At 68.6% G+C, this 57671-nt stretch carries 47 protein-coding genes and 4 pseudogenes; 19 read left to right on the top strand and 32 right to left on the bottom strand.

What is annotated here, in order from left to right; genetic code table 11:
• The first annotated feature begins 96 nt into the window (after window positions 1–96).
• Entirely contained in the window at window positions 97–1878 is a 1782-nt protein-coding gene (locus EJK91_RS13750; protein ID WP_125079207.1) for an ABC-F family ATP-binding cassette domain-containing protein, read from the top strand.
• 7 nt (window positions 1879–1885) lie between these two features.
• Here EJK91_RS13750 and EJK91_RS13745 read toward each other — a convergent pair whose 3' ends face one another.
• The gene (locus EJK91_RS13745) at window positions 1886–2539 is read right to left on the bottom strand and encodes a M15 family metallopeptidase (protein WP_125079214.1); all 654 of its coding nucleotides are present in this window, start codon (window positions 2537–2539) and stop codon (window positions 1886–1888) included.
• Window positions 2540–2735: 196 nt separating this feature from the next.
• On the opposite strand from EJK91_RS13745, the gene EJK91_RS13740 reads away from it, so the two are divergent.
• Complete coding sequence (locus EJK91_RS13740; RefSeq protein ID WP_125079206.1) at window positions 2736–3404, top strand: biliverdin-producing heme oxygenase; 669 nt, start codon at window positions 2736–2738, stop codon at window positions 3402–3404.
• Here EJK91_RS13740 and argH read toward each other — a convergent pair.
• The 9 genes and pseudogenes from argH to EJK91_RS13695 form a co-directional block, all read right to left on the bottom strand.
• A complete protein-coding gene (argH, locus tag EJK91_RS13735; RefSeq protein WP_024442898.1) occupies window positions 3401–4825 on the bottom strand; it encodes an argininosuccinate lyase in 1425 nt (474 codons plus the stop codon). The two genes, EJK91_RS13740 and argH, sit on opposite strands and share 4 nt — an antisense overlap.
• Before the next feature lie 88 nt (window positions 4826–4913).
• A pseudogene (locus tag EJK91_RS13730) lies at window positions 4914–5747 on the bottom strand (argininosuccinate synthase); the annotation flags it as partial.
• A gap of 84 nt (window positions 5748–5831) precedes the next feature.
• Window positions 5832–6317, bottom strand: coding sequence for an arginine repressor (locus EJK91_RS13725; protein WP_046301695.1), 486 nt, complete (start codon window positions 6315–6317; stop codon window positions 5832–5834).
• On the bottom strand, window positions 6314–7240 hold the full coding sequence (gene argF / locus EJK91_RS13720; protein ID WP_125079205.1) for an ornithine carbamoyltransferase: 927 nt from the start codon (window positions 7238–7240) through the stop codon (window positions 6314–6316). The genes EJK91_RS13725 and argF overlap by 4 nt, the downstream gene beginning before the upstream one ends.
• Window positions 7237–8412 carry an acetylornithine transaminase gene (locus EJK91_RS13715; RefSeq protein WP_125079204.1) on the bottom strand — a complete coding sequence of 392 codons (1176 nt, stop codon included), beginning with the start codon at window positions 8410–8412 and terminating at the stop codon, window positions 7237–7239. The genes argF and EJK91_RS13715 overlap by 4 nt, the downstream gene beginning before the upstream one ends.
• Complete coding sequence (argB, locus tag EJK91_RS13710) at window positions 8409–9284, bottom strand: acetylglutamate kinase (protein ID WP_024442893.1); 876 nt, start codon at window positions 9282–9284, stop codon at window positions 8409–8411. Before argB ends, EJK91_RS13715 begins: the two co-directional genes overlap by 4 nt.
• Window positions 9281–10483 carry a bifunctional glutamate N-acetyltransferase/amino-acid acetyltransferase ArgJ gene (gene argJ / locus EJK91_RS13705; RefSeq protein ID WP_125079203.1) on the bottom strand — a complete coding sequence of 401 codons (1203 nt, stop codon included), beginning with the start codon at window positions 10481–10483 and terminating at the stop codon, window positions 9281–9283. The genes argB and argJ overlap by 4 nt, the downstream gene beginning before the upstream one ends.
• A complete protein-coding gene (gene argC / locus EJK91_RS13700) occupies window positions 10480–11538 on the bottom strand; it encodes an N-acetyl-gamma-glutamyl-phosphate reductase (RefSeq protein ID WP_125079202.1) in 1059 nt (352 codons plus the stop codon). The genes argJ and argC overlap by 4 nt, the downstream gene beginning before the upstream one ends.
• Before the next feature lie 74 nt (window positions 11539–11612).
• A complete protein-coding gene (locus tag EJK91_RS13695) occupies window positions 11613–13049 on the bottom strand; it encodes a dihydrolipoyl dehydrogenase family protein (protein ID WP_125079201.1) in 1437 nt (478 codons plus the stop codon).
• 186 nt (window positions 13050–13235) lie between these two features.
• On the opposite strand from EJK91_RS13695, the gene EJK91_RS13690 reads away from it, so the two are divergent.
• Both EJK91_RS13690 and EJK91_RS13685 read left to right on the top strand, forming a co-directional pair.
• Window positions 13236–13466, top strand: a complete 231-nt coding sequence (locus tag EJK91_RS13690) for a hypothetical protein (protein ID WP_024442889.1) — start codon at window positions 13236–13238, stop codon at window positions 13464–13466.
• On the top strand, window positions 13456–13773 hold the full coding sequence (locus tag EJK91_RS13685) for a type II toxin-antitoxin system PemK/MazF family toxin (RefSeq protein ID WP_024442888.1): 318 nt from the start codon (window positions 13456–13458) through the stop codon (window positions 13771–13773). The genes EJK91_RS13690 and EJK91_RS13685 overlap by 11 nt, the downstream gene beginning before the upstream one ends.
• Window positions 13774–13804: 31 nt before the next feature.
• Here EJK91_RS13685 and pheT read toward each other — a convergent pair whose 3' ends face one another.
• From pheT to EJK91_RS13650, 4 genes are all read right to left on the bottom strand, one after another.
• Window positions 13805–16288 (bottom strand): phenylalanine--tRNA ligase subunit beta, encoded by a 2484-nt coding sequence (pheT, locus tag EJK91_RS13680; protein WP_125079200.1) that lies wholly within the window; start codon window positions 16286–16288, stop codon window positions 13805–13807.
• Window positions 16288–17325, bottom strand: coding sequence for a phenylalanine--tRNA ligase subunit alpha (gene pheS, locus EJK91_RS13675; protein WP_125079213.1), 1038 nt, complete (start codon window positions 17323–17325; stop codon window positions 16288–16290). The genes pheT and pheS overlap by 1 nt, the downstream gene beginning before the upstream one ends.
• Window positions 17326–17459: 134 nt before the next feature.
• A complete protein-coding gene (locus EJK91_RS22955; protein WP_164517963.1) occupies window positions 17460–21581 on the bottom strand; it encodes a PE family protein in 4122 nt (1373 codons plus the stop codon).
• A gap of 142 nt (window positions 21582–21723) precedes the next feature.
• Complete coding sequence (locus EJK91_RS13650; protein WP_046300723.1) at window positions 21724–22629, bottom strand: adenylate/guanylate cyclase domain-containing protein; 906 nt, start codon at window positions 22627–22629, stop codon at window positions 21724–21726.
• Between the two features lie 156 nt (window positions 22630–22785).
• On the opposite strand from EJK91_RS13650, the gene EJK91_RS13645 reads away from it, so the two are divergent.
• On the top strand, window positions 22786–23904 hold the full coding sequence (locus EJK91_RS13645) for an oxygenase MpaB family protein (protein WP_024442883.1): 1119 nt from the start codon (window positions 22786–22788) through the stop codon (window positions 23902–23904).
• On the opposite strand, the gene EJK91_RS13640 is transcribed toward EJK91_RS13645, so the two are convergent.
• From EJK91_RS13640 to infC, 4 genes are read right to left on the bottom strand one after another with little or no spacing between them, the layout of a single operon-like run.
• Entirely contained in the window at window positions 23901–24683 is a 783-nt protein-coding gene (locus EJK91_RS13640) for a TrmH family RNA methyltransferase (RefSeq protein ID WP_024442882.1), read from the bottom strand. The two genes, EJK91_RS13645 and EJK91_RS13640, sit on opposite strands and share 4 nt — an antisense overlap.
• Before the next feature lie 14 nt (window positions 24684–24697).
• A complete protein-coding gene (gene rplT / locus EJK91_RS13635) occupies window positions 24698–25087 on the bottom strand; it encodes a 50S ribosomal protein L20 (RefSeq protein ID WP_024442881.1) in 390 nt (129 codons plus the stop codon).
• A gap of 57 nt (window positions 25088–25144) precedes the next feature.
• Window positions 25145–25339, bottom strand: a complete 195-nt coding sequence (rpmI, locus tag EJK91_RS13630; protein ID WP_024442880.1) for a 50S ribosomal protein L35 — start codon at window positions 25337–25339, stop codon at window positions 25145–25147.
• A gap of 27 nt (window positions 25340–25366) precedes the next feature.
• Window positions 25367–25990 carry a translation initiation factor IF-3 gene (gene infC, locus EJK91_RS13625; RefSeq protein WP_231384304.1) on the bottom strand — a complete coding sequence of 208 codons (624 nt, stop codon included), beginning with the start codon at window positions 25988–25990 and terminating at the stop codon, window positions 25367–25369.
• 448 nt (window positions 25991–26438) lie between these two features.
• On the opposite strand from infC, the gene lysX reads away from it, so the two are divergent.
• The 4 genes and pseudogenes from lysX to EJK91_RS13605 all read left to right on the top strand — a co-directional run bounded on the left by lysX (window position 26439) and on the right by EJK91_RS13605 (window position 32658).
• Window positions 26439–29720 carry a bifunctional lysylphosphatidylglycerol synthetase/lysine--tRNA ligase LysX gene (lysX, locus tag EJK91_RS13620; protein WP_444850820.1) on the top strand — a complete coding sequence of 1094 codons (3282 nt, stop codon included), beginning with the start codon at window positions 26439–26441 and terminating at the stop codon, window positions 29718–29720.
• A gap of 59 nt (window positions 29721–29779) precedes the next feature.
• A pseudogene (locus EJK91_RS13615) lies at window positions 29780–31056 on the top strand (alpha/beta hydrolase).
• A gap of 183 nt (window positions 31057–31239) precedes the next feature.
• On the top strand, window positions 31240–31479 hold the full coding sequence (locus EJK91_RS13610; RefSeq protein WP_125079198.1) for a hypothetical protein: 240 nt from the start codon (window positions 31240–31242) through the stop codon (window positions 31477–31479).
• Window positions 31480–31482: 3 nt separating this feature from the next.
• Window positions 31483–32658, top strand: a complete 1176-nt coding sequence (locus EJK91_RS13605; RefSeq protein WP_125079197.1) for a winged helix DNA-binding domain-containing protein — start codon at window positions 31483–31485, stop codon at window positions 32656–32658.
• Here the strand turns inward: EJK91_RS13605 and EJK91_RS13600 are convergent.
• Window positions 32585–33427 carry a hypothetical protein gene (locus tag EJK91_RS13600; RefSeq protein ID WP_024442874.1) on the bottom strand — a complete coding sequence of 281 codons (843 nt, stop codon included), beginning with the start codon at window positions 33425–33427 and terminating at the stop codon, window positions 32585–32587. The genes EJK91_RS13605 and EJK91_RS13600 overlap by 74 nt on opposite strands.
• A gap of 130 nt (window positions 33428–33557) precedes the next feature.
• Here EJK91_RS13600 and EJK91_RS13595 point away from each other — a divergent pair, with 130 nt between their 5' ends.
• A complete protein-coding gene (locus EJK91_RS13595; protein WP_231384301.1) occupies window positions 33558–34199 on the top strand; it encodes a TetR/AcrR family transcriptional regulator in 642 nt (213 codons plus the stop codon).
• A gap of 13 nt (window positions 34200–34212) precedes the next feature.
• On the opposite strand, the gene uvrA is transcribed toward EJK91_RS13595, so the two are convergent.
• Window positions 34213–37119, bottom strand: coding sequence for an excinuclease ABC subunit UvrA (gene uvrA / locus EJK91_RS13590; RefSeq protein WP_024442872.1), 2907 nt, complete (start codon window positions 37117–37119; stop codon window positions 34213–34215).
• Between the two features lie 57 nt (window positions 37120–37176).
• On the opposite strand from uvrA, the gene EJK91_RS13585 reads away from it, so the two are divergent.
• Window positions 37177–37863, top strand: coding sequence for an MBL fold metallo-hydrolase (locus tag EJK91_RS13585; protein ID WP_024442871.1), 687 nt, complete (start codon window positions 37177–37179; stop codon window positions 37861–37863).
• A 350-nt stretch (window positions 37864–38213) separates the two neighbouring features.
• Here EJK91_RS13585 and EJK91_RS22420 read toward each other — a convergent pair whose 3' ends face one another.
• From EJK91_RS22420 to EJK91_RS13570, 3 genes are all read right to left on the bottom strand, one after another.
• Window positions 38214–38531, bottom strand: a complete 318-nt coding sequence (locus EJK91_RS22420; RefSeq protein WP_241178697.1) for an RES domain-containing protein — start codon at window positions 38529–38531, stop codon at window positions 38214–38216.
• Window positions 38528–38923, bottom strand: coding sequence for an XRE family transcriptional regulator (locus EJK91_RS13575; RefSeq protein ID WP_125079196.1), 396 nt, complete (start codon window positions 38921–38923; stop codon window positions 38528–38530). Before EJK91_RS13575 ends, EJK91_RS22420 begins: the two co-directional genes overlap by 4 nt.
• Window positions 38924–39077: 154 nt before the next feature.
• Window positions 39078–39524: a universal stress protein gene (locus EJK91_RS13570; protein ID WP_024442868.1), complete on the bottom strand. Its 447-nt coding sequence runs from the start codon at window positions 39522–39524 to the stop codon at window positions 39078–39080.
• Window positions 39525–39759: 235 nt separating this feature from the next.
• Between EJK91_RS13570 and EJK91_RS13565 the strand changes: the two genes are divergently transcribed.
• Window positions 39760–41319: a glycosyltransferase family 39 protein gene (locus tag EJK91_RS13565; RefSeq protein WP_125079195.1), complete on the top strand. Its 1560-nt coding sequence runs from the start codon at window positions 39760–39762 to the stop codon at window positions 41317–41319.
• Window positions 41320–41325: 6 nt separating this feature from the next.
• On the opposite strand, the gene EJK91_RS13560 is transcribed toward EJK91_RS13565, so the two are convergent.
• Window positions 41326–41685, bottom strand: a complete 360-nt coding sequence (locus EJK91_RS13560; protein ID WP_024442866.1) for an Rv2640c family ArsR-like transcriptional regulator — start codon at window positions 41683–41685, stop codon at window positions 41326–41328.
• A gap of 101 nt (window positions 41686–41786) precedes the next feature.
• Here EJK91_RS13560 and EJK91_RS13555 point away from each other — a divergent pair, with 101 nt between their 5' ends.
• Together EJK91_RS13555 and arsB are read left to right on the top strand one after the other, a co-directional pair.
• Complete coding sequence (locus tag EJK91_RS13555) at window positions 41787–42182, top strand: ArsI/CadI family heavy metal resistance metalloenzyme (protein WP_125079194.1); 396 nt, start codon at window positions 41787–41789, stop codon at window positions 42180–42182.
• A pseudogene (gene arsB, locus EJK91_RS13550) lies at window positions 42182–43228 on the top strand (ACR3 family arsenite efflux transporter); the annotation flags it as partial. The gene EJK91_RS13555 and the pseudogene arsB, both read left to right, overlap by 1 nt.
• Before the next feature lie 36 nt (window positions 43229–43264).
• Here the strand turns inward: arsB and EJK91_RS13545 are convergent.
• Both EJK91_RS13545 and uvrB read right to left on the bottom strand, forming a co-directional pair.
• Window positions 43265–44695: an MFS transporter gene (locus EJK91_RS13545; protein ID WP_024442863.1), complete on the bottom strand. Its 1431-nt coding sequence runs from the start codon at window positions 44693–44695 to the stop codon at window positions 43265–43267.
• Window positions 44696–44763: 68 nt separating this feature from the next.
• Window positions 44764–46935, bottom strand: coding sequence for an excinuclease ABC subunit UvrB (uvrB, locus tag EJK91_RS13540; RefSeq protein WP_024442862.1), 2172 nt, complete (start codon window positions 46933–46935; stop codon window positions 44764–44766).
• Window positions 46936–47038: 103 nt separating this feature from the next.
• On the opposite strand from uvrB, the gene EJK91_RS13535 reads away from it, so the two are divergent.
• Entirely contained in the window at window positions 47039–47578 is a 540-nt protein-coding gene (locus tag EJK91_RS13535) for a DUF402 domain-containing protein (protein ID WP_206430418.1), read from the top strand.
• On the opposite strand, the gene EJK91_RS13530 is transcribed toward EJK91_RS13535, so the two are convergent.
• The 3 genes from EJK91_RS13530 to EJK91_RS13520 all read right to left on the bottom strand — a co-directional run bounded on the left by EJK91_RS13530 (window position 47538) and on the right by EJK91_RS13520 (window position 51477).
• Entirely contained in the window at window positions 47538–50420 is a 2883-nt protein-coding gene (locus EJK91_RS13530; protein WP_125079190.1) for an MMPL/RND family transporter, read from the bottom strand. The two genes, EJK91_RS13535 and EJK91_RS13530, sit on opposite strands and share 41 nt — an antisense overlap.
• Window positions 50417–50806, bottom strand: coding sequence for an MmpS family transport accessory protein (locus tag EJK91_RS13525; RefSeq protein WP_241178700.1), 390 nt, complete (start codon window positions 50804–50806; stop codon window positions 50417–50419). Before EJK91_RS13525 ends, EJK91_RS13530 begins: the two co-directional genes overlap by 4 nt.
• A 71-nt stretch (window positions 50807–50877) precedes the next feature.
• Window positions 50878–51477, bottom strand: coding sequence for a TetR family transcriptional regulator (locus EJK91_RS13520; RefSeq protein WP_164517962.1), 600 nt, complete (start codon window positions 51475–51477; stop codon window positions 50878–50880).
• Window positions 51478–51608: 131 nt separating this feature from the next.
• On the opposite strand from EJK91_RS13520, the gene EJK91_RS13515 reads away from it, so the two are divergent.
• A complete protein-coding gene (locus tag EJK91_RS13515; protein ID WP_024442857.1) occupies window positions 51609–52049 on the top strand; it encodes a hypothetical protein in 441 nt (146 codons plus the stop codon).
• A 17-nt stretch (window positions 52050–52066) separates the two neighbouring features.
• Here EJK91_RS13515 and coaE read toward each other — a convergent pair whose 3' ends face one another.
• Together coaE and rpsA are read right to left on the bottom strand one after the other, a co-directional pair.
• Window positions 52067–53293, bottom strand: coding sequence for a dephospho-CoA kinase (coaE, locus tag EJK91_RS13510; protein ID WP_024442856.1), 1227 nt, complete (start codon window positions 53291–53293; stop codon window positions 52067–52069).
• A gap of 30 nt (window positions 53294–53323) precedes the next feature.
• Window positions 53324–54763, bottom strand: a complete 1440-nt coding sequence (gene rpsA, locus EJK91_RS13505) for a 30S ribosomal protein S1 (protein WP_024442855.1) — start codon at window positions 54761–54763, stop codon at window positions 53324–53326.
• Between the two features lie 164 nt (window positions 54764–54927).
• Here rpsA and EJK91_RS13500 point away from each other — a divergent pair, with 164 nt between their 5' ends.
• Window positions 54928–56064, top strand: a complete 1137-nt coding sequence (locus EJK91_RS13500; protein WP_024442854.1) for a PrsW family intramembrane metalloprotease — start codon at window positions 54928–54930, stop codon at window positions 56062–56064.
• A gap of 18 nt (window positions 56065–56082) precedes the next feature.
• Complete coding sequence (locus EJK91_RS13495) at window positions 56083–57048, top strand: NAD(P)H-dependent flavin oxidoreductase (protein WP_125079187.1); 966 nt, start codon at window positions 56083–56085, stop codon at window positions 57046–57048.
• Window positions 57049–57058: 10 nt separating this feature from the next.
• Here the strand turns inward: EJK91_RS13495 and EJK91_RS13490 are convergent.
• A pseudogene (locus EJK91_RS13490) lies at window positions 57059–57430 on the bottom strand (hypothetical protein); the annotation flags it as partial.
• Window positions 57431–57465: 35 nt separating this feature from the next.
• Here EJK91_RS13490 and EJK91_RS13485 point away from each other — a divergent pair.
• Window positions 57466–57671: hypothetical protein (locus EJK91_RS13485; RefSeq protein ID WP_164517961.1), on the top strand; the 206-nt coding region annotated here is incomplete at its 3' end.

Below are 57671 nucleotides of genomic sequence, written 5' to 3'. Positions count from 1 at the left end.
GCACGATCCTGGAATGACGTGCACATTCTGGCATATCAGGGCCGTTCTTCCGGCTGGTTCACCATTCGCCGAGGGGCAGGCAGTACCGTTCCAGCAGTGGCACACCTGCTCGGAGCTGAGGCCCTTCACCTGCGGTACCCCACCGGTGTGGTGTTGGACTCAGTCACCCTCGGGGTCAATGACGGCGCCCGGATCGGCATCGTCGGGCGCAATGGCGACGGCAAATCGTCGCTGCTGCGGCTGCTGGCCGGCGCCGCCACCCCGGACTCGGGCCGCGTCACCCGGCGCAGCGGACTGCGGGTCGGGTTGCTGGACCAGGCCGACACCCTCGCCCCGGACAGCACGCTGGGGGCGTCGCTGGTCGGTGACCAGGCCGACCATGAATGGGCCTCCAATCCGCGAATCCGCGACGTGGTGGACGGCTTGGTCTCCGACATCGCATGGGACGCAACCATCTCCGGGCTGTCGGGCGGGCAACGCCGGCGAGTGCAGTTGGCGGCCTTGCTGATCGGCGAATGGGACGTGATCTGCCTCGACGAGCCGACCAACCACCTCGACGTCGAGGGAATCACCTGGCTGGCGCGCCATCTTCAGCAGCGCTGGGCTCGCAGTGCCGGCGCCCTGCTGGTGGTCACGCACGACCGGTGGTTTCTCGACGAGGTGGCCACCACCACCTGGGAAGTGCACGACCGCATCGTGGAACCGTTCCAGGGCGGCTATGCGGCCTATGTTCTGCAGCGGGTGGAGCGCGACCGGATGGCCGCGGCCAGTGAGGCCAGGCGGCAGAACCTGTTACGCAAAGAGTTGGCCTGGCTGCGACGTGGGGCACCGGCGCGCACCTCCAAGCCGAAGTTCCGCATCGAGGCGGCCAACGCGCTGATCGCCGATGTTCCGCCGCTGCGCAACGACGTCGAGCTGATGAAGCTGGCGACCGCACGGCTGGGCAAGGATGTCATCGACCTGCTGGACGTCTCGGTCTCGTTCGACGGCAAACCGGTGCTGCGCGACGTCGAGTGGCGGATCGGCCCCGGTGAGCGCACCGGGATCGTCGGCGCCAACGGTGCCGGGAAATCCACCCTGCTCGGGCTGATCGCCGGGACGGTGGTGCCGGACAGCGGCCGAGTCAAGCGCGGCAAGACGGTGCGACTGGGCATGTTGGACCAGCAGTCGGCGGAATTGGCGACGCTGCGCGACGACCGGGTCGCCGACGTGCTGGGCCGGCTGCGCAACGACTACCAGGTCGACGGCAAGGAGATGACGCCCGCACAGCTGTTGGAGCGGCTCGGGTTCGGCAGCGCTCAGCTGTCGGCGCGGGTGGGCGAGCTCTCCGGCGGGCAGCAGCGGCGGCTGCAGTTGATGCTCACCTTGCTCGCCGAGCCGAACGTGCTGGTGCTCGACGAGCCCACCAACGACGTCGACACCGACATGCTGACCGCGACCGAGGATCTGTTGGACTCCTGGCCGGGCACCTTGATCGTGGTCTCCCATGACCGGTATCTGTTGGAGCGGGTGACCGACAACCAGTACGCGATCCTGGACGGGCGCCTGCGCCACCTACCGGGCGGTGTCGATGAATACCTGCAGCTGGCCGCCGACGCTCGCCGAGCGCCGGTGTCGCGGCCCGCCGCCGCTGCCGACGATGGTCCCGGTCCGCTGTCGGGAGCCGAACTGCGTGCGGCACAGAAGGATCTGGCGGCCGTCGATCGCCGGCTCGCGCGGCTGGCCGAGCAGATCGAGGCCAAGCATCACGAGCTGGCCGACTTTGACCAGTCCGATCATGTGGGCCTGGCCGAGCTCACCCGGGAACTGCGGGCGCTGGAGGCCGAGGTGGCCGAGCAAGAGGGCCGTTGGTTGGAGCTCTCGGAGCTGGTGGAGTAGGCGCGCGTCAGCGCCGCTCGAAATGCTGGTAGTCCACCGGCGAGCGCCAGTTGCCGCCCCAGCTCCACCCAGCATCGGTGAAGGCGCGCACCGCGGCATCACCGGCATGCAGCAGGCCCGGCTCGATCCGGCGGCGATCCAGGTAGACCGCGGCGTTGCGGGGCACGAACCTGCCGTGATCGACCCACGGATTCAGCAGCGGGTTGACGTCGATGGCCCGGCCATAGGCGTGGAGCGCCCAGTTGCCGGAGCCCGGGATGCGCCGGCAGTTGAACGCCGAGGTGTTGTTGTCCTCCATCGACAGCTCGTCGTCACCGCCGCGATAGTGCGCCACCGGTTGCATCCGCTCGATCGGGAACTCCAGCCGGTAGAGGCGGTCGAATATGGCGATGACCTGCGGAACCAGCTCCTGATGCACGATCAACTCGCCGCGATGCGGCCGGTCGTCGAAGCCCAGGTGGGTCACGGTGACCCGCCGCAACTGCGCGGGGGTGACCGGGCAGTCGCGGTGCCAGGTGGGGCCGAGTTCGGTGGCCGTGACGGCTGCGACGGCGGCGGGCTCGGGTGCGTTGCGCGGCGCGGATTCCGCCGGCGCCGAGCCGGGTGGCGGCCCGGCGCCGGCGCACTGCGCCAGCAGCCCGCAGAGCGCGAGCGCCGCCATCAGGCGCCCCGCGGTCGAGATCTTCCGGCTGCCGTTGATCCCAATCACGCTAGCGCAGCGCTCGATCCGCTACCGGCCGCCGCCGCTGTCTGGACTGGCGGACCCGGGCAGACTCACTACGCTGGCGGAAGACGCATTCGGCAACGGGGCCACCACCCCGATGACAGCACCCGCGACGAAGGGAACGGATCACAGCATGCCGCTGAAGGCCCCGGTTGACCCCGATGCCGTCCGCTCGTTGTCCACCGCGATGCGCGAAGGCTCGCAGGCGGCCCACGATGCCGCCGAGGCCTCGCCGTTCGTGTCGGAGCTGATGGACGGCAAGGTCAACGAGCAGGGCTACGTCGACTACCTGCTGCGGTTGCGGATGGTCTACGCCGCACTGGAGGCCGCGGTACGGGCGAACCGCGACGACGCACTCGTCGCGTCGGTGTACGACCCGGCCCTGGAGCGGCTCTCCGCGATCGAGGCCGACCTGGAGTTCTGGGCCGGTGGAGCCGTCGCGGAAGTCGAATCACCCGCCGCTCAGGCCTACTGCGACCGCATCACCGGCGCCTCGGCCGGCGAGTTGCTGGCCCACCACTACACCCGCTACCTCGGAGACCTCTCCGGCGGCCAGGCGATCGGACGGGTGCTGGACCGCACGTTCGCGCTCGGCGGCGCCGGCCTGGCGTTCTACGAGTTCCCGGTGCGGGCGAAACCGTACAAGGACGCCTACCGTGCCCGACTCGACCAGCTCGGTCTGGAGCCCGACGAGATCGACGGGGTGGTCGACGAGGTTCGGCACGCCTTCGGACTCAACCAGGACCTGTTCGACGAACTGGCCGAGAACCTGGCGGCCTATTACCGCGACTCCGCGGGTTAGCCCGCCGAATCTGCGGCGGTTCGCCGGCGCGCTCGGCTCACCGCCTGCCGGACCGACTCCAGCTGCTCGGCCACCCGCACCGGCGCGGTACCGCCGCGGGCGTCCCGCGAGCCCACCGACCCCTCGACCGTCAGCACCTGACGTACCCGCGGGGTGAGCTCCGGGCTGATGGCGGCCAGTTCGTCGTCGGTCAGCTCGTCGAGGCCGACGCCGCGCCGCTCGGCAACCTTCACCGCCGCCCCCGCGGCCTCGTGGGCGATGCGGAACGGGACACCTTGGCGCACCAGCCATTCGGCGATATCGGTGGCCAGGGTGTAGCCGGCCGGTGCCAGCGCGGACATCCGCTCGGTGTCGAAGCGCAGGGTGCCGACCAGTCCGGCCATCGCCGGCAACAGCAGCTCGAGCTGCGCCGCCGAGTCGAACACCGGCTCCTTGTCCTCCTGCAGGTCGCGGTTGTAGGCCAGCGGCTGGGCTTTGAGCGTCGCCAGCAGGCCGGTCAGGTTGCCGATCAACCGGCCGGACTTGCCGCGGGCCAGCTCGGCGATGTCGGGATTCTTCTTCTGCGGCATGATCGAGCTGCCGGTCGACCAGGAGTCATGCAGCACGGCGTAGCCGAATTCCGTTGAACTCCACAAGATGATGTCTTCGGCCAACCGGGACAGATCGACGGCGATCATCGCGAACACGAAGGCGGCCTCGGCGGCGAAGTCGCGGGCGGCGGTGGCGTCGATCGAGTTGTCCGCGGCCGCGGTGAAGCCGAGTTCGGCGGCGATGGCGTCCGGGTTCAGGCCCAGTGACGAACCGGCCAGCGCGCCCGACCCGTACGGCGAGACGGCGGCGCGGGCGTCGAAGTCGATGATCCGGTCCACGTCGCGCAGCAGCGGGTGGGCGTGGGCCAGCAGATGGTGGGCCAGCAGCACCGGCTGCGCGGACTGCAGGTGGGTCTTGCCCGGCATGATGGCGTCCGGGTGGGCGCCGGCCTGGTGGGCCAGCGCCTCGACCACGTCGAGCACCCCGGCGGCGACGCGGCGTACCGCGTCGCGCAGCCACATCCGAAACAGCGTGGCCACCTGGTCGTTTCGTGACCGCCCGGCGCGCAGCCGGCCGCCCAGATCAGGACCGACCCGGTCGATCAGGCCGCGCTCCAGCGCGCCGTGCACGTCCTCGTCGGTGACCAGCGGCCCGAAGCTGCCGTCGGCGACGTCCGCGCCGAGACTGTCCAGGCCGGCCAGCAGCCCGTCACGCTGCTCGGTGGTGAGCAGCCCGGCGTGAAAGAGCACTTTCGCGTGCGCCTTGGAGGCGGCCACGTCGTAGGGCGCCAGCACCCAGTCGAAGTGGGTGGATTTGCTCAGCGCCGCCAGCGCGTCGGACGGTCCTTCGGCGAACCGCCCGCCCCACAGTGATCCTTCGTTGGTGCTCATTTCGGCCCCCTTGTTGCGCCGAGTGGCACTTTCACGACGTCACACCGGCGTGTTGCGTCGTGAAAGTGCCACTCGCGGTGGAGAAAGCTCACCCCAGATCCCGGCGGGCGGAGATCTTGGAGCTCAACCCGTGGATCTGCACGAAGCCACGCGCCGCGGTCTGGTCGAAGGTGTCGCCCTCGTCGTAGGTGGCCAGGTTGAAGTCATAGAGCGACTCCGCGCTGCGCCGGCCGTTGATGATGATGCTGCCGCCGTGCAGGACCAGGCGGATGTCACCGGAGACGTGCTGCTGGGTGTCCTCGACGAACACCTCCAGCGACCGCTTGAGCGGGCTGAACCACAGACCGTCATAGGTGAGCTCGCCCCACTTGCGGTCCACACCACGCTTGTAGCGGCCCAGTTCGCGCTCCAGGGTGACGTGCTCGAGCTCGGTGTGCGCGGTGATCAGCACCATGGCGCCGGGCGCCTCGTAGATCTCGCGGCTCTTGATGCCCACCAGTCGGTCCTCGACCACGTCCAGGCGTCCCACGCCCTGCGCACCGGCGCGGGCGTTGAGCTCCTGGATGATCGCCAGCACGCTGAGCGGACGACCGTCGATGGCCACTGGGCGGCCCTTGTCGAAGCTGATGATCAGCTCGTCGGGGGCGTTGAAGTTGACCGTCGGGTCCTCGGTGTAGTCGTAGACGTCCTTGGTCGGGGCGTTCCAGAGGTCTTCGAGGAATCCGGTCTCCACCGCGCGGCCCCACACGTTCTGGTCGATGGAGAATGGCGAGCGCTTGGTGACGTTGATCGGGATGTCGTTCTGCTCGGCGAAGGCGATGGCCTTCTCGCGGGTCCAGGCGTAGTCGCGGACCGGGGCGATCACGTCGAGTTCGGGTGCGAGCGAGGCGAAGCCGACCTCGAAGCGGACCTGGTCGTTGCCCGTGTCCAGGCCGCCGGAATACGCTAGGATGACGCGTTCGGACATCGAGTTCTCCTTGCTTTGTGTTACTGAGTGCTACTGGTCTTACTGCAGGTCGTTGAGGGTGGCGGCGAGTTCGGCGCCGGTCATCGGCTCACGGGCCGCCACGAAGATGGTGTCATCCCCGGCGATGGTGCCGACGACGTACGGTAGCGCGGCCCGGTCGATGGCACTGGCCAGGTAGTCCGCCGCCCCGGGCGGGGTGCGCAGCACGGCGAGATTTCCGGTGGCATCGGTGGACACCAGCAGCTCGCCCAGCAGCCGGGACAGCCGGTCGGTGCCGCCGGACAGGCGCAGTGGGTTGCCGTCCTCGGGAATGACGTATCCCCCGGCCCCGCCATCGGGACCGCGCAGTTTCACCGCGCCCAGCTCTTCGAGGTCACGCGACAGGGTGGCCTGGGTGACCTCGATGCCGTCGGCGGCCAGGAGGGTGGCCAGCTCGGTCTGGCTGCGCACCACGGCCGAGGACAGCACCTCGACGATGCGGGCCTGGCGGCCCACTCGCGAGACGGTGCTGTCGGCGCGGCTCATCGTGACCGTTCCAGCAACCACACCAACAGCGCCTTCTGCGCGTGCAGGCGGTTTTCGGCTTCGTCCCACACCGCGCTGCGCGGCCCGTCGATCACCGAGTCGGTGATCTCGTCGCCGCGGTGCGCCGGCAGGCAGTGCAGCACCGTGACGTCCGGGTCGGCCAAGCCGACGAGTTCGTCGTTGATCTGGAAGGGCCGAAACGGCGCCACCCGGTCCAGGCCGTCGTCCTCCTGGCCCATCGAGGTCCAAGTGTCGGTGACCAACACGTCGGCTCCGGCGGCGGCCTTGACCGCGTCGGCGGTGAGGGTGACCGAGGCGCCGGTGTCGGCGGCGCGTTCCCGCGCGGCGGCGACGACGGCCGGGTCGGGGGTGAAGCCTCCGGGGGCGGCGACGGTGACGTGCACCCCGGCGGTCACCCCGCCGAGCATCAGCGAGTGCGCCATGTTGTTGGCGCCGTCGCCGAGGTAGGTCAGCTTGAGCCCCTTGAGTGCGCCTTTGCGTTCGGCGATGGTCTGCAGGTCGGCCAGCACCTGGCAGGGGTGGAACTCGTCGGAGAGCGCGTTGACGATCGGCACCGTCGCGGTGCTGGCCATCGCGGTCAGCCGGTCCTGGGCGAACGTGCGCCACACGATGGCATCGACGTACCGCGACAGCACCTGCCCGGTGTCTTCGAGGGTTTCGTCGCGGCCCAGCTGGGTGGAGCGGCCGTCGACGACGACGGCGTGCCCGCCGAGTTGGGCGATGCCGATCTCGAAGGAGAACCGGGTGCGGGTGGAGTTCTTGTCGAAGATCACCGCCACTCCGCGCGGGCCTTCCAGCGGCCGCCGGCTGAACGGCGCCGCTTTCAGTTCTGCTGCCAGAGCCAGGATTTCGGCCTGCTCGTCCGGTGTGACGTCGTCGTCGCGGAGGAAGTGGCGGATCATGGTGCGGCCTCCTGGGCGGTGTCGAGGATGCCCGGCAGGGCGGTGATGAAGCTGCCGATCTGTTCCTCGGTGACGATCAGCGGCGGCGCCAGCCGGACCACGCCCGCCGCGGCGGCGTTGACCAGGAAGCCGGCCTCGCGGGCGGCCAGTTCGACGGCCTTGGCCTTGGGCTCGGTGAGCACCACGCCGGCCAGCAGGCCCTTGCCCCGGACGTGGTCGACCAGCGGATGGCCCAGTTCCTCGATGCCGTGGCTCAGCGTCTTGCCCAGCGTGGCGGCCCGGGCGATCAGGTCGCCGTCGGCCAGCGCTTTGAGCACCGCCAACGCCGCCGAGGTGCACACCGGGTTGCCGCCGAAGGTGCTGCCGTGCAGGCCCGGGGTCAGCAGGTCACCGGCCGCGCCGACCGCCAGGCAGGCACCGATGGGCAGGCCGCCGCCCAGGCCCTTGGCCAGCGTGATGATGTCGGGGGTGATGCCGTCGTGCTGGTGGGCGTAGAAGGCGCCGGTGCGCCCGATCCCGGTCTGGACTTCGTCGAGCACCAGCAGGGCGCCGTGGGCGGCGGTGATACCGCGGGCCTCGGCCAGGTAGCCGGCGGGTGGGGTGACGACGCCGCCCTCCCCCATGATCGGCTCCAGAAACACCGCGGCGGTGCTCGAATCGACGGCCGCGGCCAACGCCTTGGTGTCGCCGTAGGGCACGTGGGTGATGTCGCCGGGCAGCGGCTCGAACGGTGCCTGCTTGTCCGGCTGCCCGGTCAAGGCCAGCGATCCCATGGTGCGGCCGTGGAAAGCGCCTTGGGCGGCAACGATCTTCGTCTTGCCGGTGAGCCGGGTCATCTTGAAGGCCACTTCGTTGGCCTCGGTTCCCGAGTTGCAGAAGAAGACTCGCGCCGGGACGCCCAGATGGCCCACCAGGCCCTCGGCCAGGGCGATGCCCGGCTCGGTCGCATACAGGTTGGAGGTGTGGCCCAACGTGTTCAGCTGGGTGGTGACGGCCTCGATCACCGCGGGGTGCCGGTGGCCGAGCACGTTGACCGCGATGCCGCCCAGCAGATCGACGTAGCTCTTGCCCGACTCGTCGGTCACCACCGCGCCCTGCCCGCTGACCAGTGCCAGCGGCGGGGTGCCGTAGTTGTTCATCATCACCGCCTGCCAGCGGTCTTGAAGACTCATGGGTTTACCACCTTGGTTCCGGTGCCGGCGTGGGTGAAAAGCTCAACCAGCACGCAGTGTTCGACGCGGCCGTCGATGATGTGGGCGCTGGGCACCCCGCCGCGGACGGCGCGCAGGCAGCCTTCGACTTTGGGGATCATGCCGGACTCCAGTCGCGGCAACAGTTGCTCCAATGTGGCGGTGTCGATCTCACTGACCAGCGAATCGGTGTTGGGCCAGTCGGTGTAGAGGCCGTCGACGTCGGTGAGCATCAACAGTTTCTCGGCCTGCAGCGCTTCAGCCAGTGCGGCCGCCGCGGTGTCGGCGTTGATGTTGTGCACCACCCCGTCGGGATCTGGCGCCAGGGTGGAGACCACCGGAATCCGGCCTGCGGCAATCAAATCCAGCACCGCGGCGGTGTTGACTTTGTCGACGTCGCCGACCAGCCCGATGTCGGTGGCGACCCCGTCGACGTTCACGCTGCGCCGCACCGCGGTGAACAGCGCGGCGTCCTCGCCGGTGATGCCCACCGCGTACGGGCCGTGGGCGTTGATCAGGCCGACGAGTTCGCGGCCGACCTGACCGAACAGCACCATGCGCGCCACGTCGAGCACTTCCGGTGTGGTGACCCGGAATCCGCCCTTGAAGTCCCCTTCGATGCCGAGTTTCTTGAGCATGGCGCTGATCTGCGGCCCGCCGCCGTGCACCACCACCGGGTGGATGCCGCAGTTGCGCAGGAAGGCCATGTCGGCGGCGAACGCGTGCTTGAGGGTGTCGTCGGTCATGGCGTTGCCGCCGTACTTGACGACGACGATCTTGCCGTGCAGCTGCTTGAGCCACGGCAGGGCTTCCGCCAGTACCTGGGCTTTGACGGTGGTGGTGAGTTCTGTCATGAGGAATACGCGGAATTCTCTTCGACGTAGGCGTGTGACAGGTCGGTGGTGCGCACCATGGCCTGCCCGCTGCCGAGGTGCAGTTCGACGGCCACGCGGATGTCGGCCCCGGACAGGTCGACCTCCCGGGCTCCGGGCATCGGCGTTCCGTCGGAGAAGACCGGGGAGCCGTTGAACGACACCGTGATCCGGTCGGGGTCGATGGTGAACGGCACCATCCCCACGGCGGCCAGCACCCGCCCCCAGTTGGGGTCCGAGCCGAACAGCGCGGTCTTGACCAGGCTGTCGCGGGCCACGATCCGCGCGGCGATCAGGGCGTCGGCGTCGCTGCCGGCGCCGCTGACGGTGATCGACACCCGCTTGGTGACGCCCTCGGCGTCGGCCTGAAGCTGGGCGCACAGGTCGTCGCAGACGGCCAGCACCGCGGCGTCCAGGTCGTCTTGGCTGGGCGTGATCTCGCTGGCGCCCGACGCCAGCAGCAGCACCGTGTCGTTGGTGGAGCAGCTGCCGTCGATGTCGAGCCGGTCGAACGTCACCGCGGTGGCCCGCCGCAGGGCGGCGTCCAGCGCGGCCGCGTCGACCTTGGCGTCGGTGGTCAGCACCACCAGCATGGTGGCCAGCGACGGCGCCAGCATGCCGGCACCCTTGGCCATGCCGCCCACGGTCCAGTCGCCCTTGTGGTGCAGCGCAACCTGTTTGGGGACGGTGTCGGTGGTCATGATGGCGCGGGCGGCTTCGTCTCCGCCGACCAGGCCGCCGGCCATGGCCTGCACCACGTCGGTGACACCGGCCAGCAGCTTGTCCATCGGCAGCCGGTCACCGATCAGACCGGTGGAGCAGACCGCCACCTCGGCGGCCCCGGTCTCGGTGCCCCAGTGCGACAGTGCCGCCGCGACCGCTTCGGCGGTGGTGTGCGTGTCTTGGAAACCGCCCGGCCCGGTGCAGGCGTTGGCGCCGCCGGAGTTCAGGATCACCGCCCGCAGCCGGCCGCCCTTGAGCACCTGCTGGCTCCACTGCACCGGCGCGGCCTTGACCTGGTTACTGGTGAACACACCGGCCGCCGCATAGTCCGGGCCCTCGTTGAACACCAGCGCCAGATCCGGATTCCCGGAAACCTTGATACCGGCCGCGATTCCCGCGGCCCGGAATCCTCCGGGTGCAGTGACACCCTGCTCGCGCACCAGCCGAACGTCAGTCATGGCGCCACTCCTACAACGGAAAGCCCTTCGGTCTCCGGCCAGCCCAGCGCCAGGTTCATCGCCTGCACGGCTGCGCCGCCGGTGCCCTTGACCAGGTTGTCGATCGCGGCGATCGCGATGAACGTCGAGGCGTCCTCGTCGACGGCGACCGCGAGGTGGGCGGCGTTGCTGCCGATCACCGATCCAGTCTTGGGCAGCTGGCCTTCGGGCAGCAGGTACACGAACGGCTCGTCGTGGTAGGTCTTTTCGTAGACCGCACGCAATTCCGACAGCGGCGCCGTGGTCTTGGCGGTGCAGGTGGCCAGGATGCCCCGCGATGCCGGGATCAGCACCGGGACGAACGCGACGCTGACGTCGCGGTGGGTGACCGCCCGCAGTCCCTGACTGATCTCCGGGGTGTGCCGGTGGGCTCCGCCGATGTTGTAGGCCCGCGCTGATCCGATGACCTCCGAGCCCAAAAGGTCGACCTTGGCGGCCTTTCCGGCGCCGGAGGTGCCACTGACGGCGACCACGGTGACGTCGGGTTCCACCAGTCCGGCGGCGACGGCCGGGAACAGCGCCAGCAGCGCCGCGGTCGGGTAGCAGCCCGGCACCGCGATTCGCCGGGCGTCCTTGAGTTTGTCGCGACCGCCGGGCAACTCCGGCAGGCCGTAGGGCCAGGTGCCGGCGTGCGCCGAGCCGTAGAAGCGTTCCCAGTCGGTCGGATCGCCCAGCCGGAAGTCCGCGCCGCAGTCCACCACCAGGGTGTCGTCGTCGAGTTGCTCAGCGAGCACCGCCGAATGCCCGTGCGGCAGGCCGAGGAACACCACGTCGTGTCCGGCGAGGGTGTGCACCTCGGTCGGCTCGAGGACGCGGTCGGCCAGCGGCATCAGATGCGGGTGCTGTTCGCCCAGGGTGCTGCCGGCGTTGCCGGCGGCGGTCAGGGCGCCGATGCTCAGCCGGCCGTCGGCGTAGGCGGGATGCCCGAGCAGCAGCCGCAGGATCTCCCCGCCGGCGTAGCCGCTGGCACCAGCCACCGCCACTTTGATCGCTTTGGTCACTCGGCGATTCTGCATGATTATGCGTTTATACGCAAACTAATTACGGCGGGGTGCGGGCACGAACGTGCCAGCTGCACGGTAGCCGACCGTCAGGCCGCTCCGGCGTCGCGGTAGGCCTCCAACAGCCGCAGCCAGATCTCACTGATCGTCGGGAAACACGGCACGGCGTGCCACAGCCGGCTGATCGGCACCCGGCCGGCGACGGCGACGGTGGCCGAATGCAGCAGCTCAGCCACACCGGGGCCCACGAAGGCCACGCCGAGCAGGACCGATTCGTCGGTGTCGACCACCATGCGTGCCCGCCCTCGGTAGCCGTCGGCGTGCAGCTTGGCCCCCATCACCGCGTCGCCGATCTCGACGTCCACCACCTGCACCCGGTGGCCGGCCCGCTCGGCCTGCTCGGCGGTGAGCCCGACCGCGGCCGCCTCGGGGTCGGTGAAGAAGACCTGCGGCACGGCGTGGTGGTCGGCGGTGGCGGCGTGCATGCCCCACGGCGCGGTGTCCAGTGGCGTCCCGGCGGCCCGGGCGCCAATGGCGTCGCCGGCGATGCGCGCCTGATATTTGCCCTCGTGGGTGAGCAGTGCGCGGTGATTGGCGTCGCCGCAGGCATACAGCCACCCCTCCTCGACGGCGCGCACCCGGCAGGTGTCATCGACCTCCAGCCAGTCGCCGGGGGTGAGTCCGACGGTTTCCAGGCCGATGTCGCCGGTGAGCGGGGTGCGGCCGGTCGCGAACAAGATCTCGTCGACGTCGAGCTCGGTGCCGTCGGTCAGCTCCAGGCGCACCGGGCCGTCGCCCGCCCGCTCGAGCCGGGCCACCGAAACACCGGTGCGCACGTCGACTCCGGCGTCGGCCAGCCCGCGAGCGACGTATTCGCCGACGAACGGTTCCATCCGCGGCAGCAACCCCGAGCCGCGCACCAGCAGCGTCACCGCCGAACCCAATCCCTGCCAGGCGGTGGCCATCTCGACGCCCACACCGCCAGCCCCGACCACGGCGAGCCGGCCGGGCACCGACGTGGCCTCGGTGGCTTCGCGGTTCGTCCACGCACGGGCGTCGGCCATGCCCGGCAGATCCGGCAGGGACGCGCGGGTTCCGGTGCAGATGACGACGGCGTGCCGGGCGGTCAGCGTCACGTCGCCGCCGTCGGTGGCGACCACCACCCGTCGTGGCCCGTCCAGGCGACCGTGGCCGCGCACCAGCGTCGCTCCGACCCCCTCGATCCAGTCGGCCTGCCCGGAGTCGTTCCAGTCCCCCACATAGTGATTGCGGCGCCGAAACACCCCGGCGGCATCGATCGAAGAGCTGGCGGCCTGTCGTGCGCCGTCGACGCGGCGCGCATCATCGAGCGCGAGCACCGGCCGCAGCAGGGCCTTGCTGGGCACGCAGGCCCAGTAGGAACATTCGCCGCCGATGAGTTCGCGTTCCACGATCGCCACGCTCAGCCCGGCGGCGCGGGCGCGGTCGGCGACGTTCTCCCCGACCGGTCCGGCACCGAGGACGACGACGTCGTACGTTTCGGTCATCTGAGCGCGTCCTCTCGAAGCTGTTTGGCGAGGAAAGCTGGATCCATCCCAGCACGGACTCCCCGGGTACGCCACTGCGAGCTTGCCCAGCTGTTTCCCGGGCAAGCCCGTGGATGCCGCGCATCTGACCAGCGGCAGTACAGAATGTAAGCGGAAACTCGTGCATTGCCGACTACGATAGGCACGATGGGGACTTTGACGATCCGCACTGATTCCGAGGTGGAACGGGCCTTGGCCGAGCTGACCAGCGGGGGCCGTTCGCGGTCGGAGGCCGCTCGCGCGGCGATCTTGGATGCCGAACGCGCTCGCCGCCGGGAGCGTATGCGTGCCGAAGCCGAAGAACTGCGCAACGACCCCGACGATGTTGCTGCCTCGCGCGAGCTCGCAGCAGAGATGGACACCATCCGTGCGTGGTGACGTGTACCGCCTGCGAGCCCCGAAGGAAGCACGCGGCCACGAGCAATCCGGGTCGCGCTACGCGGTCGTGGTGCAGTCCGATGATCTTCCGCTATCGACCTGGATCGTCGCGCCAACCTCGACCGGCCGTCGCGCGGCCTCGTTCCGCCCAGAAATTGAAATCGGCGGCGGCACAACCCGCGTGCTGGTCGAGCAACTCACCGTGATCGATCCGCAGCAGCGCCTCGGCGAGTTCGTCGGCCGGTTGAGTACCGGCGAGCTGCAGGACGTCGACACCGCCCTGCGCTCGGTGCTGGCACTGGACTGAGGAAGTTGACCGTGCCGCCGGGCTCGGAAGTCTACCCCCGCAGGGCGGCGCCGACGGCCTCCCCGGCGCGGATCACGGCGGCGTCGCGGGCCGCACTGGCCTCGTCCTCGGTCAGCGTGCGATCGGCGGCCCGGAAGCGCAGCGCGAACGCCAGCGACTTGCGGCCCTCGCCGACCTGCGGGCCGGTGTAGACGTCGAACAGCGCGATGTCCTCCAGCAGCTCTCCGGCGCCCTCGCGCACCGCGTCGGACACCGATTGCGCGGTCACCTTCTCATCGACCACCAGGGCCAGGTCCTGGAACACCGCCGGGAACGGCGACACCCGGGGAGCCGGCAGGGCCGCGGACAGCGGGATGGCATCCAGGTTCAGCTCGACCGCACAGGTGCCCTTGGGCAGGCCGGCGCGTTCGATGACGGCCGGGTGCAGCTGGCCGGCGTGGCCGATCACGGTCTCGCCGACGAGCACCTCGGCGCAGCGGCCCGGATGCCACGGCAGGTGGGCCGCGGAGCGCAGGGTGACCTCGACGCCGCTGGCGCGGGCGATCACCCGTGCCGCCTCGATGGCGTCGGCGGCTTCCACCGGCCGGCCCGGGCCCCATGGTCCCCGGGGTTCGGCCAGGCCGGTCAGTGCGACCGCGATGTGCTGCGGCTGGCGCGGCAGGGCGGCATCGATTCCGTCGATCTCGGCGTCGGTCGGGCGCCGGGCAGGTGTGACGGCCGGGAACTCGGCGGGGCCTGCCGACTGCACCACCTGGGCGATGGCGAACAGGGCGACGTCACTCATGCCGCGGGACACGTTGCGGCCCAAGGCTTCCAACAGGCTGGGCAGCAAAGTACTGGCCAGCTGGGGCCGGTCGGCCTCCAGCGGGTTGAGCACCGACACCGTGGCGCGGCGCGGGTCGTCGTCGGCCAGCCCCCAGGTGTCAAACACTCCGGCGGGCAGGAACGGCGTGGCCAGCACCTCGACGTAGCCGGCCAGGGCCAGCGACTTGCCGATCGCGCGGCGCCGGCGCTGGGTGGCAGTCAGGCCCCGCCCGGCCGGCGCGGCGGGCAGCACCGACGGAATGGACTCCAGTCCCTCCAGCCGCAGCACCTCTTCGACCAGGTCGGCCGGCTGGCGCAGATCTGGGCGCCAGCTCGGCGGGGTGACGGTCAACACGTCCCCGGCGACCGCCACCTCGCAGCCGATCTGGGTCAGCCGCCGAACCGTGGTGCCCTCGGGGTAGCTCACCCCCGCGGTGCGGTCCGGCAGTTCGGCGGGAATCTCGATCGGAGCCTGGCTCCAGTTCTCGACGGGCGGCTCCCCGCGCCAGTCAGTCAGGCCCGATCCGATGACTCCCCCGGCGATTTCGGCCAGCAGGCTCGCACAGCGGTCCAACACGGCCACCGAGATGGCCGGATCCACGGAGCGCTCATAGCGCCGGGCGGCTTCGCTGGGCAGGTGCAGCCGCCGCGCGGTCCGTGACACCGCGGCGGGGTCCCAGATCGCGGCCTCCAGCAGCACATCGGTTGAGTCGTCGCGCATTTCGGTGCTGCCCGAGCCCATCACGCCGCCGATCGCGGCGGTGCCGACGTCGTCGACGATGAGCACGTCGACCGGTTCCAGTTTGCGTTCGATGTCATCGAGTGTGGTGACGGTCTCGCCGGGCACGGCGAAGCGCACGTCGAAGCCGCCGGTGATGCGGGCCCGGTCGTGGGCGTGCATCGGGTGGCCGAGTTCGACCATGACGTAGTTGGTGGCGTCCACGGCCGGGGAGATCGCCCGGATGCCGCACAGCGCCAGGCGCCGTTGCAGCCACCACGGCGATACCGCTGCCGGGTCGATGCCGGTGACGCTACGCAGCGCGAAGCGGCGCACCCCGGTGCCCGGCTGCACACTCAGCGGCCACGCCTCACCCTCGGCGGGCAAAGCCGGCACCGCAGCCGGGTCCGCGAAGTCCAGGTCCAGCGCGCAGGCGATGTCGCGTGCCAGCCCACGCACCGACATGCAGTAGCCGCGGTCGGGGGTGATAGCCAGCTCGTAGACCACGTCGTCGAGGCCCAGTACTTCCGCGGCGTCCGCACCGGGCTCGGCGGTGCCCTCCGGCAGCACCAGGATGCCGGAATGGTCGGTGCTCAGCCGAATTTCGGACGCCGAGCAGATCATGCCGTCGGAGGTGCGGCCGTAGGTCTTGCGGGTGGCGATGGTGAAATCACCGGGCAGCACCGCGCCGGGCAGTGCGACGGCCACCAAGTCACCGACGACGAAATTGCTGGCACCGCAGACGATGTCACGCGGCTCGGCCTCGCCGACGTCGACACGGCAGGCCCGGATCGGCTTCTTGAACTCGGTGAGTTCCTCGATCTCGACCACCCGGCCGACCTTGAACGGTCCGGTGACCGGACCCAGGGTGTGCACGCCCTCGACCTCGTGGCCGATCCGCAGCAGCGCCTGCTCGAGTTCGGCGGCGGTGATGTCGAATCCCGGCGCTCCGGCGATCAGCATCTCACGCAACCAGCTGTAGGGAATACGCATCAGGCGCCCACCCCGAATGGCAGGGAGAACCGGACGTCGCCCTCGACCATGTCGCGCATGTCGGGGATTCCGTTGCGGAACTGCAGGGTTCGCTCCAATCCCATGCCGAACGCGAAGCCGGAGTACTCGGCCGGGTCGATGCCCACCGCACGCAAGACGTTGGGGTGCACCATCCCGCAGCCACCCCATTCCACCCAGCCGGGCCCGCCCTTTTTGCCCTCGAACCAGATGTCGACCTCGGCCGACGGTTCGGTGAACGGGAAGAAGTGCGGCCGGATGCGGGTCTTGGCGGCCGGCCCGAACTCGGACTGGGCGAAGGCGTCCAGGGTGCCGCGCAGGTGCGCCATGGTCAGACCGCGGTCGACCGCGAGCCCCTCGACCTGGTGGAACACCGGAGTGTGGGTGGCGTCGAGTTCGTCGGTGCGGAAGGTGCGCCCGATCGAAACGACGTAGACCGGCAGTTCGCGGGCCAGCAGGGCACGGATCTGCACCGGGGAGGTGTGGGTGCGCAGCAGTTGCCGCGATCCGGGCGGGGCGATGTGGAAGGTGTCCTGATCACTGCGCGCGGGGTGGTCGACCGGGAAGTTCAGCGCGTCGAAGTTGAAGTGCTCGGCTTCGACCTCGGGGCCCTCGGCCAGTTCCCAGCCCATCGCGACGAAGGTGTCGGCGACGTGTTCGGCGAGCATGGTGATGGGGTGCCGCGCGCCCACGGGCTTGCGGGCCGAGGGCAGCGTGACGTCGATGCTCTCGGCGGCCAGCACGGCGGCGTCGCGTTCGGCGCGCAGGGCCGCCAGGCGCTCGTCGTAGGCGCGCTGGGCATCGGTGCGCACGGCATTGACGCGCTTGCCCGCGTCGGCACGCTCGGTCTTGTCCAGCTTGGCCAGCGCCTGGCGGGCCAGCGCCAGCGGCGCCTTGTCACCGAGGTGCTCGGTTTTGGCGTGGGCCAGCGCATCCAGGTCGGCGGCCGCGGCAAACGCGGCCTGCGCCGCCTGCAGCGCTGAGGTCAGGGTCGCGTCGGAGACGACGGACGGGGCCAACTGTTCAGCAGGCTGATTGCCCACGGACGAAACTCCCCCTACTGGCTGTGATTGTGGCTGAGACGCAAGCGTCGATCTTATCGACATGACGACGAAAGCCCCGCACGCGGTGTGCGGGGCTCTCGTCGAGTGGGTTAAGGAGCCTTGGGCTCGGCTCCAGCGCCGCCGGCGCCGCCTTCGACACCGCTGGTGTTGGTGGGCGCGGGGGGCTTAGTGCCCGCCGTTCCCGCCACGCTGCCCGACTTGCCGCCGGTGCCACCGGTGCCACCGGCACCACCCTTGACGGTGCCGACGCCGTCGCCGCCGTTACCACCCTTGCCGCCATCGCCACCTTCACCTTCGGTGTTGGTCGCGGTGCTGCTGCCACCGTTGCCGCCCGCACCTCCGGCGCCGACCTGCACGGGCCTGCCGTTGGTCGGTGCGGTGCCGCCGTTGCTGGTCAGGCTGCCGCCCTKACCGCCGGCSCCGCCGATACCGCCGTCACCTTCGGTGCTGTTGCCACCGGCTCCACCGGCGCCGCCGTTCTGGGCCCGCCAGCTGCCGCCGCCGCTGTCGCCGCCCTTACCGCCGTTGCCGCCGTTGCCGGTGGTGCCGGTGCCGCCGGACCCGCCGGCTCCCCCGGTGCCGCCGGAGCCGAACTTGTTGCCACCGTCAATGCCGCTGACGCCTTCACCGCCGTCACCACCCTTGCCGCCGGTCACACCATTGCCGCCGGCGCCACCCTTGCCGCCGCTGCCGCCGAAGCCCAGGATCTGGCCCTTGCCGGTCACGCTGCCATTGGCGTCATTCCAGCCGCTGCTCTCTGCGCCCTTACCGCCGGCGCCACCGTCGCCGCCCTCCTTGCTGGTGCTGGCCCCGCCGGCGCCGCCGCTGCCGCCGCTGCCACCGGTGATGGTGCCTTGGCCGCCCTGACCGCCTTCGCCACCTTCGCCACCCTTGCCGCTGACGGCCGCCGGGGCGTCGCCCTCGGGGGCCTTGACGGTTGCGGCGCCACCGGCACCGCCCGCGCCGCCTGCACCACCCCAGATGACCCGGGTGTCGGCCGGAGCCGTGTCTGCGCCGCCGTTGCCACCAAGGCCACCTTTACCGCCGTCGCCGGTCGTCGCCGCACCACCGGCACCGCCCGCGCCGCCGGCGCCCGAGACGCCCAGGATGGTGCCGGCCCCGAACTTGTTGGTGAAGCCGTCGATGCCCCAGGTGCCGTCGGACTTCCAGCCCGTCGCGGCCGCTCCGGCACCTCCCTCACCGCCCTTGCCGCCATCGCCGGATCCGGTGACTGCTCCACCCGCGCCGCCGGCACCACCGGTGCCGCCGTACTGGGTGCCAGACCCGGCGTTCCCGCCCATGCCGCCGTCGCCACCGTCGCCGTTGGTCGCGGCACCGCCCTTGCCGCCGGCGCCACCATTACCACCCTTGGTCGCAAAACTGTTGTCGTCATGGGTGAGGGTGGTCTCCGGAGAAGCTTTACCGCCGTTACCGCCGTTACCGCCGTCACCGATGGCCGTGCCGCCCGCGCCGCCGTTGCCGCCGGCGCCACCATTGCCGCCGGTGTATGCGTTGCCGGTGTCGCCCTGCTGTGCGTTGCCGCCGAGGCCGCCGTTGCCGCCGTTGCCATTGGTTCCACCGCTTCCGCCGTCACCGCCGGCGCCGCCGTTCAAGTGGAGCTCGTCGCCAGCCGCGCCGTTGCCTCCGTTGCCGCCCGCCACCTGGTCAGAGCCGTAGACCCCCTGACCGTCGGCACCCGCGGTTCCGGCTTCGCCGCCGGTGCCGCCAGTGCCCGCTTCACCCGCCGCGCCGCCCTTACCCACGGAGCCCACGCTGCCGACGTTGCCGCCCTTACCGCCGGAACCGAAGCCGTACTGGCCCTTGGAATCCCAATCCCCGTCGGCCCCCTTGCCGCCATTGCCGCCGGCGCCGGCCTGGCCACCGTCACCGCCGTCTCCGCCGCTGCCATTGGTGCCGGACTCGGATCCACCACCGGCGCCGCCGGCGCCACCATTGCCACCGCTGTAGCCGGTTCCGCCGTTGGCGCCGTTACCGGTTCCGCCGTCTTTGAAGGTGCCATCGATGCCCTTCAGGCCGATTCCGCCGTCACCGCCATCGCCGCCATTACCGCCCTGGCCGCCGGCACCGGTGCCGGCGGCTTTGCCACCATTGCCGCCCTGTCCGCCGTTTCCGCCATTGCTCTGGACCGAGCCGTCTCCATCGGCTCCCTTGCCGCCGGTTCCACCGTCGCCACCATTGCCGTTACTGCCGGCGTAGGCGTCGCCGCCGTTGCCGCCCCGGCCGCCGTCGCCGCCGTATGCGCCGTCGCCGCCGTTGCCGCCCTGGCCACCGTTGTGGTTCCCCGCGGTACCAGCTGCGCCGTCCCCGCCGTTACCGCCCTGGCTGGCCTGGGAAGGATCCTTGCTCCCGCCGGCGCCATCGTCTCCCGACGCACCCTGATCGGTGCCGGTGCCACCGCCCTCGCCAGCTTTGCCACCCGCGCCAGCCTGGTCGCCGTTTTCACCAGCCTCACCGCCGTTGCCGCCGTTACCGGTACCGCCGTTCGTCCAGGTGCCATTGGCTCCATTGCCACCGTCACCGCCCGCACCGACCGCGCCACCGGCGCCGCCGTCACCGCCGGCGCCGTTGGCTCCTGCGTTGCCATGGGCAGCGGTCCCGCCTAAGCCGCCCTTCCCACCGGTGCCGCCGTCGAAGCCGTTGCCCCCCTTGTGACCGTCGCCGCCGTTGCCGTCAGGCGTCTGCGAGCCTTCCTGACCGGGGCCACCCTTGATGCCGTCATGCCCAGCACCGCCGGCACCGCCGACACCACCATTTCCGCCATTACCCGCGTCGGTACCGCCGGCACCGCCCTTACCGCCGACACCGCCGGTTCCGCCGACGGCCCCGACGCCGTCCATGTTGTCGTCGTTGGTCCCGCTGACCCCACCGGCACCACCAGTACCACCCGTGCCACCGTTGCCGATCTTGCCGCCGTCACCACCGGTGCCACCGTTACCGCCGGTGCCGGCATTGTTTGTCGCGTCTCCAGCACCACCTGCACCACCGGTACCACCAGCGCCGCCGTTGCCGGTCTCACCGCCGCTGCCACCGTTGCCACCCAGGCCGCCGTTGCCAGCTCCGTTGGTGCCGTCAGCGTCGGCGCCGGCCCCGCCGGTACCGCCTCGGCCGCCATTGCCGTCGATCTCGCTGTCCGCACCGTCCGAGCCCTTGACGCCTAACGAGCCGCCGGCACCCCCCTTGCCGCCCACACCAGCGGCGCCGCCGACTCCACCGGTGCCGCCGGTCCCACCGTTGAGGTTGCCCTCCTCACCCGCGGCCCCGGTGCCGCCCTGGCCGCCCTCGCCGCCGGCGCCACCCTTGCCGCCCGCACCGCCGGTGCCGAACAGGGAGTCGCTCGCGGCGCCGCCGTTGCCGCCCTTGCCTCCCGCACCGCCCGCGTTACCCGTGCCGCCCACACCGGTGCCGCTGTCAGCCCATGAGCCGGTCGCGCCGATCACGCCGGTCGCGCCCACGCCACCGTCGCCGCCGGCACCACCGATGCCGAACAGCGAACCCAGCGCGGCGCCGCCGTTGCCGCCGTTGCCGCCCAGCCCGCCGACGCCGCCCGCGCCGCCGATGCCCATGATGGTGCCCCCGGTGCCGCCGTTGCCGCCGTCACCGCCCAAGGCGCCCGCGCCACCGGCACCGCCGTTGCCGAACCAGCCGGCGTTCCCGCCGTCGCCGCCCCCGATGGACGGGTCCGCGTCCTCGTCAGCACCCGCGGAGTAACCGGCCCCGCCGCTGCCGAACCAGAGGCCGCCGTCGCCGCCGTCAGGGTTCTCCGCCGTGCCGGCGGCGCCGTCGCCGAGATAGAACTGGCCCTCGGGTGCCCAGCTGTTGACCATGTCGACCAGCCAGGAGTTGGCCGGGTTGTCGATGAACGAGTCCACCGACGTGTACAACGGCTGGTAGACCAACGCGTTGAAGAGTGTCGTGAGGTCGAACGGGTTGGTGTCGGCCGCGCTACCCGGGTCCGCCGACCAGTTGAACCACGAGCCGATGTCCCAGGCGTTGCTGTCCCAGCCGCTCGAGGAGTCTGAGACCGGGGTGAACAGGTCGGTCAGCCAGTCGAAGTCCCAGTCGGCGTTCGCGGTGGGAGTGGCCGCCATCGGGGCCATGCCGAACGTCAGGAACGCCGCCGCAGTACCGCCGGCACCTACCAGCCGATTCGTCTTACGGCGGTTGTTCCGACGCTGCTGCCGACCTGACATGATTCCCCGCTTCTGCGTTAAGGCGACCTGTGTAAAACGGTCAAATAGTTACCTTGCTCACCGAAGGGTATTCCAAGGAACGGGGTTCATCCACTCGTGCGAGGCGACCTGACCGGCCCACAAAGAAGCTGAGAACGGGTAATCAGTCGGCGTGTGACGGGCTCTGGCGAACTGCCTTCAGGCGGTACATCGTCAGATCCGCCGGGACGCCGCTGGTCTTGGCCGCGAGCACCTGACGGCGCGCTCGCTTGGCAACCACACCCAACTCCTCGAGGGCGGCCGGATCGATGCGTTCCAAGGTCGGCCCAGAAACCACGATCCCGCCCTTGAGGGCGCGTTCCATCACCCGGGCGGCGATATTGACGTCCACGCCGAGCCAGTCGTCGGCCAGCCGCTGAGGCCGGCCGGTGTGGATGCCGACCCGCATCCGCGGCGTGTGCCCGTTGACCTCGACCTCGCGAAGGGCCTCTTGTGCCTCCAGCACCGCGGCGACGGCGACCAGCGGGTCGCGGAACACCGCCATCAGCCCGTCGCCCATTCGTTTGACGATGCGGCCACCAGCGTCCAGCAGCGGCGGCTCGATCGCGCGCGACACTCGCCGCAGCAGGGTCAGGGTGGCGTCGTCGCCGGACTGCAGCGACCAGGTGGAGAAGCCGACCAAATCGGTGAACACCAGCGTTGCCTCGGAATTGCCCGGCACCCGCGACATCCGTTGGGTCAGGGCCTGCCAGACCTGCAACGCGCCCAGGCTGACTTCCCGGGAGGCCGCCGAACGGTCTCCCATCAGGCGGTCGGCCGCCCGCGCGGCGGCCTGCGGGCCGCCATCTCCGGCGGTGGACAGCGGATCACCGAATTCTGGGTCGCCGGGCAACACGCGCCGCACCCGCCGGACCAGGTCGACGATTCGGACGTCGTTGGTGGTGCGGTTCAGCCAGGCCGCGGCCTCATCCAGGGAGAAAGAGGTGCGGCGGTCGGGGCTGGGCTGGTCGGGCACTGCCACCGCCTCCCCGAGCCCAGCAGCCTGCCGTGGGGCCGGCTCGAGGTCCATGAGTTTCAGGGTAGGTGGCGCTCGCCGACACCGGCAACGACCGCCGACAGTGGCACACGACACGATTGGCGTTTTCGGTGCGACGCGCCACAACGAATGTAGACAACGATCGTTGTCACAATTATCGTAGTTTCAGGTTCCCAGACAGGAGACGTGATGACCGTTACGCCGACCGCGTCCGTCGAGCAGGCGTCTGCGCCCGCCGACGACAGTGCCCCCAGCGTTGCCAAAACCGCTCCCAAGCCTGCTCCCGCGGTGGAGCCGTTGAACTCTAACTCGTTGACCTGGAAGTACTTCGGCGACCTGCGCACCGGCATCATGGGCGTCTGGATCGGCGCCATCGAGAACATGTACCCCGGCCTGGGCGCGGGCGTCACCGAGCACTCCAGCATCTTGAGCGAGCCGATGCAGCGTGTGACGCGGTCGGTCTACCCGATCATGGGTGTGGTCTATGACGGCATCCGGGCCCAGCACACCGGCGCCTCGATCCGCGACTACCACCGCGATATCAAGGGCGTCGATGAGAAGGGCCGGCGCTATCACGCGCTGGACCCCGACACCTTCTACTGGGCGCACGCCACGTTCTTCATGCTGATCATCAAACTCGCCGAGTACTTCGACGGCGGCCTCACCTTGGCCGAGAAGCGCCAGCTCTTCGACGAGCACGTGCAGTGGTACCAGATGTATGGCATGAGCATGCGTCCCGTGCCGAAGTCCTGGGAAGAGTTCTGCGAGTACTGGAACCGGGTGTGCGAGGACGAACTGGAGCTGACCCCGGCCGCCATCGACATTTTGAACATCCGCATCCCCAAGCCGTGGTTCGTCCCGATGCCCGACGCGGTGTGGCACCAGATGTTCAAGCCGGCGCTGGCCGCCCAACGCTGGGTGGCGGCCGGATTGTTCGAGCCGGTGGTGCGGGAGAAGGCCGGTCTGCGCTGGTCGGAGAGCGACGAGGTGCTGCTGCGGCTGCTGGGCAAGGTCAGCCACGTGGCATTCAGCTTTGTGCCCGACGAGATTCGGCTGCACCCGCGCGCGCTGGCCGGCTACCGGCGCGAGCAGGGCAAGATCCCCAGTGACACCCCGCCGATCGAGGCCCCGTGGTTCAGCGGACCGCCAAAAGACCGGCGGCACAGCGGAATGCACTACGTCCCGCCGGTCAGCGCGGGCATGAAGCTGGTCGAGCGCGCCGGAGCGCTGATGCACAGCACCTTCTCGCTGGCCGCCGGCAGTGGCCTGACCCCGCGACCGCCGCGCCGTAAGCCCAAGGCCGCCTAAGCGCGGCGCTGGGCTCGCGCGCTCTGGTAGAGGCAGATCGCCGCTGCCGCTGCAACATTGAGGCTCTCAGCGCCTCCTGCCATCGGGATGTGCACCCGGTGGTCGGCGGCGGCTGCGGCCTCGGCCGGCAACCCCTGAGCCTCCGGGCCGAACAGCCACGCGGTGGGCCCGGCCAGGACCGGGTCGGCGTCATCGAGGCTCAGCTCACCGTCAAGCGCCGTCGCCAGCACCTGCAGTCCCGCCTCCCGCAATGCGGTGAGCACGGCATCGGTGTCGGCGGCCACTACCACCGGGACGTGGAAGATGCTGCCCGCGGACGAGCGCAGGCACTTGCCGTTATAGGGATCGACGCTGTTGCCGGTCAGCACCACCAGGTCGGCACCGGTGGCGTCGGCGATGCGAATCAGGGTGCCGGCGTTACCGGGCTCGCCGATGCCCACCGCCACCGCCACCAGTCGCGGAGCACCGGCCAGCACAGTGTGCAGATCCGCTTCGGCGTGCGCGCACACCGCGATCAATCCGGCCGGAGTGACGGTGTCCGACAAGGCCTTTGCCGCGCGGTCGGTCACCAGGTGGACCGGTACCTGCGCGCAGGCCAGCAGATCGTGGTGACGTTGCGCCGCCGCTTCGGTGGCGAAGACCTCCAGGACCAGGCCGCGAGCGATCGCGGCCTCGATCAGATTGGGCCCCTCGGCCAGGAAGCGCTGTTCGCGCTTCCTGGCCACGTGCCGATGCAGCTTGACCGCCGCGACCACCCGGGCCGAACGTTCGGTCAGCATCGGCTCGGTTCGGGTCAGGCAGCCTCGCCGGAAGGCGCGTTGACATCCTCGGGCAGCGCGGCCCGAGCGACCTCGACCAGCGCGGTGAATGCAGCCGCGTCGCTGACGGCGATCTCGGCGAGGTTCTTGCGGTCCACCTCGACACCGGCGGCCTTGAGGCCCTGGATCAGCCGGTTGTAGGTGATGTCGTTGGCGCGGGCCGCCGCGTTGATGCGGGAGATCCACAGCTTCCGGAACTCACCCTTGCGGGCACGACGGTCCCGGTAGGCGTAGGTCATTGAGTGCAGCTGCTGCTCTTTGGCCTTGCGGTACAGCCGCGACCGCTGGCCACGGTAACCCTTCGAAGCCTTCAGGACTGTACGGCGCTTCTTCTGGGCGTTGACTGCGCGCTTCACGCGTGCCATGGGGTGTTCCTACTCTCGTTGGGGCGTAAGGGGATTGCGGTGCGGAGAAAGCGGCAATCAGCCGTTCAGCATCGCGTTGACGCGCTTGGTGTCGGCGGCAGCCACCTCGGTGCGGCCGGCCAGACGACGGGTGCGGGTGCTCGGCTTGTGCTCGAGCAGGTGGCGGGCGTTCGCCTTCTGCCGGACGATCTTGCCGGTTCCGGTGCGACGGAATCGCTTCGAAGCGCCGCTGTGGGTTTTCGCCTTGGGCATGTTTCCTCAGTTCTGCTGTCGGGTTTTTCAGTTCTCGGGCTGCGGCTCGGCCGCGTCCGCCGCGGGGGCGGGAGCGGTGGCGGGTGCGGGGTGAACCGCGCCTCCACCGGCGTCCTCTGCGGCCTTGGCACGGGTTTTCGCGCCGCGGTGCGGTGCCAGCACCATCGTCATGTTGCGTCCGTCTTGCTTGGCGGAGGTCTCGACGAAGCCGTACTCGGCGACGTCGGCGCCCAACCGCTGCAGCAGGCGGTAGCCGAGCTCGGGCCGGGACTGCTCACGGCCGCGGAACATGATCGTCACCTTGACCTTGGCCCCGGCTTCGAGGAAGCGGACCACGTGGCCCTTCTTCGTCGCATAGTCGTGGTCGTCGATCTTGGGACGCAGCTTCTGTTCCTTGACGACGGTCTGCTGCTGGTTCTTGCGAGACTCGCGCTCCTTCTGAGCCGCCTCGTACTTGTACTTGCCGTAGTCCATGATCTTGCAGACCGGGGGTTTAGCGGTCGGTGCGACTTCGACAAGGTCAAGATCGGCATCCGCGGCGACGCGAAGCGCATCTTCGATGCGCACAATGCCTACCTGCTCCCCGCCCGGGCCGATCAATCGAACCTCAGGTACACGAATGCGCTCGTTGACGCGGATCTCAGTGCTGATGGGACCTCCTTGGGTAGTCTTCGGTCGCGGCCGCCGCAGTGCTCGTCCGGACGCAGCGGCGCTGACCCCACCCACCAGCAAAAAAGCCCTGCACGAAGCAGGGCCCATACCGACCGATCACGGCCTGAACAACCTCAAGCCGCCTGCGCAGCGCGCAGAGCAGGCGGTTTACACCGCCTGCGACCGGACCACTGAGCCGCAAGGATTGCTCCTCAGGCTAGTGGTGGGAGGGAACTCCACTTGCTGTCCTGGCGTACGCCGGGACGGTCGCGTTAGGGAGTCTAGCAGCTGTTCAGCAGTCATTCCGCCCGGCGATCATGCCCACCGGCGATTCCACACCTGCTTTTCGTCCTTTTCGCGGCTTTCCTGCATATTCTCGCGGGCTATGACCCTGACAGTGCCGGCTGTGCCGCGCTCGCGCAGCCGCTCCACCACCCGGCTGCACTGGGTGCCCTCCGCGGCCGCCTGGGCGGTCGGCATCGCCGCCACATTGTCGCTGCTGGCGAGCATGTCACCGGTGATCCGGTGGGCGATCCGGGTGCCCCGGGAGTTCATCGACAAGTACCTGTTCAACTTCCCCGACACCAGCCTGGCCTGGGCCTTCGTGCTGGCCCTGCTCGCCGCCGCGCTCAGCGCGCACAAACGCATCGCCTGGTGGTTGCTGATCGCCAACCTGGTGGTCGCCGGCGGCTGGAACGTCAGCCGGCTGGTGTCGGACACCTCCGACCGCTTCGGTGTCATCAGCGGCGTGGCGGGCCTGGTGCTGCATCTGGTCGCGATCGTGGTGCTGGTGGCAGCCCGCGGCGAGTTCTGGGCCAAAGTGCGGCGCGGAGCGCTGCTCAAATCCGCAGCGACGCTGGCCGCCGGGTGGACGGTGGCGATCCTGCTGTGCTGGGGCCTCATCGAACTGTTCCCCGGCACGGTGACCCGCCCGTTGCGACTGCCCTACGTGGTGAACCGGGTGGTGGGCTTCGGGCTGCTCGAGCCCGACCTCTTCCCCGGCAAACCCGACTTCGGGCTCAAGGCGCTGTGCGGGCTGCTCGGGGCGCTGGCCCTGATCGTCGCGGCCATCGTGCTGTTCCTGTCGCAGCGCGCCGACAATGCCCTCACCGGCCAGGACGAGTCGGCGATCCGCGGGCTGCTCGAGCAGTACGGCCAGAACGACTCGCTGGGCTACTTCGCCACCCGCCGCGACAAGTCGGTGGTGTTCGCCCCCAACGGGCGCGCCGCCATCACCTACCGGGTCGAGGTGGGCGTCTGCCTGGCCAGCGGCGATCCCGTGGGCGACCCGCGGTCGTGGCCACAAGCCATCAACACCTGGTTGCGGGTCTGCAAGGACTACGGTTGGGCGCCGGGAGTGATGGGGGCCAGCTTCGCCGGGGCGCAGGCCTACCGCGACGCCGGGCTGAGCGCGCTGGAACTGGGCGACGAGGCGATCCTGCGGCCCGCGGAGTTCAAACTGTCCGGACCCGACATGCGCGGGGTGCGCCAGGCGGTCACCCGGGCCCGCCGTTCGGGTCTGACGGTGCGGATGCGCCGGCACGGCGAGATCGGCGCCGACGAGATGGCCCGCGTCATCGACCACGCCGACGCCTGGCGCGACACCGAATCCGAGCGCGGGTTCTCCATGGCGCTGGGCCGCCTCGGCGATCCGGCCGACGCCGACTGCTTGCTGGTCGAGGCGGTGCGCGGCGACCCGCGTACCGGGGAGGTCGTGGCGATGCTGTCGCTGGTGCCGTGGGGGCACAGCGGGGTGTCGCTGGATCTGATGCGGCGCTCCCCGCAATCCCCCAACGGCACCATCGAACTGATGGTCAGCGAACTGGCCCTGCAGGCCGCCACCATCGGCGTCACCCGGATCTCGTTGAACTTCGCGATGTTCCGGGCCGCTTTCGAACAGGGCGCACAGCTGGGCGCCGGCCCGGTGCTGCGACTGTGGCGGCGGCTGCTGATGTTCTTCTCCCGCTGGTGGCAGCTGGAGACGCTGTACCGGTCGAACATGAAGTATCGGCCGCAGTGGGTGCCGCGCTACGCCTGCTACGAGGACGCCCGGTTGATCCCCCGCGTCGGGGTCGCCTCGGTGATCGCCGAAGGCTTTCTGGTGCTGCCCTTCTCGCGGCGCAACAAGCAGCACACCGGACACCACTCGGCCGTGCCGGCGACGATGGCCGCCTCCGGACGGCTGCACAGCGACGGGACCGCACCCGACGACATCGACAGCGGGGTCGGCGAGTTCAGTGAGCCCGACAAGACACTGCCCCGGCTTCCCGAGCAGGTCCGGGTCCGGATGGCCAAACTGAAGTCGTTGCAGGGAAGCGGCGTCGACGCCTACCCGGTGGGTGCCGCGCCCAGCCACACCGTGCGCCAGGCCCTGGCCGGCGGCACCGAAGAGACCGTCTCGGTGGCCGGACGGGTATTGCGGATGCGCGACTTCGGCGGCGTGCTCTTCGCCCAGTTGCGCGACTGGTCCGGTGAGGTGCAGCTACTGCTCGACGATTCGGTACTCGCGCAGGCCGACGGCGACGCGCGCGCCGCGGACTTCAGCGCCGGGGTCGATCTCGGCGACCTGGTCGCGGCGACCGGCCGGATAGGCCGCAGCCGCAACGGGACACCGTCGCTGCTGGTGACGCACTGGCGGCTGGTCGGCAAATGCCTGCGTCCACTGCCCGACAAATGGAAGGGCCTGACCGACCCCGAGGCGCGGCTGCGGACCCGCTATGTGGACCTGGCGATCAACACGCAGGCGCGCGAGCTGATCGCAGCCCGCAGCCAGGTGCTGCGCTCGATCCGGGACACCTTGTTCGCCAAGGGATTTCTGGAGGTCGAGACCCCGATTTTGCAGCAGCTGCACGGCGGGGCCAACGCGCGCCCGTTCGTCACCCACATCAACGCCTACGACCTGGACCTGTATCTGCGGATCGCCCCGGAGCTCTACCTCAAGCGACTGTGCGTAGGCGGGGTGGAGCGAGTGTTCGAGCTGGGCCGCGCCTTTCGCAACGAGGGCGTCGACTACAGCCACAACCCGGAGTTCACCCTGCTGGAGGCCTACCAGGCGCACGGCGACTACCTGGCCTGGATCGACGGGGCACGGGAGCTGATCCAGAACGCCGCGGTCGCGGCCAACGGCGCCCCGGTGGTGATGCGGCCCGGGGCCGACGACCAGCTCGAAGCGGTCGACATCTCCGGGCAGTGGCCGGTGCGCAGCGTGCACGACGCGGTGTCCGACGCGCTCGGCGAGCAGATCGACGCCGGCACCGATGTGGCCACCCTGCGCCGACTGTGCGACCACGCCGGCGTCCACTACCTGCGGCAGTGGGATGCCGGGGCGGTGGTGCTCGAACTCTACGAGCAGCTGGTCGAGGCCCGCACCCAGCAGCCCACGTTCTACACCGACTTCCCCACCTCGGTGTCGCCGCTGACCCGGCCGCACCGCAGCAAGCCGGGGGTGGCCGAGCGGTGGGACCTGGTGGCGTGGGGCGTGGAGCTGGGCACCGCCTACAGCGAACTCACCGATCCGGTGGAGCAGCGCCGCCGGCTACACCAGCAGTCGCTGCTGGCCGCAGGCGGCGACCCCGAGGCCATGGAACTCGACGAGGACTTCCTGCAGGCTATGGAATACGCGATGCCGCCGACCGGCGGGCTGGGCATGGGCGTGGACCGCGTCGTCATGCTCATCACCGGCCACAGCATCCGGGACACTCTGCCGTTTCCGCTGGCCAAACCTCGTTGAGCCGGATTCCGGTCCATCATGGAGGGGTGATCCTGGCGAGTGGCGAACACACCTCGCTGATGCATGGCTGGATCCCGGTCACGGTGCAGGCGGCGGCGGTGCTGTCGCTGGTGCTGGCCGTGGGCTGGCGGTCGCGCCGCTGGCTGCGGCGACTGCCGCTGATCGGCGCCGTGGGGCTGGCCGTGGCGGGATGCGTGTACTGGTTCGTGAGCGACGACGGCCTGTCCGCTCAGCCGCCGCCGATCAGCCTGTGGCTGTGGGTCGCGCTGACCGGCGCCGCCGCGGCGCTGCTGGTGCTGGGCTGGCGGGGTGCGGCCTGGCGGCGCCGCGGCATCGCCCTGCTGGCGGTGCCACTGTGTCTGCTCAGTGCGGGTTTGACCCTCAACGCCTGGGTCGGCTACTTCCCGACCGTGCAGAGCGCCTGGGGCGACCTGACGTCGGGACCGCTGCCCGACCAGAGCGACCAGGCGGCGGTGAACGCGATCGCCGGCTCGGGGGCCGCCCTGCCCGGACGCGGCCACGTACTGCGGGTGACGATTCCCGCCGACGCCTCGCACTTCAAGCATCGCGGCGAGCTGGTGTACCTGCGTTCGCCCAGGATCCGCCGCCGCAGCTGCCGGCCGTGATGATGATCGGCGGCGAGTTCAACACGCCCGCGGACTGGCTGCGCTCCGGAGGCGCGATCAAAGCCGTCGACGACTTCGCCGCCGCCCACCACGGCAACGCACCGGTGCTGGTGTTCGTCGACTCGGGTGGCTCCTTCAACAACGACACCGAATGCGTCAACGGCCCGCGCGGCAACGCCGCCGACCATCTGACCGAAGATGTGGTGCCGTACGTGATCTCGCACTTCGGGGTCAGCCCGCAACCGGCGCAGTGGGGGGTGGTCGGCTGGTCCATGGGCGGCACCTGCGCGGTGGACCTGACCACGATGCATCCCGAGAGGTTCAGCGCCTTCGTCGACATCGCCGGCGACCTGAGCCCCAACACGGGAACCCGCGCGCAGACCATCAGACGGCTGTTCGGCGGCAGCGTCGACGCCTGGGCGGCGTTCGACCCGTCGACGGTGATCGCCAGGCACGGCCGGTATTCCGGGGTTTCGGGGTGGTTCGCGGTCGACGGCAGCGCCGCCAAGTCCGATAGCGGCGGTCAGCTGGCCGCCGCGAAGTCGCTGTGCACGCTGGGCCGGGCCAACGGTATCGACTGCGCGGTGATCACCGAACCGGGCCAACACGACTGGCCGTTCGCCGGCAGGGTGTTCACCCACGCCCTGCCGTGGCTGGCCGCCCGGCTGGGCACCCCGGGGGTGGCGCCGGTGGGCTTCCCGAGCGTGTGAGGAGGCGATGCTGGTCCGGATTTCGACCATATGGTGTTGTGCCCGGCTCTGAGCGACAGCAGCTGCATCGAACAATTCGCCGAGTGTGCGGTTTGGTTCGAAAATCGGCCGTTCTGCGTACCAAACCGCACACTCGAGGAATGGGTCCGCTACTTCGAAACCGCCGGCGGTAACGTGGCGACCATGGGTGACGATCCGAGCGACCCGCAGCCCGACACCGGATACGACGACGCCGGCGTGCCGACGTTCGACTCCGTGCGCGAGAAGATCGAACGCCGCTATGAGACCTCGATCGGCGCACAGGAACTGGATTCCGAGACCCAGGAAGGTCGCACCGTCGAGAAGCAGTTCGAGGACCGCCAGCACGCGGCGGCCGACCGGCTGGAGCAGATCCGCAAGTCGATGCACGAGGGTGAGCACTGACCGGTGCGGACCTTCACCATCGCCGAAAGGCGAAACCGTTTGGCGCGCCGACATTTTCTTGCCCCTGACACCGCTGATGCGCCGATAGCCCGGATCGCGGCAACGCTGGTCGGGCTGCACGCCACCGATCCGGCGACTCCGTACCTCTCGCTGTGGGCGCGGCGCTCGGGGTTCGCGGTGGCCGACCTGCACGACGCGCTGTATGAAAAGCGCTCACTGGTCAAGCATCTGGCGATGCGCCGAACGCTGTGGGTGTTCGATCCCGCCGACCTGCCCGCCGTGCAGGCTGCGGCCAGCGACCGGGTGGCCGACACCGAACGGCGCAAGCTGATCGCCGAGGTGGCCAAGGCGGGCGTGGCCAATGACGGCGAAAAGTGGCTGACCCATGCTGCGGCCGCGGTGCTGCGGCACCTCGATGAGAACGGCCCGGCCAGCAGCATCGCGCTGCGCGCGGCCCTGCCCGAGCTGGCCGGCACCTACGATCCCGCGCCCGGCAAGACCTACGGCGGCCAGACCCATCTGGCGCCGCGCGCGCTGACCGTCCTGGGCGCGCAGGGCCACATCGTGCGCGGGCCCAACGACGGCGGCTGGACCTCGTCGCGGCCGCAGTGGACGACCGCGACGAGCTGGCTCGGCGCACCCGGCGCCCCGATGATGGCCGAGCCGGCGCAGACCCAGCTGATCCGAACCTGGCTGCGGGCGTTCGGCCCGGCCACCGCCGAGGACATCAAGTGGTGGTTCGGTACCACTAAGACGGTGGTCCGCAAGGCGTTGAGTGAGATCGGCGCCGTCGATGTCGACCTGCACGACACGCCCGGCTACGCGCTGGCCGACGACCTGGAGCCCGAACCCGAGCCCGAGCCGTGGGGTGCGCTGCTGCCGGGCCTCGACGTCACCACGATGGGCTGGTACCAGCGCGACTGGTACCTCGGCGAGCACCGCGGCCAGCTCTTCGACAACAACGGCAACGCCGGGCCCACCGTGTGGTGGAACGGCCGGATCGTCGGCGGCTGGTATCAGAATGCGGCCGCCGAAGTGCAGCTGCAGCTGCTCGAAGACCCGGGCACCCAAGCCCGTGACGCGCTGAACAAACGGGCGCAGGAGCTCACCGCGTGGCTGGACGGGGTGCGGGTTCCGCCGCGGTTCCCGTCGCCGCTGGTGAAGGCGGCACAGCGCTGACGGCGTGGTTTCCCGAAGCGGTGAACTGCTTCTTGAGCATCGCGTACCCCCAGGCCAGTACCAGCCAGGGCGCGATCAACCAGGGGCCGTTCAGCAGGATGAACTTGACGCCCAGATCCATGAAGCTGGCGGTGTTGGTCGACGGGAAGCCGGCGATGATCTCGGTGCCGTAGTAGTACCAGGTCAGCACGGTGTGGGTGACGGCGGTCGACATGACCAGCAGGGTTCCCCGGTAGTCGGTGAACTTGGACCGCAACAGCAGGACGAGTCCGGTGACGCCCACGCAGGCGTTGATCACCGACAGCACCTCGATCATCAAGAAGTTGGGTTCGGCGTGCAGATAGCGCAGGTCGCCGCCGTCGATGTAGTTCCACCAGGGATACGCCCACACCGCATCGCGGGCACCGGCGATCGCCTTGTGCAGAATCAGCCAGCCGAGCTCCCAGGTGAGATGCGTTGTGTAGGAACAGATCACGAACGGCAGAACGACGGCCTGGAGGCGTTGGAATCGGGTCCACGTGCGAAGCGACGGTATCGGCAGGAATGCCGCGAAGATACCCAGGAAGTAGGCGGCGGTCACCTGCACGACCATGGCATCGGCGATGACGGAGCGGTCGACGCCGCTGTGAAATGCCAAGTAGCTGTAGAGCGGAAACGCCAGGGCCAGCGAGCCGAACGCCACGATCCAGACGATGCGCAGTCCCCGCGAGCGCGGAAGTGTCGCCGAAATCTGCGCTGAGTCTTCCCGGCTCAACTCTGCGGTCGCCATCGGCGCCCCTCTCCCGTCCCGATCAAGCACCCGAGTAATCATCATTCTGTTACACAGAATCATCATTACTGTGGCACCGTAGCACCTCGTGGACACTCAGCCAACGGTCGATCGAAAGCAGGTGGCGGCCATGGGAACGAACCGATCCACGCCGCCGGTCGCCGACCTGGCCGACGCACGCAGGGCCATGTACCAGCAGCAGATCGTGGCCGCAGCCGAGTACGAATTCAGCCGCACCGGCTTCGCCGACGCACGGGTGAGCGACATCGCCAAGACCGCCGGGGTGTCACTGGCCACGGTCTACAAGCACTTCGGTGGCAAAGACGAGATCTGGGATGCCCTCAACGCCGCGCGGATGCAGGAGTTCGTCGCCGCCGTGCGCCTCCGCACAGACACGATCGACTCCCCGCTGGAGGCGATCCTGGTCGGAGCACGTGCCGAGGTGGAGTTCTTCGCCGCACACCCGCACTTTCTGCAGCTGCACATCAACGAGGGCCTGAGCTGGGCATCGGCCTCAGCCGAATTGGGCCGAGGTGGTCAACGAGCGGCATGGCGAACCGGTATGGACATGATCACCCGAGCCGCCGAGATCGCGGTGGACGCGGGTCAGATCACCCACCTGACTCCGCGAATCGCTGCGGCACTGGTCATCTCGGCCTTACAGATCTGGCTCACCGAGTGGGTCGCTGCGGGCAAGACCGAGCCGATCGAGACTGTCGCCGACGCCGTCGTGCGGCACCTGCGCGTCAGCCTCGGCGCTGAACCGGCTTAGCCCAGCCCGGACCCTACGCGCTGGCCTTACGCCGTCGTTTCACGGCCTTGGCGGGTTTGGCCGGTGCGCCCAGGATTTCGGCCAGGAACTTGCCGGTGTAGCTCTCCGGCACGGCCACCACGTCCTCGGGTGTGCCGGTGGCCACCACCGTGCCACCCCCGGCGCCGCCCTCGGGGCCCATGTCGATGATCCAGTCCGCGGTCTTGATCACGTCGAGGTTGTGCTCGATGACGATCACCGTGTTGCCCTTGTCCACCAGGCCGTTGATGACGCCCAGCAGTTTGGCGATGTCCTCGAAATGCAGGCCGGTGGTGGGCTCGTCGAGGATGTAGACCGTCCGGCCGGTGGAACGCTTCTGCAGTTCGGAGGCCAGCTTCACCCGCTGCGCCTCTCCCCCGGACAGCGTCGGCGCCGGCTGGCCCAGCCGCACATATCCCAGCCCGACGTCGACCAGGGTGCGCAGGTAGCGGTGGATGCCGGTGATCGGCTCGAAGAACTCCGCCGCCTCCTCGATCGACATGTCCAGCACCTCGGCGATGGTCTTGCCCTTGTAGTGCACCTCCAGGGTCTCCCGGTTGTAGCGGGCACCGTGGCAGACCTCGCAGGGCACATAGACATCCGGCAGGAAGTTCATCTCGATCTTGATGGTGCCGTCGCCGGTGCACGCCTCGCAGCGGCCGCCCTTGACATTGAACGAGAACCGGCCGGGTTGGTAGCCGCGGACCTTGGCCTCGGTGGTGGCGGCGAACAGGGTGCGGATCTTGTCGAACACCCCGGTGTAGGTGGCCGGGTTGGACCGCGGTGTGCGCCCGATCGGTGACTGGTCCACCCGCACCAGCTTGTCCAGGTGATCGAGTCCGGTGATCCGGGTGTGCCGGCCGGGCACCAGCCGGGCGCCGTTGAGCTTGTTGGCCAGCACCGTCGCCAGAATGTCGTTGACCAGGGTCGACTTGCCCGAGCCGGACACCCCGGTGACCGCGGTGAGCACCCCGAGCGGAAACGCCACGTCCACACCGGACAGGTTGTGCTCGCGTGCGCCGACCACGCCGAGTTGGCGCTTGGCGTCCACCGGCCGGCGGACCTCGGGCACCGCAATGCTTTTCGCGCCGGAGAGGTAGGCGCCGGTGATCGAATCCGCATTGGCCAACAGCTCGGCGTAGGGCCCGCTGTGCACGATCCGCCCGCCGTGCTCGCCGGCCGCCGGGCCGATGTCGACGATCCAGTCGGCGTGCGCGATGGTGTCCAGGTCATGCTCGACGACGATCAGGGTGTTGCCCAGATCGCGCAGCCGCACCAGGGTTTCGATCAGCCGCCGGTTATCGCGCTGATGCAGCCCGATCGACGGCTCGTCGAGCACGTAGAGCACCCCGACCAGACCCGACCCGATCTGGGTGGCCAGCCGAATGCGTTGCGCCTCACCACCGGACAGGGTTCCGGCGGCCCGGGACAGGGTCAGATACTCCAGGCCGACGTCGAGCAGGAAGCTGAGCCGGGACTGGATCTCTTTGAGCACCTGCCCCGCGATGGCCTGCTCACGCGCGCCCAGGGTCAAGGCGTTGAGGAAGTCCGCGCAGTCCGCGATCGACAGCTCACTCACCTGCGCAATGGATTTACTGCCGTAGCCGCCGGCGGCCAGCGTCACCGCCAGGATCTCGGGCTTGAGCCGGGTTCCGGCGCATTCCGGGCACGGCACGTCCCGCATGAACCCGGCGTAGCGGTCCTTCATCTGCTCGGATTCGGTCTGCTCCATCTTGCGTTGCAGGAATGCCATCACACCTTCGAAATCGGTGTAGTACGAGCGGGTCCGGCCGTAGCGGTTGCGGTAGCGCACGTGCACCTGCTCGTCGGAGCCCTCCAGGATCGCCCTGCGGGCCTTGGCCGGCAGTTTGCGCCACGGGGTGTCGACGTCGAAGCCCATCGCCTCACCGAGGCTGGCCATCATCCGGGTGAAGTACTCGCTGGTGGGGCCCATCGACCAGGGCACCACCGCGCCCTCGGCCAGGGTTCGGTCCGGGTCGGGCACCACCAGGTCGGCGTCGACCTCCTTGCGGATGCCCAGGCCCACGCACTCCGGGCAGGCCCCGTACGGGGAGTTGAACGAGAACGACCGCGGCTCCAGGTCGTCGACCGAGAGCGCGTGCCCGTTGGGGCAGGCCAGCTTCTCGGAGAACCGCTGCTCGCGATGGGGGTGATCGTCATCGCGGTCGACGAATTCCAGCACCACGATGCCGTCGGCCAGGCCCAGCGCGGTCTCCACCGAGTCGGTGAGCCGCTGCTTGGCCGACTCCTTGACGGTGAGGCGGTCGACGACCACCTCGATGTCGTGCTTCTCCTGCTTCTTGAGCTTGGGCGGATCGGTCAGCGAATGCACCACGCCGTCCACCCGCACCCGGCTGTAGCCCTGGGTGTTCAGCTTCTCGAAGAGGTCGGCGAACTCCCCCTTGCGGGTGCGCACCACCGGCGCCAGCACCTGAAAGCGCAGGCCCTCGTCCATGGCCAGCACCTGGTCGACGATCTGCTGCGGGGTCTGGCGGGCGATCCGCTCGCCACAGACCGGGCAGTGCGGGGTCCCGGCGCGGGCGTAGAGCAGCCGCAGGTAGTCATAGACCTCGGTGATGGTGCCGACCGTCGAGCGCGGGTTGCGGTTGGTGGACTTCTGGTCGATGGAGACCGCCGGCGACAGGCCCTCGATGAAGTCGACGTCGGGCTTGTCCATCTGGCCCAGGAACTGGCGGGCGTAGGCCGACAGGGATTCGACGTAGCGACGCTGACCCTCGGCGAAGATGGTGTCGAAGGCCAGCGAGGATTTACCCGAACCCGACAGCCCGGTGAACACGATCAACGCGTCACGCGGCAGGTCCAGATCCACACTGCGCAGGTTGTGTTCCCGCGCACCCTTGACGATCAGCCGGTCAGCCACGGGTCCATGCTAGGTGGCGCTACCGACAACCAGGTCAGGGCCAGTACCGTGACGGTCATGACCTCCCAGATCGCGGTAGACGACACCTACACCGGACACGTCGAACCCGGAACCGCGGCACGGCGCACCCTGCCCGGGGCCACCATCATCAAGACCTCGGTGGGCCCGATGGACAACAACGCCTACCTGGTGACGTGCACCAACACCGGCAAGACGCTGCTGATCGACGCGGCCAACGACGCCGAGAACCTGGTGGCGCTGGTACGCGAGCACGCCCCGGACGTGGCGCTGATCGTCACCAGCCACCAGCACTTCGACCACTGGCAGGCGCTGACCGCGGTGGCCGAGGCTACCGGGGCGCCGACCGCCGCACACGCCCTGGACGCCGAGCCGCTGCCGGTCGCCCCGGATCGCATCCTGGCCGACGGCGACACCGTGACCGTCGGCGATCTGAGCTTCGACGTGATCCACCTGCAAGGGCACACCGAGGGTTCGGTGGCGCTGGCCCTGGACGGCGCGGCCACCGGTGGGGTGACCCAGCTGTTCACCGGCGACTGCCTGTTTCCCGGCGGTGTCGGAAAGACCTGGCAGCCCGGGGACTTCGAACGCCTGCTTGGCGACGTGAGCCGCAAGGTGTTCGACCGGTTCGGCGACGACACCATCGTCTACCCCGGGCACGGTGATGACACCGTTCTGGGCGTGGAGCGTCCGCACCTGGCGGAGTGGCGCGAACGGGGCTGGTAGCCCCCGGCGGCTAGGTAGAGGCCTCCAGTTCCAGATTCCATTCAGTCGTGACAGTGAGAGGCGGACCGGGAGCGGGGTCGGTCAGAGGAATGATCTCACCCACGAGGTCCGCGGCTCCGCGGCCCTCAAATAGGGCCACACAAGGTTGAGCGTCAAGCCGAGACAAGAACCTCACGGCGGCTACACCGCCGTCGTAGAGCTCACCAGCAATCGTCTGGGTAACCAGGCGACGACTCGTCGTGATTTCGTGCAGATCAAGGTGGTCCATTCCATGTGCGACCAAAAGCGGGACGTGCCTGTCTTCTATCTGTTGACGCACTGCCCCGTCGGTTAGGTCAATCATCGGGCCATCAAGTCTTAGTAGCGCTGGAGCTAGTACCGTTCTGACGACGCCAGCTTGCAGTCACCGGTTCCGAGGCGAAGTCTTCAGCCGCTTCGGGCCCGTATCTCGCGATATGCCTGAGCTTGGCACCGAGATTTGGCCGGAGGTCTGCCAGCACCTCCCGGAGGCAGGTTTCGGGCAAGTCCGCCAGATAGAGAGTACGGAAGCGGTGGTGAATGTCATCGAAGCGATGACTGAAGCTGTACAGCTCGCGCGGCGTGAATCCAAGTGGACTTGCGTGGTAGCCAACTCGCCACAACAGCAGTTCGGAGCCGGCTCTGGTCACGCCTGAAAGCTAGCGACCTGTCTAGCCGCTTGCACGACCATCGCGAAATCAGCCGTGTCGGACGCGGCGCCGAGAACTTCAACTGGCGCCCGATCGTCGAGGCGTGTGTTTGTGCCAAACAACCAGGCCCGAGCAGTCTTGTCGTCGTACGCATCAACAAGCATTCGGACAACTTTGTAGCCCTCACGCAGCCTGCGTTCGGTTACATCGTGTGGTTCCGGGCCGCCTACCCGCGCGTATCGGCCGATCTGCTTTACATCGGCCAGTCCCGCGAGGGCCGCGGCGATTCGTTGTCCGACTGCTTCCTGCAGGTAGCTGGCGATTTCACGAATTGGACGGGTTGTTGCCTCGAAATCGAGCTTCACAGCAGCGCTGGCTGTTAAAACAGACATTCTGCGACCTCCAGATGGACTGTATCCACCGTAAGGCTACCACTAAGCCCACTGGAAACAACACCTGAAACTACACCATACAGTTCAGCGTGCCGGGCGCCCGTGACGCTGGGCCTCCGTTGGCGCGAACGGGATTGGTGAATCTCCCCGCCGGTTAGCCGGTGGTGTGGACGATCAGCACGTCGATCTTGGAGCGCCGCGACACGTTGGCCGGCACCGAACCGAGCAGCCGCCCGGCGATGGTGCTCAAGCCGACGTTGCCGACCACCAGCAGGTCGGCCTTGACCGACTCGGCCAGCTCCACCAGCGCATCGACCGGGGCACCGACGATGGCCTTCTCTTCGACCTCGTTGGCGCCGGCCGCGATGGCCCGCTCCTTGGCCTCCTTGAGGATGGCGTAGATCGGGGCGTTGCCTGAGGCCTTGTAGCCCTCGTCCTTCAGCGCGTCGGCGGCGCGGGGGTCGTCGGCGTGCGGTAGGTAGGCGGTGGCGATGACGACCTTGGCGCCCTCACCGGACGCCAGGTGAGCCGCGCGGTCGACGGCGCGCAGCGACGAGTCCGAGCCGTCCGTACCGACCACCACGGTCTTGTAGCCGCTCATTGGTAACCCTCCCGGTGCATTGATCGCCTGTTCGCAAATTAAGCCATCGCGACCCTAACGCGTCGACGGCCCCGATGGGGGCGATTGACGTCACATGTCGTTTGCGGCGCGGCGCGCACAGCCGCCTGACCGGCCAGAAGGCCCCGTTTGCCCGCCCTCGTGACGTAGCTGACATGCCGGGTCCACCGGTAGCGTGGAATGTCATCACCGTCACCGCTACCGACAGCGCACGCCGTTGAGCCAGGTATTGAGCCCGGCCCCGGTGCGTACCGATGCGGCCCCGCCCCGGCGTCCACCGCGCTCACCGGATGCGGCCGTAATCGCCGTCGCCGCAACGTTGATCAGCGTCATCGGCGCGAGCCGGCCGTCGCTGTGGTTCGACGAGGCCGCCACCATCTCGGCGTCGACGCACCGCTCCCTGCCGGAACTGTGGCGATTGCTCACCCACATCGACGCGGTACACGGGCTGTACTACCTGGTGATGCACGGCTGGTTCGCGGTCTTCCCCGCGACCGAATTCTGGTCGCGGGTGCCGAGCAGTCTGGCGGTCGGCCTGGGGACCGCCGGCGTGGTGGTGCTGTCCCGCGGGTTCACCGGCCGGCAGGTATCGGTGTGCGCCGGTGCGCTTTACGCGATATTGCCGCGCATGACGTGGGCCGGCGTCGAGGCGCGCCCGTACGCGTTCTCGGCGATGGCCGCCGTCTGGCTCACCGTGCTGTGGGTGACCGCGGCCCGGCGTAACACGGTGCGACTGTGGGTGGGCTACGCCGTGGCAGTCGTGGCGGCGACGCTGCTGAACACCTTCACCGTGCTGATGGTTGCGGTACACGCAGTGGCGCTGCGACGGCTGCGAACCGACGACTCCGCGCGGCGAAGGTGGGCCGTGGCGGCCGGTGCCGCGTTGGCCGCGCTGGCCCCGTTCCTCTGGTTCAGCCAGGGGCAGATCCGCCAGGTCGCCTGGATTCGGCCGCTGAACCCGCACACCGTCATCGAGATCGTCCAGCAGCAGTACTTCGACAGCAGTGTGCCGTTCGCGATCCTGGCGTGGCTGGGGCTCGCCGGCGCCGTGGTCGCCGTTCGGAACGGCACCCGCCGGTCCCCCGATCCCGATACGCGGCGGCTGGCGGCGCTGTGCGCGGCCTGGATGCTCATCCCGACCCTGGCCACGCTGGCCTATTCGGTGGTGGTGAAACCCGTTTACTACCCGCGGTATTTGATCTGCACGGCTCCGGCGATGGCGATCGCGCTGGCGATCGCGATCACCACGCTCGCCACTTCGCGCCGCGCCGTGATCGGCGTCGTCGCCCTGTTGGCGATCGCCGCAGCGCCCAATTACGTTGTCAATCAACGCGATCGCTACACCAAAGAGAAGGGCTGGGACTACAGCGCGGTGGCCGACGTGATCGTCGCGCACGCCCAGCCCGGGGACTGCCTGATGATCGACAACACCACCCGGTGGCTGCCCGGCCCGATCCGGGCGCTGACCGCCGCGCGTCCCGAGGCGTTCGCGAAGCTGACCGACCCCGGCCTGGGGCCGCACCGCCAAACCCTGGGGCGGTTGTGGGACGGCCACCTGGCGGTGTGGGCACTGAAAGATCAGTTCGACCGCTGCCCGACGATCTGGACGATCACCGATCACGACCGCAGCCTGCCGGCCCATCAGCGCGCCGTGAAGTTGCCGGCGGGCACCCGGTTCGCGCGTACCCCCGACGGCCAGATGCTGCACGCGCTGCACTTCCACGTCGTCGAACGCTGGCAGTTCACCTTCGCCCAGGTGATCAAGTCCACCCGCTGAACACCCCTAGGTACAGCAGTTGGGGTCCAGGGCCGCGCACACCGCCTGCAAAGCATCCGGACGCACGCGGTGGAACATGTTCATCCCCCGCCGGTCTGACGCCACGAAACCGGCCTTGCGCAGCTGCGTCAAGTGGTGGCTGACCGTGGATTCGCTCAAGCCCAGCGCGGCGGCCAGGTCGCCGGAGTTCTGCTCTCCGGCGGTCGAGCCGAACAGATACGACACGATCTTGACCCGAACCGGGTCCGCTAACGCCTTGAGCCGCAATGCGATCTGCAATGCATCGGCGTCGGTCATGGGCCCCGCGGCAACCGGGGCGCAACACACCGGTGCGGTCATGTCGATTACCGGCAACGCTTTCGGCATGGATCCATCCTGCCACATTTCATTGACATATATCGAAAAGGTTGGCATGCTGACGCCACATCACTAGTTCGACATATGTCTCACAGCTGAAGGTGACTGTCATGTCCCGCATCCAACTCGCGCTCAACGTCGACAACCTCGATGCCGCGATCACGTTCTATTCCCGGCTGTTCGGCACCGCGCCGGCCAAGGTCAAGCCCGGCTACGCCAATTTCGCCATCGCCGACCCGCCGCTGAAGCTGGTCCTGCTGGAAAACCCCGGCCACGGCGGAACACTGAACCACCTCGGCGTCGAGGTGGCCTCGAGCGAGATCGTCCATGACGAAATCGCCCGGCTCAGCGACGCGGGCCTGTTGACCGAGACGGAAATGGACACCACCTGCTGTTACGCCGTGCAGGACAAGGTCTGGGTCAGCGGCCCAGACCGGGAACGCTGGGAGGTCTACACCAAGATCGCCGATACCGAGTCCGCCGCAGCACCGGCCTCCTGCTGCTGATGGGCGACGACGCAACCACCACCCGGCTGTCCACCCTGGACCGACTGCTGCCGGTCTGGATCGGACTGGCCATGGCCGCCGGCCTGGCTCTGGGACGGATGATCCCGGGTCTGGGCGACGGCCTCAGCGCGGTGCAGATCGACGGGATCTCGCTGCCGATCGCCGCCGGACTGCTGATCATGATGTATCCCGTGCTGGCCAAGGTCCGCTATGACCGGCTCGACACCGTCACCTCGGATCGGCGACTGCTGATCAGCTCGCTGCTGCTCAACTGGGTTGCCGGCCCGGCCGTGATGTTCGCTCTGGCCTGGCTGCTGCTGGCCGACCTGCCCGAATACCGCACCGGGCTCATTGTGGTCGGCTTGGCCCGCTGTATCGCCATGGTCATCATCTGGAACGACCTGGCCTGCGGGGACCGCGAAGCCGCGGCCGTCCTCGTCGCGCTCAACTCGGTCTTCCAGGTCGTCATGTTCGCGGTGCTGGGCTGGTTCTACCTGTCGCTGCTGCCCGGCTGGCTGGGACTGCCGCAGACCAGCATCGAAGTCTCGCCATGGCAGATCGCCAAGTCAGTGGCGATCTTCCTCGGCATACCGCTGGCCGCCGGGTATCTGACCCGCCGCTGGGCCGAACGCAGCAAGGGCCGCGGCTGGTATGAGAGCCGGTTCCTGCCCCGGATCGGACCCTGGGCGCTTTACGGACTGCTCTTCACGATCGTCATCCTGTTCGCGCTACAAGGCGATCAGATCACCCACCGCCCCCTCGACGTGGTCCGTATCGCGATTCCGCTACTGGCCTACTTCACGATCATGTGGGGCGGCGGCTACCTGGTCGGGGCCGCTCTGGGCCTGGGCTATGCGCGCACCACCACCTTGGCGTTCACCGCGGCCGGCAACAATTTCGAGCTCGCCATCGCGGTGGCGATCGCCACCTGGGGCGCCGCCAGTGGGCAAGCCCTGGCCGGGGTTGTCGGGCCCCTGATCGAAGTGCCCGTCCTGGTCGGTCTGTTCTACGCGGCGCTGGCCCTGCGCGGCCGCTTCAGCGCACCCACCCACCCCGTCCGCTGTTAGGGGGCTCGCACCGCCTCAGCCGGTACCGCCGACGACTTCGCCGGCGCCCCGGCTGGCCCGATAGGCGACCACGAAGCCCAGCGCGGCGAGCACCGCGAAGATCGCGAACAGCCAGCGAGCCGCGGGCTGACCGGTACTCATCGCGGTGTTGACCACCAGGCCGGCGATGCCCGCGCCGAACGCCCCGCCGATCAGCGTGACGGTGTTGACGGCAGCGGCGGCGGTCCCGCCCTCGGCCGGATCGTCGACGCAGCTCATGGCCCACGCCGACAGGTGCGGCCAGCCGGCGCCGACGCCGATGCCGACGACCAGCAGCGCCAGCGCCCAGATCGCGCCGACCGCGGTCGGGTTGTAACTGCTCATCCGGGCGAACGCGACCACCGACAAACCCGCCGACATCACCAGCGGCGCGCTGATCACCAGGCCGATGACCACCCGCGTCTTGCTCACCGACGCGCTGGCGATCTCGCTGATGGTCCAACCGGTCGACAGCGCGGCGCCCAGAAAGCCGGCCATCATCGGCGGCAGGTGGGCCAGCCGCTGCCCGAGCAGCGGGATGTACAGGTTGGCCTTGGTGGTGGCCATCAGCAGGCCCAGCGTCAGGTAGATCCACTTCTCCCGGCCCGGCTGGAAAGCGCTGGACGGCAGCACCGCCGACGACGAACGCCGGTCCACGACCAGAAACACCACCAGTAGGACCGCCCCGACCAGCAGCAGCCCCATCGCACCGATCAGGCTGCGCGGAAGCTGCGCGACGCTGACCGCCAGCGCGGCGCCGCCCAGCAGCAGCAGTGACCGCACCGGGAACTGCACGGGTTCGCCGCGATACCCGCTGCTCCCGGCGGGCAGCACCACACTGACCGCCACGCCCATCACCACGGTCAGAATCGCCATAAGACCGAAGGCCCACCGCCAGATGCCGAACTGGGCGAACAGGCCGCCGGCTGCCGGTCCGACCAGGGTGCCGACACCCCACATGGCGGACACCAGCCCCGAGGCCCGGGTCCACAGCCAGCTGGGCAGGACTGCGTTGATCAGCGCCCACCCCAGCCCGGCCAACAGGCCGCCGCCCATGCCCTGCAGAGTGCGACCGACCAGCAGAATTTCCATCTCGGGTGCCAGCGCACAGAGCACCGTGCCCAGGCCGAACGACAGCAGACCCATCAGGTAGGCCGAGCGGGAACCGACCCGGACCAGCACCGCGTTCGCGGCGGCCGCGGCGATCACCGAACCGACCAGGTAGAGGGTGGTCACCCAGGCGTAGAACCGCTCACCGCCGATGTCCTTGATGGTGTTGGGCAGCAGACTGATCGTCAGGAACTCGTTGGTGGCGTACAGCGCCACACCGCCGGCCAGCACGGCCGCGGTGCCCAGGTAGCGCCTACCGAGCAGCTCACGCCAGCTGCCAGTACTAACAGCGGAGTCATGCACCGCTGCTTCCGTCAGTTCCACCACCGCTTGCAGTCAATCACGGATCGCCATCCCACGCGAAAATGGACCGGCCGCCTGGCGCGTCACTTGATGCCGGCCGCGTCCATACCCCGCAGTTCCTTCTTGAGGTCGGCGATCTCGTCGCGGATCCGGGCCGCCAGCTCGAACTGCAGATCACGTGCCGCGTTCATCATCTGCTCGGTGAGGTCCTTGACCAGATCGGCCAGTTCGGCCCGGGGCATGTTGCTGGTGTCGCGGCCTTCGAAGACCCCCGCGCTGACTGCCCGGCCGGGCTCGCCCTGGGCGCGCCGCCCGCGTGAGGCGTTACGGCCCGACCCGGCGACCTCGATCGATTCGGTGTCCTCCACCTCCCGGTAGACCTGGTCGAGGATGTCGGCGATCTTCTTGCGCAGCGGCTGGGGGTCGATGCCGTTGGCCTCGTTGTAGGCGACCTGCTTGGCCCGGCGGCGTTCGGTTTCGTCGATGGCCTCCCGCATCGAGTCGGTGATCTTGTCGGCGTACATGTGCACTTCGCCCGAGACGTTGCGGGCGGCGCGACCGATGGTCTGGATCAGGCTGCGGGTGGAGCGCAGGAAGCCCTCCTTGTCGGCGTCGAGGATCGACACCAGTGACACCTCCGGCAGGTCCAGCCCCTCGCGCAGCAGGTTGATGCCGATCAGCACGTCGTAGTCGCCGAGCCGCAGCTGCCGCAGCAGCTCCACCCGCCGCAGCGTGTCGACCTCGGAGTGCAGGTAGCGCACCCGGATCCCCATCTCCAGCAGGTAATCGGTGAGGTCTTCGGCCATCTTCTTGGTCAGGGTGGTGACCAGCACCCGCTCGTCGGCCTCGGTGCGCTGCCGGATCTCGGCGATCAGATCGTCGATCTGGCCCTTGGTCGGCTTCACCACGACCTTGGGGTCCACCAGGCCGGTCGGGCGGATCACCTGCTCGACGAACTCGCCGCCGGCCTGGCTGAGTTCATAGGGCCCCGGGGTGGCCGACATGTACACCGTCTGGCCGATCCGGTCGGCGAACTCCTCCCAGGTCAGCGGCCGGTTGTCGCACGCCGAGGGCAACCGGAACCCGAATTCGACCAGGTTGCGCTTACGCGACATGTCGCCCTCGTACATACCGCCGATCTGCGGCACGGTGACATGCGACTCGTCGATGATGAGCAGGAAATCCTCGGGGAAGTAGTCGAGCAGGGTGGCCGGGGGCGTGCCGGCGCCGCGACCGTCGATGTGGCGCGAATAGTTCTCGATGCCCGAGCAGAAGCCGACCTGGCGCATCATCTCGATGTCGTAGTTGGTGCGCATCCGCAGCCGCTGGGCCTCCAGCAGTTTTCCGTGGCTCTCCAGCTCTTCGAGCCGGACGGCCAGCTCCGCCTCGATGGTGGAGATGGCCTGCGTCATCCGTTCCGGGCCTGCGACGTAGTGGGTGGCCGGGAAGATGCGCAGCGAGTCGACCTTGCGCACCACGTCTCCGGTGAGCGGATGCAGGTAGTACAGCGCCTCGATCTCGTCGCCGAAGTACTCGATGCGGACCGCCAGCTCCTCATAGGAGGGGATGATCTCGACGGTATCGCCGCGCACCCGGAAGGAACCGCGGGTGAACGCCATGTCATTGCGGGTGTACTGCACGTCGACCAGCAGCCGCAGCAGCCCGTCGCGCGGCACCTCCGCGCCGACCTGCAGCTCCACCGACCGGTCCAGGTAGGACTGCGGGGTGCCCAGGCCGTAGATGCAGGACACCGAGGCCACCACCACGACATCGCGCCGGGACAGCAGGCTGGAGGTGGCCGAGTGGCGAAGCCGCTCGACGTCGTCGTTGATCGAGCTGTCCTTCTCGATGTAGGTGTCGGTCTGGGCGATATAGGCTTCCGGCTGGTAGTAGTCGTAGTACGAAACAAAATACTCGACGGCGTTGTGCGGCAACATCTCTCGCAGCTCGTTAGCCAGCTGCGCGGCCAGCGTCTTGTTCGGCGCCATCACCAGGGTGGGACGCTGCAGCCGTTCGATCAGCCAGGCCGCGGTGGCCGACTTGCCGGTGCCGGTGGCGCCCAGCAGCACCACATCCTTCTCCCCCGAGGTGATGCGGCGTTCCAGGTCGGCGATGGCGGCCGGCTGGTCACCGGCCGGCTGAAACTCGCTGACGACCTCGAACCGGCCGCCGGCGCGGACGATGCCTTCCACGGCGTCTGCGGCGGGCCGGTACTCCGAATGCGCGACGATAGGGTGTTCGGTTGCGAAGGCCACGAAAGCCAGAGTAGGCCCGCCCCGCGACAAGGCAGAGCGCGCCAGCGCGATGAGGAGGAGCCGGGCCATAGGCTGGGTCTCCGACAGCGAGAGGCGGCCAGCGGTGCATCCACCCAAGGAAGAGACCTTCGACCTGCGCGGCTACACCAATACCGACCCCAAAGGGGTGGTGCGCGACGTCGACGTCTACACGGTGCACCCGTGGGGCCTCTACCTGGCGCGCCCCACCCCGGGCCGGGCCCAGTTCCACTACCTGGAGTCCTGGCTGCTGCCGTCGCTGGGGCTGCGCGCGACCGTCTTCCACTTCAGCCCGGGGTATGAACGCGACCAGGACTTCTACCTCGACGTCGGCGAGTACACCGCGGGACCGGAGCGCTGGCACTCCCGGGACCACTACCTGGATCTGGTGGTCCGCACCGCATCCGGCGTCGAGCTCGCCGACACCGACGAGCTGATGGCCGCCGTCGCCGAGGGCCTGCTGAGCCGGCGCGACGCCGAACACGCGGTGCTGCGTGCGGTGGCCGCCGTCGAGGGTCTGGCCCGAAACGGCTACGACCTGCACCGATGGCTGAGCAGCCAGGGCATGCCGGTGACCTGGCCGGTCAGCGACGGGCTCCGGGGGTCGCCACCAGGATCTCGGTAGCCGCCGGGTCCTCGGTGACGGACCGGGGCCGGGTGAGCGACGAGGTGGGCAGCACCTTGATCGGCCACCAGAACCAGCGGCCCAGCAGCGCCGCGATCGACGGCGTCATGAACGCCCGGATGATGAAGGTGTCGAACAGCAGGCCCAGACAGATCGCGGTCCCGGACTGACCGATCGAGATCAGGTCACTGCTGATCATCGCGCCCATGGTGAACGCGAACACCAGGCCCGCCTGGGTGGCCACGCTGCCCGATCCCCCGACGCCGCGGATGATCGCGGTGTTCATCCCGGCGCCGAGTTCCTCCTTGAAGCGGGACACCAGCAGCAGGTTGTAGTCCGACCCCACCGCCAACAGGATGATCACGGTGAACGGCAGCACGAACCAGTGCAGTTGCAGGCCGAGGATGTGCTGCCAGATCAGCACCGACAACCCGAATGACGAGCCCAGCGAGACCGCTATGGTTCCGACGATCACCGCGGCCGCCACCAGGCTGCGGGTCAGCACCAGCATGATGATCAGGATCAGGCACAGCGACGCCATCACCGCCAGCATCATGTCGTATCTCAAGAACTCGCCGATGTCGTGATAGGTCGCCGCCGTGCCGCCGATGTAGACCCGGGCGCCCTGCAGCGGAGTGCCCTTGATCGCCGCCTTGGCAGCGGTCAGCTCCTCCTGCGTCTTGGAGAGCGCCGCGTTGCCCGCCGGGTCGCCCTCGTGGGTGACGATGATCTGCGCGGACTTCCCGTCCGGCGAGACCATCAGCTTGAGGCCCTTCTGGAAGTCGGCGTTGTCGAAGGCCTCCGGCGGCAGATAGAAGAAGTCGTCGTTCTTGGCGGCATCGAAGGCCTGCCCCATGACGGTCGCGGTGTCGGTCATCCGGGCCATCTGGTTGATCATCCCGTTGAACGTGCTGTACATCGTCAGCGTTGTCTCGCGAATGTCCTTGGAGATGGCGATCATCGGCGGCAGCTGCGCCACCAGCTGCGGCATCAGGGTGTCCATGTGCTCCAGGTCGCCCAGCATCGCGGTCATCTTGTCGCTGAGGTTGTCGACCCCGTCGAGTCCGTCGAAGATCGACCGCAGCGACCAGCACATCGGGATGCCCGAGCAGTGCGGCTCCCAATAGAAGTAGTTGCGCATCGGCCGCCAGAAGTCGTCGAAATCAGCCAGGTGGTCCCGCATTTCGTCGGTGACCTGTTTCATCTCGGTGGTATGGCCCACCATGTCGTGGGTGACGCCGGCCTGCTCCGACATCAGGGCCTGCATGCGCTCCATGATCTCGATCATCGAACCGAGCTGGTCGGTCATGTGCAGCATGTCGGCCATCCGGCCTTTGAGATAGTCCAGGTTCTCGGTGATGGGCACCGACTGCATGCTCAGCTGAAACGGCACCGAGCTGTGGTCGATCGGCGCTCCTAGCGGCCGAGTGATGCTCTGTACCTTGTCGATTCCGTCCAGACGGAAGATGTTCTTCGCGATCCGATCCAGTACCAGCATGTTGCCCGGCGTCCGCAGATCCTGATCGGTCTCGACGAGCACGATATCCGGGTTCATTCGGGCCTTGGAGAAGTGCCGATACGACGCCTCATAGCCCTGAATCGACGGCAGGCTGTCGGGGATGTAGTACTGGTCGTTGTAGTTCACCGAGTACGACGGCAACACGGCGATCCCGATCAGGGCGACGATCATGGTCACCACGAAGATCGGCCCCGGCCACCGCACGATCGCGGTCCCGATCCGGCGCCAGCCCCGCGCCGAGAGCTTCCGCTTGGACTCCAGCAGGCCGAATCGCGTGCCCAGCAGCAGAACCGCGGGGGTGATCGTCATCGCCGCGGCGACCACGACCAGCATGCCGACCGCACACGGCACACCCATGGAGGCGAAATAGGGCAGCCGGGTGAACTTCAGGCAGAACGTGGCGCCGGCGATGGTCAAACCCGAGCCCAGCACCACGTGCGAAACACTGTGGTAGGTGGTGAAGTACGCGGTGACGCGGTCTTGACCCGCCGCCCTGGCCTCCTGATAGCGGCCGATGAAAAATATCGCGTAGTCGGTACCGGCCGCGATCGCCAGCGAGGTCAACAGGCTGACCGCGAACGTGGACAGCCCCATGATCTCGAAATGGCCCAGCACGGCCACGATCCCGCGCGCCGCACCCAACTCGACGAAGACGGTGAACAGGATCAGCAGCACCGTCGTCATCGACCGGTAGATCAGCAGCAGCATGACCGTGATCACCACGAAGGTGATCGCCGTCATCTTGAGCATGCTCTCGTCGCCGGCGTCGTTCATGTCCATGGTCAGCGCGGCCTGACCGGTCACATAGACATGCAGCCCGGGCGGCGGTGTGCTGCCGTCGACGATGTCGCGCACCGACTGCACCGACTCCTTGCCGGTGGTGGTGCCCTGGTCGCCGACCAGGTTCAGCTGCACGTAGGCGGCCTTGTCGTCCATGCTCTGGGCGCCACCGGCGGTGATCCGGTCGCCCCAGAAGTCCTGCACGTACTCGACGTGCTCGGTGTCGGCCCGCAGCTTCTCCACCAGGCCGTGGTAGTAGCTACGCGCCTGGTCGCCGAGCGGTTCGTCGCCCTCCAGCAGCACCATCACCATGCTGTCGGAGTCGAACTGCTCGAAGTTGGCGCCCTGCTTCTTGATCGCCTGGTAGGACTGGGCGTCCTTGGCCGCCAATGACACCGAGTGCGCCTTGCCGACCTCTTCCAGCTGCGGCACAACGACGTTGACGACGACGGTGAGCGCCAGCCACGCCACCACGACCAGCAGGGGCACGCGGTGAATGAACTGCGCGACGCGGGAACGGGTGACGGTGTCGGTGTCGCTCATGCCGACTTCACCAGACAAAAGACCTGAGCGTTGTGGGTGTCGACCGTCTGCTCGTCACGCACTTCGCCGTTGACGGTGATGCGGCAGCCGATCGAGCCGCTGTCGCCCTGGGCGACCACGTTGGCGAAGATGGACGTCAGCTTGGTGGAGATGGTGAACGACCACGGCAGGGTGGTGAATTCGGCCCGCTGCGGCTGCGAGTTCTCGTCGAGGTAGTTCACCTGGCCGACCGTCCCCTCGGGTCCGAACACTTCGTAGACGACGTCTTTGGGGATGACGGGTCGGGACTCGTCGATGAAGGCGGTCGACGCCGGTTTGGGCGCCATCACCGCATGGATGCGAAACCCGGCAAACCCGGCCAGCGCCGCCACCAGGACCACGACCATAGGGATCCAGGCGCGCTTCACGAATTCAAAAATGGTCTTTCCCTTTCGCTTTCGCGGTAAAACCAAGGGGCCTAAAGGTGTTGCAGGGGTTCCAGCAGGTTCACGCAGCGCCGGACCTCGTCCGACAACGAACCCGCCTCCGGGTCGCGCGACCAGCGCTGGATGGCGGTGCTGGCCGTGGCCATCACCGCACTGGCGATGACTTCGACGCGCCGATCGTCGGCGGGCAACCGCAGTCGCTGAGCGATCAGCTCGACCAGCTGCGTTTCCAGCTCGGCCAATTCCGCGGTGTGAAGCCGGAGCAACTCCGGGATCTCGCAGATCATCGGCAGCAGCGTGGTGAGGCCGACCGAGTTCGCGGTATGGACCTCGATGTGGTTGATCACCAGGTCGGCCACGTCGGCCATCAGACGCTTGGCACCCGGCCCACTTCGCACCACGGCACTGAGCTCCGGGTCGAACGACGGGAACGGCAGCACTACCGACGATTCCTTGTTGGGGAAATAGTTGAAGAAGGTGCGCACACAGACACCGGCCCGCTCGCTGATCATCGGCACCGTCACCGCGTCGTAGCCCTGCGCCGCGATCAACTCGACCGCCGCGCGGTGGATGGCGGCTTCGGTTTCACGCCGCCGGCGTTCCCTCAGCGAGCTGACCTGCGGCGCACCCATCCCGAAATCATTGCACACAATGCAAACTTTGCGCGCCATGCAATTTTCGTGATTTCGCACGCTCGGCTGTGCCGACTGTGACGCACGCTACAAGTGGGGCCCATGCCGCGACCGCGCTAAACTCCGCTGATATGAACGCCAAACTGCGAATCGGTGTCGCCGCTGCCACCACCGCAGCCGTGCTCGGGTGTGGTCAGCTGTTCCCGGCGCCCGCGGCCGCCGATGACAACGACAACACCACCGAGCTGCACAACGTGACCTACATCGCGAAAGTCGACGCCTGGTCCAGCGGCAACGTGGTCACCTTCATGCGCAACGACTACGAGACCGCCAGCGCGGACCTCGACGCGTTCGGCACTCCGTTCGAGGCCAACACCGTGATGTCCGACCCCAGCAAGGCCGGCATGGTGATCCGGTTGCGCTTCCCGACCACCGCGACCGTGCACTGCGAGATCAAAGTCGACGAGGTCACCACGGTCAAAAGCGAGCGCTTCATCAACACCTGGGGCAACACCAACGACCCGCACACCGGCGCGATGCTGTGTGGCGCCCTGATCAGCAGCATGGCCTGATCAGTTTGTAGGCCCGCTCAGGGCCTCCACCCGGTGGCATCGGCCCAGGCCCAGGCCTGACGATAGGCGGTGTCGAACCAGGGCTCCTTGACCTGCGCGTAGGCGTCGATGCCACCGTCGATTCCCGCGCGTTCGGCGTCGCGTTTGACCGCCAGATACTCGGCCTGCGCGGCGGGGTTAGCGGTAAGCCAGGCCGGAAACAGCAGGGCGAACTGCTGATTGGGCCAGCCCTCGACCCGGATATGCACGTTGGTGGCCCGGCCCGGGTCCGCGGAGGCGTGAATGCGCTTGCGCCACAACGCCGGATCTCCCGCGCGATCGAACTCCGCGGCGGTGCTGCGGGCATCGGGTTTACCGTTGTCGGCGGTGATAGCCGCCACCTGCGGGTAACCGGCCCGCAGCAGGGACTCGGCGAGTTCGTCGGCCATCGCCAGCGAAGCGACCGTGACCTGAACGTCGATGACGTCTCGGGCTTCGAAGGCCTCCGGCCAGCGCACCGCGGTGGAGCCGATGTGATCCACCCGGACGGCCCGGTGCCCGCAGGCGGTGCGCAACCGGGCCAGGATGCGCTGCGCCTGATCCGGCCAGGTCGGATCGGCTTTCATCAGCTCAGTGGGCGACGGCACCGTCTGGCGGGTGATCAGGTTGTGCGCGAACGGCTTGATGCGCTGGTGCCACAGCTCCAGGGCCTGCTCGGCCAATTGGTCCGGATCGCCCGAGTTGTCCAGCCAGACGTCGGCGACGTCGCGGCGCTGCGGCTCGGTGGCCTGCGCGGCGATCCGAGCCCGCGCGTCCTCCTCCGACATGCCACGGTATTGGAGGAGTCGGGCTACTCGGGTCTCTACGTCCGCGTGCACCACGATCACCAGCGGGAACAGCGGGGCCATCTGCGATTCGACCAGCAGCGGGATGTCCTCGACGATCACCGCCTCGTCACCGGCCTCGGCGATCAGCTCCGCGCGGCGGTGTGCCACCAGCGGGTGCACGATGCCGTTGAGGGTGGCCCGCTTGTCGTCGTCACTGAACGCGATCGCGGCCAGCGCCGGACGATCCAAAGCTCCGTCGGAAAGCAGGATGCCCGGCCCGAAGGCCTCGACCAGTTTGGCGAGGCCTTCGGTACCGGGCTCCACAACTTCACGGGCGATGACGTCACCGTCAACGATGACGCCACCATGGCGGCTGAAGGTCGCCGACACCGTCGACTTACCGGCGCCGATACCGCCGGTCAGACCGATACGCAGCATCTGCGCCCCTTCAACCCCACTGGGCGCTGGTTATGCGCTGTTACCGGCGAGCTTCTCCCGCAGTGCGGCGAGCTGCTCGTCGCTGGCCAGCGAACCGCCGGCCGGAGCCTCGTCGCGGTGCGAACCGTTGGCACCCGAGCGCGGCTCGGCCTGCTCGGCAGCGGCGAACTTCTCCATCTGCGTGGTGTGCATCTTGTGCCGGCGCTCGGCCTCGGCGTAGCGGGCCTCCCACTCGGTGCGCTGCTTGTCGAAACCTTCGATCCACTCGTTGGTCTCGGCGTCGAAGCCCTCGGGGAAGATGTAGTTGCCCTGCTCGTCGTAGCTGTCGGCCATGCCGTACTTGGAGGGGTCGAACTCCTCGGTGTAGTCCTCGTTGGCCTGCTTGAGGCTCAGCGAGATCCGGCGGCGGTCCAGGTCGATGTCGATGACCTTGACCATGGCGTCGTCGCCGACCGCGACCACCTGGTCCGGGACCTCGACGTGGTGCTCAGCCAGCTCGGAGATGTGCACCAGGCCCTCGATGCCCTCCTCGACGCGGACGAACGCACCGAACGGCACCAGCTTGGTGACCTTGCCCGGGACGATCTGACCGATCGCGTGGGTACGGGCGAAGTGCCGCCACGGGTCTTCCTGAGTGGCCTTGAGCGACAGCGAAACCCGCTCGCGGTCCATGTCGACGTCCAGCACCTCGACGGTGACCTCGTCGCCCACCTGAACCACCTCGGACGGGTGGTCGATGTGCTTCCAGGACAGCTCGGAGACGTGCACCAGGCCGTCCACGCCGCCCAGGTCGACGAAGGCGCCGAAGTTGACGATCGAGGAGACCACGCCCTTGCGGACGGCGCCCTTCTGCAGCTGGTTGAGGAACTCGCTGCGCACCTCGGACTGGGTCTGCTCCAGCCAGGCACGACGCGACAGCACCACGTTGTTGCGGTTCTTGTCCAGCTCGATGATCTTGGCTTCGATCTCTTTGCCGATGTAGGGCTGCAGGTCGCGGACCCGGCGCATCTCCACCAGCGAGGCCGGCAGGAAGCCGCGCAGCCCGATGTCGAGGATCAGGCCGCCCTTGACGACCTCGATGACGGTGCCCTTGACGGCCTCGTCCTTCTCCTTGAGCTCTTCGATGGTGCCCCAGGCGCGCTCGTACTGGGCGCGCTTCTTGGACAGGATCAGACGACCCTCTTTGTCCTCTTTGGTCAGGACCAGGGCCTCGACCTCATCACCGACGGACACCACCTCGTGGGGGTCGACGTCGTGCTTGATGGACAGTTCGCGGGAGGGGATGACCCCTTCGGTCTTGTAACCGATGTCGAGCAGGACCTCGTCCCGGTCAACCTTGACGATGGTCCCTTCGACGATGTCGCCATCGTTGAAGTACTTGATCGTTTTGTCGATGGCGGCGAGAAAGTCCTCGGCCGAGCCGATGTCGTTGACGGCTACTTGCGGCGAGGTGACGGTGGGACTTGGCATGTGTTGGGTTGCTCCGGACATTTTGACGTAGTAGGGACGGGGTCTTGTCACGCATGCTGCGCATGCGGTCGCCCACGATCTGGTCTAGGACTAGTCGAGGACTACCTGTTGAGGCTACTCGACGCGTTGCACGCTGGACAAACCGGTGGCTACGCTCCCTCGCTATGCCCCAGACGCGGAACCGGCGGAGAGTCGGAGCGCCGCTCATTGTGATCGTCCTGCTCGCCATCCTCACGGTGTTCCTGCTGCTGCTGTTCACCGCGGCCAACCCGGGCGGGACCCTGACCGCGCTGGTACTGGCGAGCATGTCGATGCTGGTGGTGCTGTTGTGCTACCGCTGGCTGGATCGCTGGGAGCCCGAGCCGCGCCGGCTGCTGCAACTGGCGTTCCTGTGGGGCGCATCGGTCGCCGTGGTGCTGGCGGTGGGCCTGGAGACCTTCGGGTCCTCGGTCGCCACGGTGCGGCCGCTGGTGTCGAAGACCTTCGACATGGCGGCCATCCAGGCGCCGTTCATCGAGGAGGCCGCCAAGGGCCTGTTCCTGCTGGTGATGCTGACCGGGCGCCGGCGGCTGGCGCTGAACTCGCTGACCGACTGCATGGTTTATTCGGGCGTCGTGGCGGTGGGTTTCGCCTGGATGGAGGACATCGTCTACATCGCGCCGGCCGAATCACCGGCCAAAATGGCCGCGGTGGCCATCGCCCGGCTGATCTTCGGCCCGTTCGCCCACCCGCTGTTCACCACCATGACCGGAATCGGGGTGTTCTTCGCGCTACGCCGCCACGGGTTCTGGTCCAAAACCTTCGTGATTCTGCTCGGCTACCTGGGGGCGGTGGCGATGCACGCGTCGTGGAACGCCTCACTGGCGATGGGTGGCGGGCAGTTGTTCCTGGTGACCTACCTGTTCTGGCTGGTGCCGGTGTTCCTGCTGATGGTGCTGCTGGGCATGCTGAGCCGTCGGCACGAACAGCATCTGGTGGCGACCAAACTGCCCGGCATGGTGGCCGGCGGCTTGATCAGCGCCAACGAGGCGACGTGGCTGGGATCGATCCGAACCCGCAAGCACGCGATCCGCGAGGCCAAGCGCATCGGTGGCCGAGCCGCCGGCCGGGCCGTGAAGAAGTTCGCCGTCCAAGTGGTCCGGCTGGCATTCATCCGGGACCGCATCGATCGCGGGTTCGGTGACCCCGAGGTGTTCGCGGTGCAGCAGGAGGACGCCTACGGCGTGGTGGCCGCCCGGGCGGCGGCGCCGGTGCTCTACACCATGGCCGGGTATCACGCTCCGCTGCCGGTACGGCGCTGATCTCCGGGAGCCACCGCCATGTCGCTGCGCAATCGCCTCACCGACCACTTCGGTATCGACCACCCGATCGTGCTGGCGCCGATGGCGCAGGCATCCGGCGGCCGACTCGCGGCGGCGGTCACCCATGCCGGTGGGCTCGGTCTGCTCGGCGGTGGTTACGGCGACCCGGACTGGGTGCAGCGTGAATTCGATGCCGCCGGCGACGCACGCGTCGGATGCGGATTCATCACCTGGAGCCTGGCTCGCGCACCGGAGGCTCTCGCCGTCGCACTCGACCGGGACCCGGCGGCCATCATGCTTTCCTTCGGTGACCCCACTGCCTTCGCCGGTGACATCCGCGACGCGGGCGTTCCGCTGATCTGCCAGGTGCAGACCCTTGAGCAGGCCCACACGGCGCTGCGGGCGGGGGCGAAAGTGATCGTGGCCCAAGGCACCGAGGCCGGCGGCCACGGCATGTCGGGTCCTTCGACCATGACGTTCGTCCCGGCCGTGGTCGACCTGGTAGCCGATTACTCGCCGGAGACATTCGTGTTGGCCGCGGGCGGTATCGCCGACGGTCGCGGGGTGGCCGCGGCACTGGCGCTCGGCGCCGACGGCGTTGTCGTCGGCACGCGGTTCTGGGTCGCCAGCGAGGCACTCGTGCCACCCGAAGCGCACGAGCGAGCCATCCGGGCCAGCGGCGAGGACACCGTCCGGACCCGCGCCTACGACCTTGTGCGACAACTCGATTGGCCTGCCCACTACGACGAGCGGGCGCTCCGCAACGCGTTCCTGCAGACCTGGCACGGCGACGAGAGCCACTTGCGGGCCAACCTTCCCGAGGCCATCGCTGAGTTTGAGGCGGGAGTCGCAGCAGCCGACTTCGACATCGCCCACCTCTTGGTCGGTGAGGCCGTCGGACTCATCCACGACGTCATGCCCGCGGGCGCCATCGTGGCACAGATGGTCCACGACGCCGCCAGGATCCTGAACCGCGGCGCGTGATGACCAATCGTTAGAAAGGCGGTGGGTCGTCGGGGTCGGTGCCGGGGGCGGCTTTCGGGAACCAGACGGCGTCGAGCGCGGTGCGTCGGGCTTGGCGGGCTTTGTGGTTTTGGTTGCGTTCGGTGGCGATGCGGGCCGCGCGGTTTTGGGCGCGGGTGCGTCGCCGGCGGGGCATCATCGCGGTGCGGTCACCACGGCGGTCATCGTCGCGGTGCTTGGGTGCCGGCAGGTCCGCGGTGGGGGCACACAACTGCGGGAACAGCCACGAACTGCCCGGGGTGGTGACATAGGTCTGCCCCGACGGCGAAGTCAGGATCACCGTCCCATCGGGCAGTTGCTGATCCCGCCACCCCCAGAAGGTCTTCACCAAATGATGCAAGCGAACCGTTCTAGAACACTATGAACGGAGAACGAACCATGACCACCACCCACCCCGTCGACAGCTCCATTACCCAGGGCGCCGGTATCCCCGACGACGCGCTCGATGCGCTGGTCGCCGCCACCATCCCTGATAGGGACGACGCCACCGTGCCTGCCCCACCCGGTGCGATCGAGGTCGGCGACTGGTCGGACACTGCGGACCACACCTACACGTTCCGAGAGTTCGCCTGCGAGTTCTTCCC

It is taken from the genome of Mycobacterium sp. P7213 (genome assembly GCF_900604305.1).
Lineage (GTDB): Bacteria > Actinomycetota > Actinomycetes > Mycobacteriales > Mycobacteriaceae > Mycobacterium.
The sequence above is the reverse complement of the archived record's forward strand: the minus strand, read 5'-3'. Positions and strand labels throughout refer to the sequence as shown.

What these genes read in the sequence shown, in the direction of transcription:
- EJK91_RS13740 (WP_125079206.1), top strand. Translation starts at nt 2,736, where the DNA reads ATGCCGCTGAAGGCCCCGGTTGACCCCGATGCCGTCCGCTCGTTGTCC.
- EJK91_RS13645 (WP_024442883.1), top strand. Translation starts at nt 22,786, where the DNA reads ATGACCGTTACGCCGACCGCGTCCGTCGAGCAGGCGTCTGCGCCCGCC.
- EJK91_RS13690 (WP_024442889.1), top strand. Translation starts at nt 13,236, where the DNA reads ATGGGGACTTTGACGATCCGCACTGATTCCGAGGTGGAACGGGCCTTG.
- EJK91_RS13600 (WP_024442874.1), bottom strand. Translation starts at nt 33,427, where the DNA reads ATGGCGACCGCAGAGTTGAGCCGGGAAGACTCAGCGCAGATTTCGGCG.
- argF (WP_125079205.1), bottom strand. Translation starts at nt 7,240, where the DNA reads ATGATCCGCCACTTCCTCCGCGACGACGACGTCACACCGGACGAGCAG.
- EJK91_RS13500 (WP_024442854.1), top strand. Translation starts at nt 54,928, where the DNA reads ATGCCCCAGACGCGGAACCGGCGGAGAGTCGGAGCGCCGCTCATTGTG.
- EJK91_RS13695 (WP_125079201.1), bottom strand. Translation starts at nt 13,049, where the DNA reads ATGACCGAAACGTACGACGTCGTCGTCCTCGGTGCCGGACCGGTCGGG.
- argH (WP_024442898.1), bottom strand. Translation starts at nt 4,825, where the DNA reads ATGAGCACCAACGAAGGATCACTGTGGGGCGGGCGGTTCGCCGAAGGA.
- EJK91_RS13650 (WP_046300723.1), bottom strand. Translation starts at nt 22,629, where the DNA reads ATGGACCTCGAGCCGGCCCCACGGCAGGCTGCTGGGCTCGGGGAGGCG.
- EJK91_RS13555 (WP_125079194.1), top strand. Translation starts at nt 41,787, where the DNA reads ATGTCCCGCATCCAACTCGCGCTCAACGTCGACAACCTCGATGCCGCG.
- pheT (WP_125079200.1), bottom strand. Translation starts at nt 16,288, where the DNA reads ATGCGTATTCCCTACAGCTGGTTGCGTGAGATGCTGATCGCCGGAGCG.
- argB (WP_024442893.1), bottom strand. Translation starts at nt 9,284, where the DNA reads ATGACAGAACTCACCACCACCGTCAAAGCCCAGGTACTGGCGGAAGCC.
- EJK91_RS13715 (WP_125079204.1), bottom strand. Translation starts at nt 8,412, where the DNA reads ATGAGTCTTCAAGACCGCTGGCAGGCGGTGATGATGAACAACTACGGC.
- coaE (WP_024442856.1), bottom strand. Translation starts at nt 53,293, where the DNA reads ATGCTGCGTATCGGTCTGACCGGCGGTATCGGCGCCGGTAAGTCGACG.
- EJK91_RS13595 (WP_231384301.1), top strand. Translation starts at nt 33,558, where the DNA reads ATGGGAACGAACCGATCCACGCCGCCGGTCGCCGACCTGGCCGACGCA.
- EJK91_RS13530 (WP_125079190.1), bottom strand. Translation starts at nt 50,420, where the DNA reads ATGAGCGACACCGACACCGTCACCCGTTCCCGCGTCGCGCAGTTCATT.
- EJK91_RS13570 (WP_024442868.1), bottom strand. Translation starts at nt 39,524, where the DNA reads ATGAGCGGCTACAAGACCGTGGTGGTCGGTACGGACGGCTCGGACTCG.
- EJK91_RS13640 (WP_024442882.1), bottom strand. Translation starts at nt 24,683, where the DNA reads ATGCTGACCGAACGTTCGGCCCGGGTGGTCGCGGCGGTCAAGCTGCAT.
- EJK91_RS13610 (WP_125079198.1), top strand. Translation starts at nt 31,240, where the DNA reads ATGGGTGACGATCCGAGCGACCCGCAGCCCGACACCGGATACGACGAC.
- EJK91_RS13560 (WP_024442866.1), bottom strand. Translation starts at nt 41,685, where the DNA reads ATGCCGAAAGCGTTGCCGGTAATCGACATGACCGCACCGGTGTGTTGC.
- EJK91_RS13515 (WP_024442857.1), top strand. Translation starts at nt 51,609, where the DNA reads ATGAACGCCAAACTGCGAATCGGTGTCGCCGCTGCCACCACCGCAGCC.
- EJK91_RS13525 (WP_241178700.1), bottom strand. Translation starts at nt 50,806, where the DNA reads ATGGTCGTGGTCCTGGTGGCGGCGCTGGCCGGGTTTGCCGGGTTTCGC.
- EJK91_RS13725 (WP_046301695.1), bottom strand. Translation starts at nt 6,317, where the DNA reads ATGAGCCGCGCCGACAGCACCGTCTCGCGAGTGGGCCGCCAGGCCCGC.
- EJK91_RS13745 (WP_125079214.1), bottom strand. Translation starts at nt 2,539, where the DNA reads ATGGCGGCGCTCGCGCTCTGCGGGCTGCTGGCGCAGTGCGCCGGCGCC.
- EJK91_RS13495 (WP_125079187.1), top strand. Translation starts at nt 56,083, where the DNA reads ATGTCGCTGCGCAATCGCCTCACCGACCACTTCGGTATCGACCACCCG.
- rpmI (WP_024442880.1), bottom strand. Translation starts at nt 25,339, where the DNA reads ATGCCCAAGGCGAAAACCCACAGCGGCGCTTCGAAGCGATTCCGTCGC.
- EJK91_RS13520 (WP_164517962.1), bottom strand. Translation starts at nt 51,477, where the DNA reads ATGGGTGCGCCGCAGGTCAGCTCGCTGAGGGAACGCCGGCGGCGTGAA.
- argC (WP_125079202.1), bottom strand. Translation starts at nt 11,538, where the DNA reads ATGCAGAATCGCCGAGTGACCAAAGCGATCAAAGTGGCGGTGGCTGGT.
- argJ (WP_125079203.1), bottom strand. Translation starts at nt 10,483, where the DNA reads ATGACTGACGTTCGGCTGGTGCGCGAGCAGGGTGTCACTGCACCCGGA.
- rpsA (WP_024442855.1), bottom strand. Translation starts at nt 54,763, where the DNA reads ATGCCAAGTCCCACCGTCACCTCGCCGCAAGTAGCCGTCAACGACATC.
- EJK91_RS13585 (WP_024442871.1), top strand. Translation starts at nt 37,177, where the DNA reads ATGACCTCCCAGATCGCGGTAGACGACACCTACACCGGACACGTCGAA.
- EJK91_RS13575 (WP_125079196.1), bottom strand. Translation starts at nt 38,923, where the DNA reads ATGTCTGTTTTAACAGCCAGCGCTGCTGTGAAGCTCGATTTCGAGGCA.
- rplT (WP_024442881.1), bottom strand. Translation starts at nt 25,087, where the DNA reads ATGGCACGCGTGAAGCGCGCAGTCAACGCCCAGAAGAAGCGCCGTACA.